Genomic DNA, 57211 nt, shown 5'->3' with positions numbered 1-57211 from the left:
GCGTACGCAGGCGCGCCATCTCGGTTTCCATCTCTTCTTTGGCGATACGGTAAGCTTCACCCATGCCAACGATCTGGTGAACAGGCAGCGTACCGGAACGCATGCCGCGCTCGTGACCGCCGCCGTGCATCTGGGATTCGATACGGATACGTGGCTTACGACGCACGTACAGTGCACCGATACCTTTCGGGCCATAGATTTTGTGGCCGGAGAAGGACATCAGATCCACTTTCAGCTGGCTCAGGTCGATAGGCAGTTTGCCCACGCTCTGGGTTGCATCAACGTGATAGATGATGCCGCGCGCACGGCACATTTCGCCGATAGTCGCGATATCCTGCACCACGCCGATTTCGTTGTTCACGTGCATGATGGAGACCAGAATGGTGTCGTCACGCATTGCCGCTTCGAGCTCTTTCAGGTCGATAATACCGTTGCGCTGCGGCGCGAGGTAGGTCACTTCAAACCCTTCACGCTCGAGCTGACGGCAGGTGTCCAGCACGGCTTTGTGTTCGGTTTTGCTGGTGATGATGTGCTTGCCTTTTTTCTGATAGAAATTAGCAGCACCTTTGATCGCCAGGTTATCGGATTCGGTTGCGCCTGAGGTGAAAACAATTTCACGCGGATCGGCACCAACCAGCTCAGCAATCTGATTACGGGCGATATCTACCGCCTCTTCAGCATGCCAGCCAAAACGGTGTGAACGGGAAGCCGGGTTACCAAAGTTTCCGTCCAGGGTGAGACACTGCATCATTTTCTCGGCAACACGCGGGTCCACCGGCGTGGTTGCGGAGTAATCGAGATAGATCGGTAATTTCATTGCTCTATAAACTCCGTACATCGCTTCAATGCAAGGAATCAGGCAACCGGCTGGATGTACGACCGAGTACACGGGGTGCTTCCACCCCGGCCTGATTCTAAAAATCTTTATAGTTTTACCCTAACTGTTTTGCGGTGCAGCAAGGCGACAAGCTTGTGAATCCCGGGAGCTTACATCAGTAAGTGACTGGGATGAACAAGCGCAGCCAACGCAGCAGCGCCCCGAAACAGGACGGGTAAATTAGGCGCGCAGTTTGACGTCGATAGCGTCTTGCGCGCGGGTGCTGCGTTGTGAATCATGGCTATGCTGACGACCAGATACGTCCAGCACTTCCTGGTTATTCACCAGCTCACCAAGGGTGATGTTGTTCAGGAAGCCGGTCAGACGGTCGCTCAGATCGCGCCACAGCGCGTGAGTCAGACACTTGTCGCCGCCCTGACAGCCGCCTTTACCCTGGCAACGGGTCGCGTCGACGGATTCGTCAACTGCGCTAATCACTTCGCCAACGGCAATACTGCCCGCGTCTTTACCTAACAGATAACCACCGCCAGGACCGCGAACGCTGGAAACCAGGCCATTCTTACGCAGTCGGGAAAAAAGCTGTTCCAGATAAGAGAGGGAGATTCCCTGACGTTCAGAAATATCAGCCAATGGAACCGGGCCCGCTTCGGAGTTGAGCGCAACGTCCAGCATCGCGGTCACGGCATAACGCCCTTTAGATGTCAGTCTCATGTCTTACTTAACCTCAAACTCGCCCCTGCCCGGGGTTTTTTATTGTAAAGTGGGGGTATTGCATAGCAGGGCCAAGTCTGACATTCCTGACTAAAATGGTCAACTATTTACTTGACTGTTTTAGTCAGGTATTTAACCTTCTGTGCGCTCATTGGTTTTTGCCCGGCGGCGCTTCGCTTGCGCGAGCCTACGGGTTTTGTAGGCCGGGTAAGCGCAGCGCCACCCGGCACCAGCACTACTCTTTATTCTTCTGCTCAATCGACGCCAGAATACCGCGCAGGATGTTCAGCTCCTGGCTTTCCGGGCGGGCGCGGGTAAAGAGGCGACGCAGGCGGTTCATCACCTGCCCCGGATGACCGGCGCGGATGAACCCGGTGGCGAGCAGGGTCTGCTCCAGATGACCGTAGAAACGCTCCAGATCGTCCACCAGCGGGTACGGCGTCTCTTCATGCTCGACCGCAACCTCTTTTTCCTGGGTTGCCAGCCAGGCCATGCGCACTTCATAAGCGATCACCTGTACGGCCATCGCCAGGTTCAGCGAGCTGTACTCCGGGTTGGCGGCAATGGCGACGTGATAGTGGCACTTCTGCAGCTCTTCGTTGGTCAGCCCCACACGCTCGCGGCCAAACACCAGCGCAACCGGCGCATGCTGGCCTTCGCTGATGCTTTTCAGCCCGCACTCGCGCGGATCGAGCATCGGCCATGGCAGCGTGCGCGAACGCGCGCTGGTGCCCACCACCAGGCTGCAACCCGCTAAGGCTTCATCCAGGGTGTCGACGATCTGGGCATTGCCGATCACGTCGCTGGCGCCTGCCGCAAGAGCGATGGCCTGAGAGTCGGGTTTGACCAGCGGGTTAACCAGCCAGAGGTTAGTTAAGCCCATGGTTTTCATAGCGCGGGCTACGGAGCCCATGTTGCCGGTATGCGATGTTTCGACCAGCACGATTCGGATATTTTGCAGCATAATTTTTCTGAGTCTGGAGAATATTCGGTGATGTTATCATAAACGGAAGACATATTCCGATCCCGCTGCTATACTCTGCGCCGTTTTCGTTTCCCCGTTCTTTAACATCCAGTGAGAGTAACCGATGCAACATCCAATGTTGACCATCGCCGTGCGCGCAGCGCGCAAGGCGGGTAATGTAATTGCCAAGCACTACGAAACACCAGATTCCGTAGAAACCAGCCAGAAAGGCAGCAATGACTTTGTGACCAACGTCGATAAAGCCGCAGAAGCGATGATTATCGAAACCATTCGCAAATCTTACCCGCAGCACACCATCATCACCGAAGAAAGCGGTGAGCACGCAGGCGAAGATCAGGATGTTCAATGGGTTATTGATCCACTGGATGGCACCACCAACTTCGTTAAACGTCTGCCCCACTTCTCTGTCTCTATCGCCGTACGCATCAAAGGCCGTACTGAAGTGGCGGTGGTTTACGATCCAATGCGTAACGAACTGTTCACCGCGACCCGCGGTCAGGGCGCACAGCTGAACGGCTACCGTCTGCGCGGCACCAACGCTCGCGATCTGGATGGCACCATCCTGGCGACCGGCTTCCCGTTCAAAGCCAAACAGCACGCCCCTGCCTACATGAAAATTCTGGGCAAACTGTTCACCGAGTGTGCTGACTTCCGCCGCACCGGCTCTGCCGCGCTGGATCTGGCCTACGTTGCCGCTGGCCGCGTGGATGGTTACTTTGAAATCGGCCTGAAGCCATGGGACTTCGCTGCTGGCGAACTGATCGCCCGTGAAGCTGGCGCGCTGGTTTGTGATTTCACCGGTGGCCACAACTACATGCTCTCCGGCAACATCGTTGCAGGTAACCCACGTGTGGTGAAAGCTATGCTGGCGAACATGCGTGACGAACTGAGTGAAGCGCTGAAGCGTTAATTGAGTTGGTTTTGCCCGGTGGCGCTAACGCTTACCGGGCCTGGAAAACCCCAGGCCGGGCAAACGCAGTGCCGCCCGGCATTGTTAAAACGGCCTCAGCCCCCTGCCCACCGGCACCGCACTGACCCACATCGTTACCGCTGCAACCAGCAGTACCACGCCTCCCGCTAATGCCAGCGTCGTCCATCCTACCTGTCGCCACAGTACCGGCGTTTTATTGCCGCTGAGCCTGACCGCCAGCTGACGAAAACCGTGCACCAGCAACGCCAGCGACGAGATAGTCAGGCCCGTTCCCGCCGCCATCGCCAGCGCAGAAGCCACGCCCCAGCTGAACACGCCGATCACCTTACTGAACAGCAGCACCATAATGGCCCCGGAACAGGGTCGCATGCCCATCGACAGAATAATCATCAACCGCGCCCGCCAGTCGTCAGCGCGCTGGATCTGCGTTGGCGTGGGCAGATGCTGATGCCCGCAGCCGCAGCTGGCGTCGTGAACGTGGTGCGGGGTAAAGGCTTTGAAGGTGGGTTTACGCAGCAGCGCGCGCAGTTTTTTCACCGCCCGCCAGCAGAGCATCAGCCCCAGGACGCCCACCAACGCGTAGCTGCCCTTCTCCAGCCAGAAGCTGCTCATATGCAGATCCCGGGCCGGAAGTTGCAGGAGCAGCAAGACCCCCACCACCAGGCCAATCGCCACGCCGCCCTGTAATAAAGAAGAGGCCAGGGTTAGGCCGATGCTCGATTTCAGTTTTGAGGGATGGGTCGCCAGCCAGGTGGTAATGACGATTTTGCCGTGCCCCGGCCCCAGCGCGTGCAGCACGCCATAAAGGAAGCTGAAGATCAGCAGCGAACCGCCCGCCGCCGTGGGATTTTCGGCCACCGCTTTCAGCAAACCGCTCATCTGCTGGTTAACATCCCGCTGCCAGAGAATGCTCTGGCGCATCACCTGCGGCCACGCCTGCCACAGCCACACGGCGCCCGCCACAGACAGAACGAGGAACAGCACCAGCGGCCAGAGATGCCATCCGCGACGCATACGCATTACTGACATTGCAGCGTCACCGTCTGGGCAAACTGTTTGCCGAGATCCATATCCTCCGGCGGGGCGTCGTCTTTATCCAGCGAACTGGCAAAGTTGAGTGTCTCATCGCTGGGCTCGGGGGTGTTAACGCTGAGCGCGCACTGGCTTTGCAGCCCGTCAGGCAGGGTCACGTCGCTATCCTCCGCGTAGCTCATGTCGACGTAGTAAGAGGGATCGAAGGTCGAGAAACTGTACTTTTGTCCGGCCAGCGGCTGAGGCTCCGCCAGGGGCAGAATAAAGGTCAGCACCGCCTGATGATCGACGCGGCTCATACCGTATTGGGTGGGTCGGTTAAGGAATTTCACCTTCTGCCCGTTATGCCAGAACTCGGTAAAGTAGTGCTGGCCGAGCACGTTGGCCATCACCTCCGCAGCCAGCTTTTTCCAGATCTCATCCCCCGGCTTGGCGTTTCCGGCGTCATACAGCAGGTCTGCTGATGTTAATTCGTCCATCACCCAGCGCATTTTCAGGCCGGTTATCTGCTCGTCTTTCACCATAATCTGCGTTTTCAGAGTGATAAAACTGTGAGGGTGCGCGGCGGCGGCAAAAGACAAAACCGCCAAAAATAGCGCAGTTGCGCTGCGTTTAACTATTTGCATCTCTTCCTCACGTCAAAAATTCTGTGATGTTCGCCTGCATTCCTGAAGGAAAGCCCCGCCAGGGCGCTCCCGGGCGACATCCTTTAGCTATTCTTATCGGACACTCTAACTGGAACCCGACAGATGATGACGACACTTGAAATGCCATCTGCACTTTCCAGTTCGCAGCGCCGCTGTCAGGTTCTGTTGATGCTCTATGTGCCAGGTTTCCGCGCCACCGTGCAACGCATCGGTGAAATCAATGGTGTGGATGATACCATTTCCCGGCAGGATATCGCCGAGATGCGTACAGAGATCCAACGCTACCACCAGCTCGACATTGCGACTCAGCATGATGGCTGCTACCAGCTAGAAGGTAGCCACCTGAACCAACGTTTATGCCTGTTACACTGGCTGCGCCGGGCGTTACGGCTCTGCCCCCACTTCATCGCGCAGCAGTTTACCCCATCTCTTAAAATCGCGCTAAAGCAGCTCGGCATTGCCCGCACGTTATATGACGACACCAACCTGCGGGCGCTGGTCAATTTCTGCTCCCGCCGTCTGCAACGGCAGTTCGAATGCCGTGACGCGCAGTTTTTACAGCTCTATCTGCAGTACTGTCTGCTCCAGCACCATCTGGGCCAGACGCCGCAGTTCACCGTGGTGCAGCGTAACTGGACCCAGTCGCGTAATGAGTATCTGATGGCGCAGGAAATTGTGCGCCACTGGCAGCGCCGCGTGGTGCAGGTACCCCACGCCGACGAACAGCTGTTTCTGGCCCTGCTGTTTATGATGCTGCGCACCCCCGATCCCCTGCGCGATGGCCATCAGGAAGATGAGCGTCTGCGCCGCACCATTACCCGGATGATCGAGCGCTTTCGTGGACAAACGGGGATGCATTTCAGCGACGAGCAGGGGCTGACCGATCAGCTCTATATTCATCTTGCCCAGGCGCTGGACCGATCCCTGTTTGGCATTGGTATCGACAACAGCCTGCCGGAGGAGATCCACCGTCTCTATCCCCGCCTGATGCGCACCACCCGGGACGTGCTGTTTGAGCTGGAAGCGGAGTTTGGCCTGCGTTTCTCTGAAGAGGAAGCGAGCCTGGTGGCGGTGATCTTTGGCGCCTGGCTGATGCAGGAGAGCGATCTGCATGAAAAGCAGGTGGTGTTACTGACCGGCGAGGATAAGGCGTGCGAGGAGCTGATCGAACAGCAGCTTCGGGAGCTGACCCTGCTGCCGCTCAACATTCGCTACGTGACGTTACAGTCTTTTCAGAAGGACGGTGCCCCGCGCGAAGCGGCCCTGGTGGTGACGCCGTACACCACCGCCCTGCCGCTGTTCTCGCCGCCGCTCATCCACGCCGTCGAGGCGTTGAATGCGCAGCAGCAGGAACATATTCGCGCCATGCTGGAATCTTAGCGCGCTGCAACCCGCGGACGGAGCAGTCCCGCGGGCAGCGCCACCAGCGCCATCACCCAGAAGACCCCGTGACCGAGATGCTGGTAAAGGAAACCGGCGAACACGGTCATGATCGCAATACTGCCCCCCATCGCCACCGCTGAGTAAACGGCCTGCAGGCGGATCACGTCGCTGCCTTCACGCGCCGCGATATAGCGCATCGCCGCCAGATGGCACACCGTAAAGGTGCCGCAGTGCAGGATCTGGGCGACAATCAGCCACGGCAGTTCGGTGGTCCAGCCCATGATCCCCCAGCGTACTACGCCGCAGACGGCAGACAGCAGGAGCAGATCCCGGGCGCCGAAGCGGCGGAACAGTCGGTTGCTGAGGGCAAAGATGATCACTTCGGCCACCACGCCCAGCGACCAGAGATAGCCCACCGCAGACGCCGAATACCCGGCCCCCTGCCAGTAGATAGCGCTGAAGCCATAGTAGGCGGCATGCGCCCCCTGCAGCAGACAGACGCAGGCCAGGAAACGCCAGCTCTGGGCGACAAGCGTCCGCCAGGCCGGCCAGCCCGCACTCTCCTGATGACGGCTCTCCCCCTGCGGCATCACCGACGGACGCAGCAGCATGCCGAGCAGCATCGACAGGATCCCCACGCTCAGCAGCGCCAGGATAGCGCGATAGTCGTACAGGCTGACCAGCTTGCCCACCAGCGCCGAGCCAATCACAAAGGCAATCGAGCCCCACAGCCGCACCCGCCCATAGTCCATGGTGATCTGTTTTTGCCAGGTGTTGGCCAGGGCATCGGTCAGCGGAACCAGCGGCGAGAAGAAGAGGTTAAAGCCCACCATCACCACCATCAGCCAGGCGAACTGCTGGCTGACCCAGAAGCCTGCCAAAAAGACGAGGGTGAGCAGCGCCAGCACGCGCACGGCTTTAATTAACAGAGAGGGATCGCTGACGCGCGGTGCGATAAGCAGGCTACCGAGAAAACGTGCCACCAGGCCCGAGCCCAGCAGAAGACCGATCATCTCCGGCGTGAGGCCGATGCCCTTGAGCCAGACGCTCCAGAAAGGCAGAAAAATACCGTAGCTAAAAAAGTAGGTGAAATAGCTGAGCGCCAGCCAGCGTGTGGAATGCAAAACCATGAATCCCTCCCGTTTTGGAGGCGATAGTCTGGCGGTAAAAACCGGCTGGCGCAAGCGGGTATTAACAGCTGATTAACAGTTGCGGCGGGCACTTTCGACGGCAATTTCCATCGCAAAATGGCTGCTCTCTCCCGGGCCTAATGCCACCAGCCCAGGCTGCCCGGCCATATTATGGGCATTGACCGGATGGCTCTGAGGCTCAAGGCATAAGAATGATTTACCCGACATTCTGAACAGCATCAGCCACGGAGTTTGCGCTCTGATTGTGATATTCATCACATCACGTTCAATCATCGCCACGCCGTGCCAGCCGGAATAGCCAACGTTCAGCCAGCGATCCCCGCCGTGCCGGGGCATGCTGAAATCATTTTCGGGTGGAATATCACCCTGCCAGGCCAGCGGTAAATGGTGCTCACCTTCCGGCCAGTAGCCGCTGGCTGAAAATTGCAGGCGACTGTGGGCATCAAAACAGAACCACGGATGAAAGCCCAGGCCGTACAGCATCGACTCCTGGCCAAGATGGGTGAGCGTCAGCTCCGCCCGCAGGAGGTTCTCACGCAGCTGATACCGCAGTTCCGCCCGATAATCAAAGCCGCACGCATGCTGGCGGCGCAAGGTCAGCAGACATTCCGTTCCGGTAAGTGAAGCCACCTCCCAGCGCGACTGCCAGCCGTCGCCGTGGAGGAAAAAGCGTTCATCGACCGGGCTTTGCGGCAACACTCTTTCCCGCCCCTTAAACCTGAAGCGATTACCCGCCACCCGGTTCGCCAGCGGCAACATCGGAAACAGCGCGCTGTCGCCTCCCTCCCATAACACCGGCTGTCCGCAGGCCAGGGAAAAGAGCGCCTGTAGCCCGCCGCCCTGCGGATTAACGCGCATCCGCAGATGCGCGTTTTCTATCAACAGTAAGTCCATCAGTGAGCGCGCCCGGCATGACCCGCGGAGGCCACTTTGCCGTGCTGTTTCTCCAGCTGTTCCTCCAGCGCCTCCAGCGTCACGCCTTTGGTCTCCGGCACTTTACGCAGAATGTAGAGATATCCCGCCGCGCAGATCGCCCCGTAGAGCAGGAAGCTACCCGCCGCACCCAGCCCGGCATTGAGCAGCGGGAAGGTGTAGGTCAGCAGGAAGCAGGCAATCCACAGCGCCAGGGTGCCCATCGACATCGCCAGGCCGCGCACGCGGTTAGGGAAGATCTCCGACAGCAGCACCCAGGTGACCGGGGCCAGCGTCAGGGCGTAGATAGCAATCGCCGCCAGCACCAGCAGCAGCACCGGCCAGCCCATGATGTTCATGGCGTAGGCGCTGGCAATCAGCACGTAGATAATGGTCAGGCCCGACGCGCCCAGCAGCATCAGCTTGCGGCGGCCGATCTTGTCCACCAGCGGCAGGGCCGCGAGAGTAAAGACGAGGTTTATGATGCCGGTTGCCACAATCGATTTCAGGGTGTCGTTGATATCAAACCCGGCGGAGGCGAAAATCTCCTGGGCATAGTTGAAGATCACGTTGATCCCGCACCACTGCTGGAACATCGCCAGCACCATGCCGATGATAACGATCGGCTTCACCGACGGCTGTAACAGCGTGGAGAAGGCCACTTTCTGGCTGTCTTTTGCCAGGGTGTGGGCGATCTCTTTTAAGGTCTGGCTGGCGTACTCAGCGGTGCCGATACGCTCCAGCATGGCGCGGGCACGCTCTGGCTTACCGGCCTTCATCAGCCAGCGCGGGGATTCCGGAACAAAGAACATCAGCACCAGAAACGCCAGGGCCGGCACCAGCTCCGCACCAAACATCCAGCGCCAGCCGGTTTGACCGTTCCAGGTCTGGACGATGGCCTCCTGAGTGGCGCCTGCCGCTACCGGCTCGGCAATCATCAGGTTAATCAGCTGGGCCGCCAGCACGCCCACCACGATGGTCAGCTGGTTGATGGCGACGAAGCGGCCACGCTTTTCCGCCGGGCTGACTTCGGCGATGTAGAGCGGGCTGAGGGCGGAAGCCAGGCCGATCCCCACCCCGCCGACAATGCGGTAGACCACGAACATATCAAAACTGCTCGCCACCGCCGTGCCCCACGCCGAGGCGCTGAACAGCACCGCCGAGAGGATAAGCGGACGCTTGCGGCCAAACTTATCGGCGCACCAGCCGGAGATCAGGGCCCCGAAGATACAGCCCACCAGCGCGGAACTCATCGCCCAGCCGGACTGCGCCGGGTCGGTAATGGAGAACCAGGCTTCATAGAAGGGTTTGGCCCCGCCAATCACCACCCAGTCGTAGCCAAACAGGAGTCCACCGCAGGCGGCGACCAGACAGATTGTCCAGACGTAGCCCATTTTCAGTTGTGTCTGCGCGCTATTATTCATGTTGATTCCTCTTTAAGGGAAACGCAGGGTACAGAGGGTAACAGGTGGGTTTCCCCACCTGCGAGGTCGGTTAATGGAAAATGCCCGTGGCCTGCGCATGCTGGATCAGATGCGCTTTGTCATGGGCCGGATGGAGCGCCAGTAAGGCCCCCAGTTGGCGTTTGCAGGCTGCGATATCGCCCAGCCCGGCATAGCCCAGCGCCTCGATGAACAGGCAGTGTTGCTGATGCTGATGACCGGTTGGGGTATCCAGCACCACCAGATCCGGCAGCGAGACCGCGAAGAAATCCGCTTCCGGGACATCATCGCGATGGGCTTCCACCCACGCCAGGAAGCCCTGGAAATGACGCTCCGCCGCCGCGCTGTCACCCAGCTGGCGCAGCGCCATCCCCTGCCAGAAGAGATAATCTGCGGGCTGATCGTTGTAGTAGCGTCCGGCATCAAGGGTTGAACCACCCTGAGCTGCCCGGGTAAAGCAGCGCTGCGCTTCATCCCCGGCATCAATTTGTGCATGGCAATACCCCAGCAGATACCAGATATCGTTGTCGGTCTGGCCCGGCAGACGCCCCTCCCCCAGGTTGTGCGGATAGCACAGCGCCGACTGCAAGAACGCTATCGCTTCGCGGTACTCGCCGCGCCCGATATGCTGCAGGGCCAGATGCTGCTGGTTAAGCAGATACTGCCCGGTCACTTTGCCTTCCCCGCCCTCCCACGGATGGAACTGACGCTCCCGCAGCACCTGCGCCGCGAGGCTATACCGTCCCGAACAGTTCCATAAGCTCAGCAGCTCAGCGGTGAGGTCATCACGCTTAAGGGCGACGCTTTCCCGTTCGGAGAGCATGGCGAGGCGCTTCGCCACCGGCTGGCCGGTGAGTTTATTGAGATAATCAAGCTCGAACAGGAAACGCGGATTCTCCGGCTCCAGCGCCACGGCGCGCTGCAGGTAGTCTTGTGCCAGCGTCAGGTCGTGCTGTTTATTCCAGGCGTAGATCCCGAGCAGGCGGTGCGCGGGTGCAAACTGCGGCTCCTGCTTCAGGGTGAATTCCCAGCAGCTCACCGCATCGTCATAGCGGCGTTTGCTGTACCAGAAGCAGCCCAGCAGATAGCGGGCAAACGGGTCGTCGTGCAGGGTTTGGAGCATCTGCACTTCATCGAGAGCGTTCGGGAAGCGTACCCGCTTGGCCTCGCACTGGCGCGCCGCCGCAATATAGCGGGCGCGGGTGGCTGGCTCGTCGCTTAGCGCGGCCCGCCACAGCTGAGGCAAGGTCTCCTGGCAGTCGAGCAGATCCAGCATTTCGCGGGCGGCGTCGGGCATACCCATGGAAGTTAACCAGCCCGCCAGCACGCAGGCATTGGTCCCGCGACGCCCGGTGACCTGCAGCAGTTTGTCTCGCGAAGCCGCGTCCCGGCTGATTGCCCAGCGCGCATAGTGCAGGGCGTAGCTCAATGGATGAGTGTCCAGACAGCTCTGGATGTACTCCAGCGCGGCGCCTTGACCCTTAACCTCCGCCAGGGCGAGCGCTTTGAGCCCCATCGCCAGATTATTACCGGCATTGATCCCGAGGCTGATATCGACTTTTTCCAGCGCGTCGGCAAAGTTCCCGCGCTTCATTGCCAGCCGCGCCAGCGACCAGAACGCCGCGTCACGGCAGTTGCCGCTCCACGAGGCTTTGTAGTAGTGATCCCATGCGGCATCGTCCTGCCCCTGCCGCTCCAGCGCCGTCGCCAGCAGCTGGCTGGCTTCGCCATCGCGAGGGTTTTTATTCAGACGGTGGGCGCGAACCAGCGCGGCTTCGGCGCAGCGTTGCGCCAGCGCCCAGTCGGCGCGATTGAGGGCTAAATTACCCAGCGCCACGTTGTTGCGGTAGTCGTTGGCATCCAGCGCCAGCGCCCGGCGGTAGTAATCCTCCGCATAGCGGCTGGCGTGGTTGTACTGCTCCAGATGCTGACCGATGAAATAGAGCTCATCGCTGTTGTTAATCTCCTCCGGCATCGCCGGCGCGGTAGCCGGGTCCGGCAGCGGCGTCTCCTGCGGGATGTGCTCCAGATAGTGCAGCAGCGTGCGGCCCGAGGCGTCTTTTACCCTCAGCGTTAAGCGTTGCGGCCACGCATCCGGCAGCGCCTGCTGCCAGCTTTCACCCGGCATCAGGGTCAGCTGCGTTTCCCATACCGGCTGGTCGTCGGCGGTCAGCTCGAGGCGCACGTCGTTCAGCGGCGCGATGGCGTAAAGACCAAGGTGAAGCTGCTGCTCGCGGCGTTCAAGCTGCAGCGCCAGCTCGGTACTGGCGTTCTGCACCTGCCCCAGCTCGCTGTAGGGCAGGAAATTCTGCACGAAGATTTTCTCTTCATAAGGCGCAAGCCAGGTGAAATCGGGCTGGTTATCGGTGAAGACCCCGGTCATCAGCTCGATATAGGGGCCGTTTTCATCGGTGAGATTGCGATCCCAGGCGCGGCCAAAATCGTCATGGCCCCAGCTCCACTGCTTTTTACCCGGCGAGACGTGGTGATCGGCGACGTGCAGCAGGCCGCCCCGCTCGCCGTGATGGTATGCCCCGACAAAGTCGTAGTCCGATTTTTCGGCCATGTACGACGTAGGCACCGGCACGTTTTTGTAGCGGGAGATATCCACCCCCGCCGAGTAGTCGACTTTATAGTAGGTGCCGGTGGCGATGGGGAAAGCAGAGACCGCGCGCTTGCCGTGGTCAAACACCGCCGTGACGTCCGGCGGGAAGACGCTCTGATGATCGTCCCCGCCCTTCACCGCCGGGTTTGCCCACCACAGGAAATGGCGCGGCGTGGCGTTGCCGTTGAAGACTTTGCCGGTGATCTCAATCAACGCCCGGTCAGGATACAGGGTGAATCCGGTCATCACCTGCAGGCCGCGCATCGGTTCGGCCTCGCCCATCCAGACGGTTTGCGCTCCGTTATCCTGCTGCTGGAAGGTGACGTCGACAGGCATAAAGGTGGTCGGGCGATGGTGCTGCGGCCAGTTAAACTCGATCCCACCGGAGATCCACGGCCCCAGCAGGCCCACCAGCGCCGGTTTCACCACTTCGTTGTAGTAAACAAAATCCCGTTGCTGCACTTTGTCATACGCACGATGAATACGTCCGCCCAACTCCGGCAGCAGCATGATGCGGATATAATCGTTTTCCATCCACACCGCCTGGTAGTCGCGGGTCTCGCGAACGCCGGTCAGGGTATCCGTCACGCCGTAGGGGTAGACCGCGCCAGAGGAGCCCTGGTAGACACGCTTTTCCAGGAACATCGGGTTGGTATCTTCTGCGCCGGTGGTCCACGTCGGTAATGCGACGGTCTCCCGCCAGACCTTCACTGCTCCAGACATATTCACTCTCCAGTAAACAAATAACAGTAAAAAGCGATAAGATGGCAGTGTAGAGAGGAATTCAGCGCGCTGATTGCGTAATGCTCACGCAATATAATTAACGGAGTTTAGTGAATGCAGGTATCCGGTCTGAACAACAACAGGGTGCGACAGCATAACCGCCGCACCATTATGTCGCTGGTCTGGCGCTACAAACGCCTGAGCAAATCGCAGCTGGCCCAGTACACCGGGCTCTCTATTCCGGCGGTGAGTAAGATCCTGGATGAGCTGGTGGCGGACAAAAAGCTGGGGCATTCCAGTGAAAATCTCAGCACCCGGGGAATGAACAGCGGCCATTATCAAATCCCGGATGATGGGCCATTGATACTTTGCATGAATGTCAGCCCCACCAGCATTGAGAGCCAGCTGATCGACGCCCGCATGTTGCCATTGGGCGAATTTCGCTGGACCGACGTTAACGCCCGGACGCCCGAGGCGCTGTTGCAGGCGATTGAAAACCTGTGGCAGCAGCAGCGCAAACGGTGGCCCGGGCAGCGCATCAATCTGGCATTAGGCATCCACGGCCAGGTTGATACCGCCACCGGTGTGTCGCAGATCATGCCCCAGGCACCCTGGAAAAAACCGGTCGAGATTAAGTATCTGCTGGAAGAAAAGCTGGGCATCACGGTGAGGGTGGATAACGACTGCGTAATGCTGGCCCTGGCGGAAAAATGGCAAAACCCGGACAACCGCGACGATTTTTGCGTCATCAACGTCGATTACGGTATCGGCTCCTCGTTTGTGATTAACGGCCAGGTCTATCGCGGGACGCTCAACGGCAGCGGGCAAATCGGCCACACCATTTTCGATCGCGACGGCGTGGCCTGCGCCTGCGGGCGTTACGGCTGCCTGGAGACGGTCGCCTCGTTATCCGCCCTGAAAAAGCAGGCGCGCCTGTGGCTGAAATCCCAGCCAGGCTCCCTCGGCCTTGACCCCGATACCCTCACCAGCCTGCAGCTGATTGAGGCCTGGCGGCAGGGAGACGTGAAAATCCAGCGCTGGGCAGACGAGGCCGCCAACGCCATCGGGCTGACGCTCTACAACCTGCTCAATATCCTCAACATCAATCAAATCTGGTTCTATGGCCGCAGCTGCGCCTTTGGCGAACGCTGGCTGGAAACCATCAACCGCCAGATTGGGTTTACCCCCTTCGATCACGGCGACGCGGTGCGTAACCGGCAAACGGAGATCGCCTTCGGAAGCTTAACCCGGCAGCAGCAGATCATCGGCATCGGGTATCTGTTCGTTGAAGATGCGCTGGCGGCAGGCTAATAGAGAACATGCTGAAATGTCGGGAATTTAAATCATCCTGATGGCTGATTTATGAACAAAACCTGAATGGCGGGCCGGCATTTTGTGTATTAGCTTTAAGATAAATCCCACCCACAGCGAGCCTGCCATGAACACATTACGGTATTTCGATTTCGGTCAGTCCCGGGCGCTGATCCTGTTGATTGCCCGCCTCGCCCTTATCGCGCTGTTTATTATTTTTGGCGTGCCCAAGATGTTCGGTTTTGACGGCACGGTGCAGTATATGGAGAAGCTGGGCGCGCCCATGCCGACGCTGGCCGCCATTGTGGCGGTGATCATGGAAGTGCCCGCCGCCATCTTGATCGTGCTCGGCTTCTTTACCCGTCCGCTGGCAGTGCTGTTTGTCTTTTATACCCTGGGGACAGCGGTGATTGGCCACCACTACTGGGATATGAGTGGCGATGCGGTGATGCCGAATATGATTAACTTCTTCAAGAACATCAGTATTGCCGGCGGGTTTCTGCTGCTGGCGGTCGCCGGGCCGGGGGCTATCTCCATCGACCGGCGCTAGCCATAAAAAAAGGCCGCGAAAGCGGCCTTTTTGTTCTGCACAACAGACTTATGCGTAAACCGGGAAGCGCGCGCAGATATCCAGCACTTTTGCCTTCACGCGTTCAATAACGGCTTCGTCGTTGATGTTGTCCAGCACGTCACACATCCAGCCAGCCAGCTCTTTGACTTCCGCTTCTTTAAAGCCGCGGCGAGTCACAGCCGGAGAACCGATACGGATACCGGAGGTCACAAACGGGCTCTTCGGATCGTTTGGTACGCTGTTTTTGTTAACGGTGATGTTCGCGCGGCCCAGGGCAGCGTCAGCTTCTTTACCGGTCAGGTTTTTATCCACCAGATCCAGCAGGAACAGGTGGTTTTCAGTGCCGCCGGAAACCACTTTGTAACCGCGGCTCAGGAACACTTCCACCATCGCTTTGGCGTTTTTAGCAACCTGCTGCTGGTAGACTTTGAACTCTGGCTCCATCGCTTCTTTCAGCGCCACGGCTTTGGCCGCGATAACGTGCATCAGCGGGCCGCCCTGCGCGCTTGGGAACACGGCAGAGTTCAGTTTCTTATACAGATCTTCGTCACCGCCTTTCGCCAGGATCAGGCCACCGCGTGGACCCGCCAGGGTTTTGTGGGTGGTGGTGGTCACAACGTGCGCGTGTGGAACCGGGTTCGGGTAAACGCCTGCGGCGATCAGACCGGCAACGTGCGCCATGTCCACGAACAGGTAAGCACCGATGCTGTCTGCGATTTCACGCATTTTAGCCCAGTCAACCACACCGGAGTAAGCCGAGAAGCCGCCGATGATCATCTTCGGCTTGTGCTCTTTGGCCTGTTTTTCCATGTCTGCGTAGTCAATTTTACCGGACTCATCGATGCCGTAAGGGATGATGTTGTACAGCTTGCCGGAGAAGTTAACCGGGGAGCCGTGAGTCAGGTGGCCGCCCTGCGCCAGGTTCATACCCAGAACGGTATCGCCCGGCTGCAGCAGTGCGGTGTAGACCGCGAAGTTAGCCTGGGAGCCAGAGTGTGGCTGCACGTTAGCGTAGTCAGCGCCAAACAGCTCTTTGGCACGATCAATCGCCAGCTGTTCAACGATATCAACATACTCGCAACCGCCGTAGTAGCGCTTGCCCGGGTAACCTTCAGCGTATTTGTTGGTCAGCTGAGAGCCCTGCGCCTGCATAACGCGCGGGCTGGTGTAGTTTTCGGAGGCGATCAGTTCGATGTGCTCTTCCTGACGTACTTTTTCCTGCTCCATAGCCTGCCACAGTTCGGCATCATAATCGGCAATGTTCATTTCACGCTTTAACATCCGCATCTCCTGACTCAGCTAACAAGTAAATTTTGGCCTGAAAAGGCAGTCCTGATGGACGACGGGCAACAGTATAACTGATTAGCAGAGTGATAACAGGTCTTGACAAACGATTTTACGCAAACGTTTACCTTCCCGCCACGCAAGGGTTTGAGGAATAACGCCCTCGCCGCGCAAAACGGATTTCTTTTCAGGTTTGTGATGCAGTTAATTCATGTTGCAAAGAACCATTTACAACGCAGGGTTATTTTTTATAAGATGCATATAAAATACATCATTAAAGTAACATTTAAGGAAGTTGCTATGTTAGACGCTCAAACCATCGCTACCGTGAAAGCCACTATCCCCCTGCTGGTTGAAACCGGTCCTAAGCTCACCGCCCATTTTTACGATCGCATGTTCGCGCACAACCCGGAGCTCAAAGAGGTTTTTAACATGAGCAACCAGCGTAACGGCGATCAGCGTGAAGCGTTGTTTAACGCCATTGCCGCGTATGCCAGCAACATTGAGAACCTGGCGGCGCTGCTGCCTGCGGTGGAAAAAATCGCCCAGAAACATACCAGCTTCCAGATCAAACCCGAGCAGTACAATATTGTTGGCGGCCACCTGCTGGCCACTCTGGACGAAATGTTCAGCCCGGGCCAGGAGGTGCTGGACGCCTGGGGCAAAGCCTACGGCGTGCTGGCAAACGTCTTTATCAATCGTGAAGCGCAGATCTACAGCGAAAACGCCAGCAAGCGTGGCGGCTGGGAAGGCACCCGCGCCTTCCGTATCGTGGAGAAAACCCCGCGCAGCGCGCTGATCACCAGCTTTGAATTTGAGCCCGTCGACGGCCAGCCGGTTGCCGATTACCAGCCAGGCCAGTATCTGGGCGTGTGGCTGAAGCCCGAAGGCTTCCCGCATCAGGAGATCCGCCAGTACTCCCTCACCCGCAAGCCGAACGGCAAAAGCTACCGCATTGCGGTGAAGCGCGAGGAAGGTGGCCAGGTTTCGACATGGCTGCACAACGACGCCAGCGTCGGAGATCTGGTACATCTGGCCGCGCCTGCGGGCGACTTCTTTATGGCCGTTGAGAGCACCACCCCGGTGACGCTGATCTCCGCCGGTGTGGGCCAGACGCCGATGCTGGCGATGCTGGATACTCTGGCGAAAGGGCAACACAGCGCGCAGGTTAACTGGTTCCACGCCGCAGAGAATGGCGAAGTGCATGCCTTTTCTGATGAAGTGAAAACCCTTGCGGCCACGCTGCCGCACTTCAGCGCGCATACCTGGTATCGCCTGCCGTCGGATGACGACCGTGCCGCAGCGCGTTTCGACAGTGAAGGCCTGATGGCGTTAAGCGAGCATGAAGGTCTGTTCAGCGCACCGGATATGCAGTTCTACGTGTGTGGTCCGGTGGCATTTATGCAGTATGCCGCGGCGCAGCTGATTGAGTTGGGCGCGAAGAAAGAGAACATTCACTACGAATGCTTCGGGCCGCATAAAGTGCTGTAATGCAAAAAGCCCCTCTCCGGAGGGGCTTTTTTTTGCCCGGCGGCGCTTCGCTTGCACGGGCCTACGGGTAATGAACGGTGCGGGGATTAAATCGCCGCGTCGTCTTCTTCGCCGGTGCGGATACGGATGACGCGCGATACGTCAAAGACGAAGATCTTGCCGTCACCGATTTTACCGGTCTGCGCGGTGCGGATAATGGTATCCACGCAGGTTTCCACGATGTCGTCCGACACCACGATTTCAATCTTCACCTTCGGCAGGAAATCGACCATGTATTCCGCGCCACGGTAGAGCTCAGTGTGGCCCTTCTGACGACCAAAGCCTTTCACCTCTGTCACCGTCATGCCGGTGATGCCGACTTCCGCCAGCGCTTCACGTACATCATCCAGTTTGAAAGGTTTAATAATCGCATCAATCTTTTTCATGGTGGTCCTTAAACTTATGCCTGTCAGCTGCCTCGTAATCGGTTGCTCACAGTATCATATTCAGGCGGAATTTAGGGTATCACTCTTTAAAATCGTTTGCTTCCAGCTCGTGGCGCGACAGCAGCTTATAAAACTCGGTGCGGTTACGTCCGGCCATCCGCGCAGCATGGGTGACGTTGCCTTTGGTGATCTGCAGTAACTTACGCAGATAGTTAAGCTCAAACTGGTTGCGGGCCTCGACGAAGGTCGGCAGGGCGGTGTTTTCCCCCTCCAGCGCCTGCTCTACCAGCGCATCGCTGATCACCGGCGAGGAGGTCAGGGCCACGCACTGCTCAATGACGTTCACCAGCTGACGCACGTTGCCGGGCCAGCTGGCGGTCATCAGCCGCTTCATGGCGTCGGTGGAGAACGCCCGGACAAACGGCTTGTGACGCTCGGCGGACTGGCGCAGCAGCTGGGTGGCCAGCAGGGGGATATCTTCTGCCCGCTCCGCCAGCGCCGGGATCTTCAGGTTAACCACGTTGAGACGATAGAAGAGGTCTTCGCGAAACTCGTTGCGCGCCATCGCCTTGGGCAGATCCCGGTGGGTGGCGGAGATAATACGCACGTCGATGTCGATATCGCGGTTACTGCCGAGCGGCCTGACTTTGCGCTCCTGTAACACGCGCAGCAGCTTGACCTGCAAGGGGGCGGGCATATCGCCAATCTCATCGAGGAACAGCGTGCCGCCTTCCGCCGCCTGGAACAGCCCTTCCCGGCTGCTGACCGCCCCGGTGAAGGCCCCACGGGCATGTCCAAACAGCTCTGACTCCAGCAGTTGTTCCGGCAGCGCCCCGCAGTTGATGGCGATAAAGGCTTTTTTGCCGCGCGGGCTGGCGTTGTGAATGGCCTGGGCGAGGATCTCTTTCCCGGTGCCGCTCTGGCCGTTAATCAGCACGCTGACGTCAGACTGCGCCACCATGCGGGCCTGCTCCAGCAGACGCAGCATGATCGGGCTGCGGGTGACTATCGTCTCCCGCCACGTCTCGTCCCCGGACGGCGCGGCGTGCTCCAGGGCATCATCAATGGCTTTATACAGCGCGTCTTTGTCCACCGGCTTGGTGAGGAAGCTGAACACCCCCTGCTGGGTGGCCGCCACCGCATCCGGAATGGAGCCGTGGGCGGTGAGAATAATGACCGGCATACCGGGCTGGAGCTTCTGGATCTCGGTGAACAGCTGCATGCCGTCCATCTCGTCCATCCGCAGATCGCTGATGACCAGATCGACCTTCTCGCGCCCCAGCACCTTCAGCCCTTCCTGACCGCTTTCGGCGGTCACGACGCTGTAGCCCTCGCTCACCAGACGCATGCCCAGCAGCTTCAGCAAACCAGGATCGTCATCCACCAGCAAAAGATGCGCAGGTTTTCGGCTTGTCATGGCTTTCCGTCCTCTTGTTTCGGGGCATCGCTATTCGGCTCTGTCGCATCACCCTCGGTGCCGGCGGGCGACGTGGCGCTCTTCGGTGCATCCGGCAGATAGTTACTGACCGGCTTACGAGTGGAGAGCTGGCGTTCAATATCGGTCAGGTTCTCCAGCTTGCGGGTGGTGGTATCCAGCTGCGCGCGCAGATATTGCTGCTGCTGGCGCAGAGTGTCCAGCTCACCGTCGGTGGTCTGTTGCAGCTTACCGTAGCGGGAACGCTCCTCCGCCAGCTGCAGCTGCAGCACCTGCCCGTGTCGCCACAGCTGATACAGCGGGCGCACCTGGGGCGGGATCTGCGGGCTCAGCGCATCCAGCCGGGTGGTCAACTGGCGACGCTCCACCGGGTTAATTTTGGCATTCGCCAGCAGGAGCCCGCGTTTAAAGCTCTCCTGCCAGGTATCATCGGTCCAGCCCCGGGCCTCTGCACGCGCCGCGGCGGGTGAGAGACGATCCGCGCAGTCCATGCCGCGCAGCCAGTAAAGCGGGTTGCTGTCGGTCTCCTGACCGTGCAGCTGCCAGATATTATTGCAGTCGGTAGACAAGAAGTCCGCCAGCTGATGCTCAGGCAATTTTTCATCCTGCTTGCCGCTAATAGCGCTGGTCGGCGCGTGGGTGACGCACCCGGCCAGCAGCAGGCAGGGAAGGCTCAGGCGGATAAAGTGACGGGAAAACACCGCGTTAATGGCGCGGGAAAAGACGTGTGACATACTCACCAGACTTAGATTCATTTTAGTGATTTATCCGACTCAAGCGGCAGTTCGATGCGAAAGCACACATCGGTATGGTCGTCATTGACAAGATTAAGCTCTCCCTGCATACGACGGATACAGTCGCGGGCGATACTCAGCCCCAGGCCGCTTCCCTTCACCGCCCCTTTTCGTTGATGACTACCCTGAAAAAAGGGTTCAAAGATCATCGTTTTTTCATCGTCAGGGATCGGGCTTCCGGTGTTGGCGACATCGATACAGACCCGCGAGCCGCGCGTAAAACTGCGAACATAAATGGTACCGGATTCAATACCATAGTGCACCGCATTGGAATAAAGATTATCCAGCACGCTCATCAGCAGCATCGGTTCGGCTAAACAGGCGGGCGTCGCCAGCGACAGTTCAGTATGCATCATTTTAGCCCGTGCAGGCAGGCTGTGGGCCGAGAGCACCATATCCACCAGCGGCGCGAGCTCCACGCGCTCAAGCTCCGGGATGCCGTCGGCCAGTTTACGGTTGTAATCCAGCAGCTGTTCAATCAGCTTTTGCAGGTTGCGGCTGCTGGCATCGAGGATCTCGACAATCTCTCGTTGCTCCGGCGTCAGCGGCCCGGCGACCTCATCGGCCAGCAGTTCGGTGCCCTCACGCATGCTGGCGAGAGGGGTTTTCAGCTCGTGGGAGATGTGGCGTAAAAACTGGTGGCGCTGGGATTCGAGCCACGACAGCCGCTCGGAAAGCCAGATGATGCGTTGCCCGACCGAACGTAACTCGCGCGGGCCGGTAAAGACCACGGTATTGCCCAGCGAGCGCCCCTCCCCCAGCCGGTTAATCATGCGCTCAATGCCCTTAACCGGGCCGATGATCATGCGGGTGAAGAGCAGGACTAGCCCCAGGCTGACCAGAAACAGCACCAGCGCCTGCCAGCCAAAGAACTGGCCGCGCTCGGCGATCTCCTGCTGGAGCTGCTGACCGCGGGAGAAAATCACCGAGCGGGTCGTCTGTACCATCTCGGTATTGGCGGTGGCAAAAGCCTCCAGCCGTAAGGCGGACTGGGCATCAGGGCCGCTGTTGATGCACTGCAGCTGGGACAGCGCGTTGATATCCTGGCGCAGCGTCTGGTAGAGCTTGTCGTCGGGCAGAACACCGGCGTGGGCGTCGAGCATTTCGCTGTAGCGCTTACGCTGGTTCTGATACACCCGCGCAAGGGTTCTGTCGTCGAGGACGCAGTATTGTCGGTAGCTGCGCTCCATCTCCAGCGCGGCATTGGTCATCGCTTCGCTGCGCCGGGCATCAATGAGGGTGGTTCGGTTGGTGAGCGCCGCCTGCGCGCTGAGCGCGTTCAGGCTCTGCCATGCCTGCCATGCCAGCACCAGCAAAGGCAGCAGGATCAGCAGGAAGGCCATCATGACTAACTGTCGTAAGGAGCGAGGGAAAACAGGCCAGCGTTTCAACGCATTACTCTCTGTCGCGAGGGAATAAGGGGATGCTAGCCGGACAAGAGTTCAGATACAACAAAGCCGGGTTAAAAACCCGGCTTTGTTATGGAATGAGGCGGTGCCTAACTCGACGTTTCGCCCTGGGTCTGATAAAGCAAAGCTATGATCAGTAGTTGGACGGCAGGCACCTTTTTGTGCGTCATTCGAAGTTTATGTAGCGCGTCCCGAAGGGGCTGACATAAGAGGGTGAATGAGCCACTGGTTATTATTATGCAACAGATGTGCCATAATGCAAATAAAAATATTAATCACCTGAAAAATAAGAATTTTTATGACGTGATGTAGTAATTTCGCAGGGTATGGTTTTCAGGCTATCTGTCGCTTATTAGCAACACCCTGAACAGGTTATTGCGGGGTTTATATAAATCAACGAGTTAAATGTCGCTTTTTAGCGACACCGCATAATGTGAGTTGTCGCACATTTGCGACACTTAAAAATATGCCGGGCGGCACTGCGTTTGCCCGGCCTACAAACTCTACTCCGGCCTTTGTAGGCCCGGTAAGCAAAGCGCCACCGGGCACAACAGTGAGAGCTTAACCCAACTGCTTACGCGCGTTGCGGAAGATACGCATCCACGGGCTGTCCTCGCCCCAGTTCTCCGGGTGCCAGGAGTTGCTCACGGTGCGGAACACGCGCTCAGGGTGCGGCATCATCACGGTTACGCGACCGCTTTCGCTGGTCACCGCGGTGATCCCGTTGGCGGAGCCGTTCGGGTTTGCCGGGTAGTTTTGCGTGACCTTGCCGAAGTTATCGACAAAGCGCAGCGCCACCAGACCTTTGCTCTCCAGCTCGGCCAGATGCGCGGCGTTACGCAGCTCAACCTGCCCTTCACCGTGGGATACGGCGATTGGCATCTGCGATCCCACCATACCCTGCAGCAGCAGAGACGGGCTCTGGGTCACTTCAACCAGGCTGAAACGCGCTTCGAAGCGATCGGACTGGTTACGCACAAAGCGCGGCCAGGCTTCGCTGCCCGGGATCAGTTCGCGCAGGTTAGACATCATCTGGCAGCCGTTACACACGCCCAGCGCCAGGGTCTGCGGACGGTGGAAGAAGGTTTCGAACTCATCGCGAACGCGTTCGTTGAAGAGGATGGATTTCGCCCAGCCTTCGCCCGCGCCCAGCACGTCACCGTAAGAGAAGCCGCCGCACGCCACCAGCGCCTGGAAATCGGCCAGACCGGTGCGGCCTGCCAGCAGGTCGCTCATGTGCACGTCGATAGCATCGAAGCCTGCACGGTGGAAGGCTGCCGCCATCTCGACGTGGGAGTTGACGCCCTGCTCACGCAGCACGGCCACTTTCGGACGGGCGCCACGGGCAATATACGGTGCGGCAATGTCTTCGTTGAGGTCGAAGGACAGCTTCACGTTCAGGCCCGGATCGTTGTCGTTGGCTTTCGCCTCGTGCTCCTGATCGGCGCACGCCGGGTTGTCGCGCAGACGTTGCATCTGCCAGGTGGTTTCTGCCCACCACATACGCAGCGTGGAGCGGCTTTCGGCAAAGACCGTCTGGCCGTTGGCGTCGATAACAAAACGATCCCCGCTCACCGCTTTACCCAGATAGTGCACGCAGTCGCCCAGACCATGCTGCGCCAGCAACGCTTCCACCGCGTCGCGATCCGCTGCACGCACCTGAATCACCGCGCCCAGCTCTTCGTTGAACAGTGCAGCCAGACGATCGTCGCCCAGAGAGGCGATGTTTGCCTCAACGCCGCAGTGACCGGTGAAGGCCATTTCTGCCAGGGTAACCAGCAGGCCGCCGTCGGAGCGGTCGTGGTAGGCCAGCAGTTTACGTTCTGCAACCAGCGCCTGAATGGCGTCGTAGAAGCCTTTCAGCTGTGCTACGTCGCGCACGTCAGCCGCGTTGTCGCCCAGCTGGCGATAGACCTGCGCCAGCGCGGTCGCGCCCAGCGCATTGTGGCCTTTACCCAGGTCGATCAGCAGCAGGGCGTTGTCTTCGGTGGCGAGCTGCGGCGTGATGGTGTGGCGCACGTCTTCCACGCGGGCGAAAGCGGTGATCACCAGCGACAGCGGAGAGGTCATCTCGCGCTGCTCGCTGCCTTCCTGCCAGCGGGTTTTCATCGACATGGAGTCTTTGCCCACCGGAATGGTCAGGCCGAGAGCAGGACAGAGCTCTTCACCCACCGCTTTCACCGCTTCGTACAGCCCGGCGTCTTCGCCCGGGTGACCGGCTGCGGCCATCCAGTTGGCGGAGAGCTTGATACGTTTGATGTCGCCAATCCGGGTGGCGGCAATGTTAGTCAGCGCTTCGCCTACTGCCAGACGGGCAGAAGCCGCGAAGTCCAGCAGGGCAACCGGGGAGCGCTCGCCCAGCGCCATCGCTTCACCGTAGTAGCTGTCGAGGCTGGCGGTGGTCACCGCGCAGTTCGCCACCGGTACCTGCCACGGGCCTACCATCTGATCCCGGGCAACCATGCCGGTCACGGTGCGGTCACCGATGGTGACGAGGAAGGTTTTCTCCGCGACGGACGGCAGATGCAGAACGCGGTTGACCGCGTCGGCCACGGTGACGCCCTGCAGGTCGAGCGCTTTACCGCTGGCTTTGCGGGACTCAACGTCGCGGGTCATCTTCGGCGTTTTGCCCAGCAGTACGTCCAGCGGCAGATCAATCGGCTGGTTGTCGAAGTGGGTATCGCTTAAGGAGAGGTGCATCTCTTCGGTGGCTTCGCCGATCACCGCGTACGGCGCGCGCTCGCGGCGGCACAGCTCGTCAAACAGCGGCAGCTGCTCTGGCGCCACGGCCAGCACATAGCGTTCCTGGGATTCGTTACACCAGATCTCCAGCGGGCTCATGCCTGGCTCATCGCTCAGGATGTCGCGCAGGTTGAAGCGTCCGCCGCGGTTGCCGTCGCTGACCAGCTCCGGCATGGCGTTGGACAGACCGCCCGCGCCCACGTCGTGGATAAAGAGGATTGGGTTGGCATCGCCCAGCTGCCAGCAGCGGTCGATCACCTCCTGGCAACGACGCTCCATCTCCGGGTTGTCACGCTGGACGGAGGCAAAGTCGAGATCCGCGTCAGACTGGCCGGATGCCATAGAAGAGGCTGCCCCGCCGCCCAGACCGATGTTCATCGCCGGGCCACCGAGCACGATCAGCTTCGCGCCAACAACGATCTCGCCTTTCTGCACGTGATCGGCGCGAATGTTGCCGATCCCGCCTGCCAGCATGATCGGCTTATGGTAGCCGCGCAGCTCTTCGCCGTTGTGGCTGTCCACTTTCTCTTCATAGGTACGGAAGTAGCCGTTCAGGGCCGGGCGACCAAATTCGTTGTTGAACGCCGCGCCGCCCAGCGGGCCGTCGGTCATGATGTCCAGCGCGGTAACAATACGCTCTGGCTTGCCGAAATCTTCTTCCCACGGCTGCTCAAAGCCCGGGATACGCAGGTTGGAAACGGAGAAACCGACCAGACCCGCCTTTGGTTTTGCCCCACGACCGGTTGCACCTTCGTCACGGATTTCACCGCCGGAACCGGTCGCAGCCCCCGGCCACGGCGAGATCGCCGTCGGGTGGTTGTGGGTTTCAACCTTCATCAGGATATGCGCAGGCTCCTGATGGAAGTCATAGCGCCCTGCTTCGCGATCGGCGAAGAAGCGGCCCACCTCGGAACCTTCCATCACCGCGGCGTTGTCTTTATAGGCCGACAGCACGTGGTCAGGGGTTTTCTCCATGGTGTTCTTGATCATTTTAAACAGCGACTTCGGCTGCTGCTCGCCGTCAATAATCCAGTCGGCGTTGAAGATCTTGTGACGGCAGTGCTCAGAGTTAGCCTGCGCGAACATATAGAGTTCGATGTCGTTCGGGTTGCGGTTCAGCTTAACGAATGCATCCTGCAGGTAGTCAATTTCATCTTCCGCCAGCGCCAGGCCTAAACGCAGGTTGGCGTCAATCAGCGCCTGACGGCCCTGGCCCAGCAGATCCACGCTCTGGACCGGTGCAGGCTGGTGGTGAGAGAAGAGCTGCTCTGCGTCGTCGAGAGAAGCAAACACGCTCTCCATCATGCGGTCGTGCAGCTCGGTTGCCACAACGGCCCACTGGGCGTCGGTGAGGCTGGAGGCTTCAACGTAATACGCCACGCCCCGCTCCAGACGGTTAATCTGGCTCAGACCACAGTTATGGGCGATGTCGGTTGCTTTAGAAGACCAGGGGGAGATGGTGCCAGGGCGAGGCGTGACCAGCAGAAGTTTACCGTTCGGGGTATGGCTGCTCAGGCTTGGGCCATACTTCAGCAGGCGTTCCAGTCGGACCATCTCGTCTGCCGACAGAGGCGCGGTCAGGTCAGCAAAATGGACATACTCAGCGTAAATATTGCTTACCGGAAGGTCGGCCGCCTGAAAACGTGCCAGCAGTTTGTTGATACGGAAGGCAGACAGTGCAGGCGAACCACGCAGAATTTCCATCATAAGTCTCTCGTCTTCGAAGCGCCGGAGGCGCTTACAGTGTGCGCAAGGGGGGAAAACGGGCGCCATTATAGTGGATCCTGCGCGCCGACGAAACCGTTTGCGTCGTAATAAAATCGTTGCTGGCATTTAGCAACAAATGTTGCCGCGCCTGCTAATAAGTTGCCAAGTGGCGTAACTTTGCGCAAAATGCCGCGAAATCTTTGGTAATACTTGTTTTAACTGTGGCCAATACTAACCAGAATAATACACAGCATATAGAATCAACTTATTGAAAAAATTAAAGATTAATTACCTGTTCATCGGCATCGTCACCCTGCTGCTGGCAGCGGCCCTCTGGCCATCAATCCCCTGGTTCGGTAAAGCCGAAAATCGCATCGCCGCCATCCAGGCGCGGGGGGAGCTGCGCGTCAGTACCATCGTCTCTCCCCTCACCTACAGTTCGGTAAACGATAAGGTCATTGGGCTGGATTACGAACTGGCGCAGCATTTTGCCGACTACCTGGGCGTGAAGCTGAAAGTTACGGTGCGCCAGAACATCAGCCAGCTGTTTGACGACCTTGATAATGGCGATGCCGATCTGCTGGCCGCAGGCCTGGTCTATAACAGCGAGCGCAGCAAAAACTATCAGCCAGGCCCGACCTACTACTCTGTCTCGCAGCAGCTGGTCTATCGCGTGGGCAGCCTGCGTCCGCGCACCCTTGCCGGCCTTACCGCCGATCGGCTTACCGTCGCCCCCGGCCATGTGGTGATTGACGACCTGCGGGCGCTGAAAGAGAAAAAGTACCCCGACCTCAGCTGGAAGGTTGATGAGAAGCTCGGCACCACGGCGCTGCTGGAGCAGGTGACGGACGGGAAACTGCCCTACACCATTGCCGACTCGGTTGCCATCAGCCTGTTCCAGCGCGTTCACCCGGAGCTGGCCGTGGCGCTGGACGTCACCGACGAGCAGCCTGTCACCTGGTTCAGCCCCCTTGACGCCGACCAGACGCTCTCCGCCGCCATGCTCGATTTCTATAACGGGATGAATGAAGACGGCACCCTGGCGCGTCTGGAAGAGAAGTACCTCGGCCACGGCGACGATTTCGACTATGTCGATACCCGCAGCTTCCTGCGGGCGGTGGATAACGTCCTGCCGGAGCTGAAACCGCTGTTTGAGAAGTACGCCCAGGAGATTGACTGGCGTCTGCTGGCCGCGATTTCGTATCAGGAGTCTCACTGGGATGCGCAGGCCACCTCGCCAACCGGCGTGCGCGGCCTGATGATGCTGACCAAAAACACCGCCCAGAGCCTGGGCCTCACCGACCGTACCGATGCCGAGCAGAGCATCAGCGGCGGCGCGCGTTACCTGCAGGATATGATGGCGAAAGTGCCGGAGACGGTGCCGGAGGAGGAGCGGATCTGGTTTGCGCTGGCGGCCTATAACATGGGCTATGCCCATATGATCGACGCCCGCGCCCTGACCGCGAAAACCAAAGGTAATCCGGACAGCTGGTCAGACGTAAAGCAGCGCCTGCCGCTGCTGAGCCAGAAGCCGTATTACAACAAGTTAACCTATGGCTATGCGCGCGGCCACGAGGCGTACGCCTACGTGGAGAATATCCGCAAATACCAGATAAGCCTGGTAGGGTATCTGATGGAGAAAGAGAAAGAGGCGCTGGCGGAGCAGCAGCTGGCGCAGGCCTATCCGGTGGTGTCACCGGATGAGCTTACTCACCCCATAACTTCGATTCTGCCTTTTGCTGCTTTTTCTGCTGACGCCGCATTCGAAAGAAGTCACTTAGCAACGCCGAACACGCTGGTGCCAGTACCCCTCCAATAATGTTGACCTGATGATTCATGCCGGGGTGGCTGAGCACGTCCAGCAGCGAACCTGCCGCGCCGGTTTTTTCATCCCGCGCGCCATACACCACCGTGCCAATCCGGCTGTGGATCATCGCCCCGGAGCACATAACGCAGGGTTCAAGGGTGACATACAGGGTGGTATCCAGCAGGCGGTAGTTTTGCAGCACCAGCCCGCCCTGGCGTAAGGCCATAATTTCGGCATGCGCGGTAGGGTCATGGCGACCAATCGGACGATTCCAGCCCTCGCCAATCACCTGATTGTTGTGGACCAGCACGGCACCAACCGGGACTTCGCCTTCATCCCAGGCACGTTGGGCAAGCTGGAGCGCGTGGCGCATCCAGTATTCATGATTAAGTTCGGGGTCGGACAACGCAGCATACTCCAGTCTGAAAAGCGGGCGCATTATACACACCCGCTATGCATAATCACACAATCATTCCAGTTGCTGCAGTTCGCCCAGCGGCGTGACGCGCCAGCGGTGCTGGCAGAAGTAGAGAAGCGGGTTATCCTGTTTGCTGTCGCTGTAGCCGCTGTAGAGCCGGAGCGGGGTGCCGATTTTTTTCTCCAGCTGCACCACCTTCTCGTGGCCGAGGCAGCGCATGGTCAACACCCAACCGCCGTAAGCGCGGCCAATCTGGGTGGCGATCAGATTGACGCGCGGCAGCCAGGGGGTATCAAAATAGACCTGTTCCACCAGCGACTGCGGCGAGCCGGTGATCAGCCAGATATCGGCGTCGTTGGCGTCCAGGTAATTTGTCAGCCGATCCTGCACCACCGGAAAGGCGGTGACGTGCTCGCGAAACCAGCTGACAAACTCTTTCTCCAGCTGTTTGAGCCGGGCTTCGCTGTGGCCGAAGGTGCAGCCCCACAGCAGCAGGCTCATCGGCCAGCGGGCGGCGCGCCCTTTCACCAGCAGCACGCAGCCCACAATGGGTAGCAAGGGCAATACGAGCAGGGCATTCAGGGGCTGTCGGCGCAGTAAATAGCGCATAAAGGTACCGAACATATCCTGCTGATGCAGCGTTCCGTCCAGATCAAAAAAGACAACGCGACGCTCGTTATTTGCCAAACCTTACTCCTCTGGATCGTTAAACCCTAACAGCCAGGTAAACAGGAACCCGGCGATCACCGCTACCAGATAGCCTAACAGATAGAGCATGACTTTTCCGGTCACGATGGTTAATGCCAGCGGTAAACCGGAAATACCAAAGGTAATCACGGTGGCGACTTTCCAGTAACCGATCAGCGCCCCGCCAACCGCGCCGCCCAGACAGGCACCGATAAACGGCTTGCCCAGCGGCAGGGTGACGCCGAAAATCAGCGGCTCGCCAATGCCCAGCAGACCAACCGGCAGCGCCCCTTTGATCACCTTTTTCAGGCGTTCATTGCGGGTTTTCATCAGCACCGCAATCGCCGCGCCGATCTGCCCGACCCCGGCCATCGCCAGAATAGGCAGCAGGGCGTTGTAGCCGTGGGCCTGCACCAGCTCAACGTGGATCGGCACCAGCCCCTGATGTAAACCGGTCAGCACCAGCGGCAGGAAGGTACCGGACAGCACCGCGCCCACCAGGAAACCACCGCGATCGATAGCCCAGGAGGCACCGTGAGCGATGGATTCTGAAATCCAGCCACCCAGCGGCTGCAGGACAATAATTGCAATGCCCCCGGTGATAAGGGTGGTCAGCAGCGGGTTGAGGATCAGCTCCAGCGAGCCCGGCAGGGCGTTGCGCAGCTTTTTCTCGATCCAGCACATCAGCACCACCACCAGCAGCACGGCGATCACCCCGCCCCGCCCCGGCTGCAGCGCTTCACCAAACAGGGTGATCTGCGCCAGCTGCGGGCTGGAGAGAATGCCGGCCATCACCCCGCCTAACGCCTGCGAGCCGCCAAACACTTTGGCGGTATTAACCCCGACCAGAATGTTCATGATGGCGAAGACCGCGCTGCCGAAAATGCCGAGGATCCCGAGCAGGTTTGGATAGTGCGTCGCAAAATCCCCGACAATGTCCGGGCGCTTGAGGATATTGATAATCCCGGTAATCAGCCCCGAGGCAATAAACGCCGGAATTAGCGGAATAAAGACGTTAGCCAGCATGCGCAGCGCATCGCTCATCGGGGCTTTGTATTTGGCCTTGGCCTGGGCTTTGGTGCGCTCGGCATCATCGATGACCGCCCCGCCCATCAGCGAACGCATGGCGTCCACAACCTGCGCCGCCTTGCCGGGACCGACAATCAGCTGATGCTGCTCCCCTTGTTTTACATAACCGCTGACGCCGGGCAGTTTTTTCAGGGTAATTAGATCGAGCTTGTCGTCATCCTGAACCTCCACCCTCACCCGCGTCATACAGTTTTCCAGACGCAGTATATTTTTCTCTCCGCCGATCCCCGCAAGAATACCGCTGGCGAGCGCTGCTGTTTTTTCCATGTACGCCTCTTTAGTTTTCTAATGCCGCACGTAAGAATCCCTGATGCGCGTCAAGCCTGGCGCGCGCCGCAGCGGCATCCAGCCCGCTTAAGATCATCAGAATGGCCGGTTTAACGTCATAACCGGTCTGTTGCAGAACCTGTTCCGCCTCTTCGCGGGAGGTTCCCGTGGCTTCGACCACCATGCGGCACGCCCGGTCGATGAGCTTCACGTTAGTGGCTTTCATGTCGACCATCAGGTTCTGGTAGACCTTGCCGAACTTCACCATCGCCCCGGTGGAGATCATGTTGAGCACCAGCTTTTGCGCCGTGCCGGATTTCAGGCGGGTGGAGCCGGTTAACGCCTCCGGGCCCACCACCGGCGAGATGGCGATTGCGGCCACCTGGGCAATGGGTGAACCAGGATTGCAGGAGATGGCCACCGTGGTGCAGCCGGTCTGGTTGGCATACTCCAGCCCGCCAATCACGTACGGCGTGCGTCCGGAGGCGGCTAGCCCGACCACCAGATCCTTCGCAGTCAGGCTGAGGGCTTTGAGATCGTCCTCACCGAGCTGTTTGCTGTCCTCTGCCCCTTCCACCGCTTTCAGCAGCGCGCCCGGGCCACCGGCAATGAGGCCGATCACCAGGCCATGCGGCACGCCAAAGGTCGGCGGGCACTCGGAGGCATCCAGTACCCCCAGGCGTCCGCTGGTGCCTGCGCCCATGTAGATGATGCGCCCGCCCGCTTTCAGCGCCTCTGCGGCGGCATCCACAGCTTTCGCCACCTCGGGCAATGTCTCTTTCACTGCCTGCGCGACCAGCGTATCCTGTTGGTTAAAGCGATGAACAAGGTCAAGCGTGGAGAGTGCGTCCAGGTCCAGGGTTTGTGGGTTGCGGGATTCTGATACCAGTGAGCCGAGATTCATTTTTTGTACCTCAAGAATTTTTAATTCATAATAGTCGCATTATAATGGAATATAAAATTCATTCAGGCGAGCAGAATTCGCATTTGCTGCAGTCATCACATTTCGCCAGGAGTCCTTATGAACTGTTTAATTCGTATCCGCCAGCGATACGCGGGTTTTGCCCAGAGCGATAAAAAACTGGCGGATTTTTTACTCTCTCAGCCCGATCGCGCCCGCCACTTAAGCTCTCAGCAGCTGGCAAGCGAGGCGGGCGTGAGCCAGTCCAGCGTGGTGAAATTCGCCCAGAAGATTGGTTTTAAAGGCTTTCCCGCATTAAAACTGGCGCTCAGCGAGGCGCTGGCCAGTAATCCGAATCCGCAATCCATGCCGGTCCATAACCAGATCCGCGGCGACGATCCGATGCGTCTGGTAGGGGAAAAGCTGATCAAGGAGAACGTGGCGGCAATGCACGCCACCCTCGACGTTAACAGCGAAGAGAAACTGCTGGAGAGCGTGGCCATGCTGCGCGCGGCAAGACGGGTTATCCTTACCGGCATTGGCGCCTCCGGGCTGGTGGCGCGAAACTTTGGCTGGAAGCTGAATAAAATCGGCGTGATTGCGATAGTCGAACAGGATATGCACGCCCTGCTGGCCACCGTGCAGGCGATGGAGCCTGACGATCTTCTGCTGGCCCTCTCCTACTCCGGCGAACGCCGGGAAATCAATCTGGCCGCCGACGAAGCGCTGCGCGTGGGCGGTAAAATTCTGGCGATCACCGGCTTTACCCCCAATGCACTGCAGCAGCGGGCCACGCGTTGTCTGTATACCATTGCCGAAGAGCAGGCCACCCGCAGTGCGGCGATCTCCTCCACCAGCGCGCAGATGATGCTCACCGATCTACTGTTTATGGCGCTGGTTCAGCAGGATCTGGAGCATGCCCCGGAACGTATTCGACACAGTGAGGCGTTGGTAAAAAAACTGGTTTGAGCAGACAATGAGCGTATAATGCCCGCCCTGTTTGTGTTGTTTCTGAGAATTTCCTGATGGCGCTGTTAATCACCAAAAAATGCATCAATTGCGATATGTGCGAACCCGAATGCCCTAACCAGGCAATCTCTATGGGGGAGAGCATTTATGAGATTAACAGCGACCGCTGCACCGAGTGCATTGGCCATTATGAGACGCCAACCTGCCAGAAGGTGTGCCCGATCCCCAATACTATCCTGAAAGATCCGGCACATCCTGAATCGGAAGAGCAGCTGTGGGACAAGTTCGTGCTGATGCACCACGCCGATAAGATTTAACTTTCGATGAGCACCGTGGCGCAGGCGTAATGGCGCTCATCCGCCAGCGTCACGTGCATATACGCCACGCCCAGTTTTTCTGCCAGCTTTAACGCCTCGCCCCACAGCCGGAGGCGCGGTTTGCCCAGCTCATCGTTAAACACTTCGAACTGATTGAACGCCAGACCGTTGCGGATCCCGGTGCCGAAGGCTTTTGCCGCCGCCTCCTTCACCGCAAATCGTTTGGCAAGAAAACGCACAGGCTGCTGGTGCGTTTCCCAGATGGCCCACTCGTTATCGCTGAGCACCCGACGGGCAAGGCGATCGCCGCTGCGGGCAATCACCGCTTCAATGCGGGCGATCTCAACGATATCCGTGCCTAAGCCAAGGATAGCCATTACTTGCGGGCTTCCTGCATCAGGCGTTTCATCTCAGATACCGCCTCTTTCAGGCCGCTCATCACCGCGCGTCCGATAATCGCATGGCCGATGTTCAGCTCGTACATCTCCGGGATCGCCGCGATGGCTTTGACGTTGTGATAGGTCAGACCGTGGCCGGCATTCACCTTCAGGCCCAGACCGGCGGCATAGGTTGCCGCTTTGGCGATGCGATCGAGCTCTTTGGCCTGAGTGGTTTCATCTTCGGCATCGGCGTAGCAGCCGGTGTGGATCTCAATGTACGGCGCGCCAACGTCGGCTGCGGCTTTGATCTGCGCTTCATCGGCATCGATAAACAGCGACACGAGGATCCCGGCATCGGCCAGGCGTTTGCAGGCGTCACGCATCTTGTCCAGCTGGCCGGCCACATCCAGCCCACCTTCGGTGGTCACTTCCTGGCGCTTTTCCGGTACCAGGCAGCAGAAATGGGGTTTAGTCTCAACGGCAATCGCCAGCATCTCTTCGGTGACGGCCATCTCCAGATTCATGCGGGTGTCCAGGGTCTGACGCAGGATACGCACGTCGCGATCGGTAATATGACGACGGTCTTCGCGCAGGTGCACGGTAATACCGTCAGCCCCCGCCTGCTCGGCGATAAAGGCCGCCTGGACCGGATCGGGATACGCAGTACCGCGTGCATTGCGCAGCGTGGCAATGTGGTCAATGTTGACGCCTAACAGTAATTCAGCCATGACAATCCTCGGTTTTATTTGCTTCGTTTCCCCTCTCCCTCAGGAAGGAGGACTCAATACGTTAACGCTTCGGCATAAACTGCCGGAATAATTCGCGGCTCTTTAACGGCTTGCCACCAAGATACGGCTTGAGCGCAATTCGGGTAAAGCGTTTTGCCGCCCGCAGGGTGCTGACATCCGGAAATTCGCGTTCAGCCAGCGCCCGAAGGTCCCGCCCGGTGAAGGTATTGTTGTCGATGACCACGCTGGCGATAAAGCCCTTCTCTTCACGATAGCGGTAGGTCATGGTGTCCTCTACCGGGTCACCGCTGCCCGCACAGTGCAGAAAATCGACGCCGTATCCCAGATGCCCGAGCAACGCCAGCTCAAAGCGGCGCAGCGTCGGTTCCGGCGAGCCAGTGGTGCCCGCCAGCGCCTGAAGACAGTGCAGATAGTCGAAAAAGAGTTCAGAGAAGCGAGTCTCATGTTCAAGCACGCGCGTGATGAGCTCGTTAACATAGAGACCGCTGTACAGCGTAATACCAGAGAGGGGGAGCGCCAGAGAGACGGCTTCAGCACTGCGCAGGGTTTTGACTTCCCCACGCCCGCCAAAGCGGACCAGCAGCGGGGTGAAAGGCTGCAGAGCACCCTTCAGATTAGAACGTTTGGAACGTGCGCCTTTGGCAACAAGGCGCACGCGGCCTGACTCTTCCGTGAAGACGTCCAGCATCAGGCTGGTTTCGCTCCAGGGACGACTATGAAGGACAAAGGCACGCTGCCATCCATCCATCATACTCGTCGTCTTTCAAGTTGCAGGCGCGTTGGCTGCGCCCGCTCACCCCAGTCACTTACTGGAGTAAGCTCCCGGGGACTCGCGGCCTTGCCGCCTTCCTGCACCTCGAAAGCCATAGAGTATGAAAACTACTGGTCGTCGCCGTAACCAAGACTGCGCAGCGCGCGCTCGTCATCGGCCCAGCCAGATTTCACTTTCACCCACAGTTCCAGGTGAACCGGCGCTTCAAACATCTCCTGCATGTCCTTGCGGGCTTCAATACCGATGGTTTTGATTTTGGCGCCTTTATTGCCAATCACCATCTTCTTCTGACCTTCGCGCTCAACGAGGATCAGCCCGTTGATGTCGTATCCGCCGCGCTCGTTAGACTGGAAACGCTCGATTTCCACGGTAACGGAGTACGGCAGTTCAGCGCCGAGGAAACGCATCAGCTTTTCACGGATAATTTCAGACGCCATAAAGCGCTGAGAACGGTCGGTGACGTACTCTTCCGGGAAGTGATGGATCGCTTCCGGCAGATGCTTACGCACGATGCCCGCGATAGTGTCGACGTTCAGACCGGTCTCGGCAGACAGCGGTACGATATCGAGGAAATTCATCTGGCTGCCCAGCCACTGCAGATGCGGCAGCAGGTCGGCTTTTTCCTGCACGTTGTCAACTTTGTTGACCGCGAGGATCACCGGCGTCTTACCGTCGCGCAGCTTGTTCAGCACCATCTCGTCGTCCGCCGTCCAGCGGGTGCCTTCGACAACGAAAATCACCAGCTCAACGTCGCCGATAGAGCTGCTCGCCGCCTTGTTCATCAGGCGGTTAATGGCGCGTTTCTCTTCCATATGCAGACCCGGGGTATCGACATAAATTGCCTGATATGCCCCTTCGGTATGGATACCGACAATACGGTGACGGGTGGTCTGCGCCTTACGGGAGGTGATGGAAATCTTCTGTCCCAGCAGATTATTCAGCAGGGTTGATTTGCCGACGTTCGGACGTCCGACGATGGCAATAAACCCACAGTAACTTTTTTCTTCGCTCATTCCAGCTCCAGCATTTTTAACGCCTGTTCGGCGGCAGCCTGTTCCGCCTTACGACGGCTTGAACCTGTGCCAACCACCGGTTCACTCAGGCCACTGACCTGGCAATGGATGGTAAATTCCTGATCGTGTGCTTCGCCACGAACCTGCACCACCAGATAAGATGGCAGCGGCAGATGGCGACCCTGCAGGTACTCCTGCAAACGGGTTTTTGGATCTTTCTGTTTATCACCCGGGCTGATTTCATCCAGACGCGTCTGATACCAGTTGAGGATCAGCTGCTCGACCGTCTGGATATCGCTGTCGAGGAAAACGCCACCGATTAACGCTTCGACCGTATCCGCGAGAATAGATTCACGACGGAAGCCGCCGCTTTTCAGTTCGCCAGGCCCGAGTCGCAGGCATTCACCCAGTTCAAATTCACGGGCAATTTCGGCAAGCGTATTACCACGTACCAGCGTTGCGCGCATGCGGCTCATATCACCTTCATCCACACGCGGGAAACGATGATAAAGCGCATTGGCAATAACAAAACTTAAAATGGAGTCGCCCAGGAATTCGAGTCGCTCATTGTGTTTGCTGCTGGCACTGCGATGGGTTAATGCCTGTTGCAACAACTCCTGATGATGAAAAGTGTAGCCCAGCTTCCGTTGAAGCCGATTAATTACGATGGGGTTCATGCGATACCAATAGAATAAATGCGTCAAAAATGCAGCACACGAAACCGTCCTGAAAAAGCCAACGCGGTTTCGTGTGCCGTGGCACTGAATCAGCGCCAACCTTAAACTTCGGGGGAATATTCTATACGCAACGACAGGGGTTGTCGTTAGTCTGAAGAGATTTATCAGTTAAATAATTCACGTAGCCTCTAATTAAAGAGGCTACGTATTCATTTATCAGGTATTAATGGATACCGCCGATACGATTTAACCGTACGCCGGTTGGCCATTCGCCTTCCTGCTTCTCAAAGCTCATCCAGATTGTGGTCGCTTTACCCACCAGGTTCGCTTCCGGCACAAAGCCCCAGTAACGGCTGTCCGCGCTGTTATCGCGGTTATCACCCATCATGAAGTAATGTCCCGGCGGTACGATCCAGGTCGCCAGCTGCTGCCCCTGCTGCTGATAGTACATACCCAGCTGATCCTGAGCGATGGAGACGGTCAGGATACGGTGCGTGACATCGCCCAGGGTCTCTTTACGCTCGTTCAGACGAATACCGTTCTCTTTGGTTTCGCCTTTCGGCAGCTGGAAGAAGCCGCTGGTTGCTTCGCCGCCGTTACGACGGGCAAACGTCTGTACGAAGTCGCTTGGCTCAACGCCGGAATAGGTCACCGGTAATGCGCTGCCGCACGCGGTACCGGAACTGCAGCCAGGCTGAACCGTCACCTCTTTGGAAACCGGATTATAGGTCACCTTGTCACCCGGTACGCCAACGGTACGTTTGATGTAATCCAGACGCGGATCGTCCGGATATTTAAACACCACGATATCGCCGCGTTTCGGATGACCGGTTTCGATCAGCGTTTTCTGGTAGATCGGATCTTTGATGCCGTAAGCAAACTTCTCTACCAGAATAAAATCCCCGATCAGCAGCGTTGGCATCATCGAACCGGATGGGATCTGGAAAGGTTCATAGATAAACGAACGCACCACCAGCACAATGGCCAGCACCGGAAAGACCGAAGCGCCCGTTTCCAGCCAGCCCGGCTTAGGGCTGACTTTCTTCAGGGTTTTCGCATCCAATTGATCGCCCGTGGCCGCCTGTGCAACGGCCTGACGTTCGCGACGTTTCGGCGCAAAAATAAACTTATCCAGACACCACAACAGCCCCGTCACCAGGGTGGCAATCACCAGGATCAGGGCAAACATGTTCGCCATGCCAACTCCTTAAGGATTATTTTCCGTCTTTACCCACGTGCAGAATGGCGAGGAACGCTTCCTGCGGCAGCTCAACGTTACCGACCTGCTTCATGCGTTTCTTACCTTCTTTCTGCTTCTGGAGCAGCTTTTTCTTACGGCTCACGTCACCGCCATAGCATTTTGCCAGAACGTTTTTACGCAACTGTTTCACCGTAGAACGGGCAATGATGTGGTTACCAATGGCCGCCTGAATCGCGATGTCGAACTGCTGGCGAGGGATGAGCTCTTTCATCTTCTCGACCAGTTCACGACCGCGATACGGGGCATTGTCGTTGTGGGTGATCAGCGCCAGCGCATCAACACGCTCGCTGTTAATCAGCACGTCCACACGCACCATGTTAGAGGCCTGGAAGCGCTTGAAGTTGTAATCCAGCGACGCATAACCGCGGGAGGTAGACTTCAGACGATCGAAGAAGTCGAGCACCACTTCCGCCATCGGGATTTCATAGGTCAGAGCCACCTGGTTACCGTGGTAGACCATGTTGGTCTGCACGCCACGTTTTTCGATACACAGCGTGATGACGTTACCGAGGAACTCCTGCGGCAGCAGCATATGACACTCCGCGATTGGCTCGCGCAGCTCATGAATGTTGTTCAGCGGCGGCAGCTTGGACGGGCTGTCGACGTAGATAACCTCTTTGGAGGTGGTCTCTACTTCGTAGACTACCGTTGGGGCCGTGGTGATCAGATCCAGATCGTATTCACGCTCCAGACGCTCCTGGATGATCTCCATGTGCAGCAGGCCGAGGAAGCCGCAGCGGAAGCCGAAGCCCAGCGCCGTCGAGCTTTCTGGCTCGTAGAACAGAGATGCATCGTTCAGGCTCAGTTTGCCGAGCGCGTCACGGAAGTTCTCGTAATCATCAGAGCTTACCGGGAACAGGCCCGCATAAACCTGCGGTTTCACCTTTTTGAAGCCTGGCAGCGCTTTATCTGCCGGGTTACGGGCACCGGTCAGGGTATCGCCCACTGGCGCACCGAGGATGTCTTTGATCGCACAAACCAGCCAGCCTACCTCGCCGCATTTCAGCTCGGTACGGTCAACCTGTTTTGGCGTGAAGATACCCAGACGGTCAGCGTTATAGACCTGTCCGGTGCTCATCACTTTGATCTTGTCGCCTTTACGCATGGTGCCGTTTTTAATACGCACCAGCGAGACAACGCCGAGATAGTTATCGAACCAGGAGTCGATAATCAGCGCCTGCAGCGGAGCATCAGCGTCGCCTTCCGGTGCCGGGATGTCACGTACCAGACGTTCCAGCACATCGGTTACGCCCACGCCGGTTTTAGCCGAGCAGCGCACGGCATCGGTCGCGTCGATGCCGACGATATCTTCAATCTCTTCCGCTACGCGCTCAGGATCGGCAGCTGGCAGGTCGATTTTGTTCAGAACCGGCACCACTTCGAGATCCATTTCCATCGCGGTATAGCAGTTCGCCAGGGTCTGGGCTTCTACGCCCTGACCGGCATCAACTACCAGCAGCGCGCCTTCACAGGCCGCCAGCGAACGGGAAACTTCATAAGAGAAGTCAACGTGGCCTGGGGTATCGATAAAGTTGAGTTGGTAGGTTTCACCGTCAGACGCTTTATAGTCGAGCGTAACGCTCTGCGCTTTAATGGTAATACCGCGTTCGCGTTCCAGGTCCATGGAGTCCAGAACCTGGGCTGCCATTTCACGATCAGACAGGCCACCGCAAATCTGGATAATACGGTCAGACAGCGTCGACTTACCGTGGTCAATGTGAGCAATGATCGAAAAGTTACGTATGTTCTTCATATAGTTAAATAATTATGCCTTACGAATTCCTGGAGGCCGCTGTTCTTAGCCTGACGTTTTTCAGTGCGAAAACGCAGCATTCTACACTACATCTCCTTCACCAGGAAATGCTCTTCCAGCAAGCTTAGCGCGAAGATCCGGCGTTTTCTTTTATGAGATGTAAATAAAACAAAGCCCGGTACATCACCGGGCTTCTGAAGAGAGCGTTTCGACGCGAAGTTCATCGGGTGGCAATCCGACGCTGAGAATAACGGGCTGCCACTCTTCACGCACCGCGAGCCTTGAAGAGAAGCCGCGGGCCAGTAAGAAGCCACCTACCCCGCCCAGCGCTGCGCCACACATGGCGGCCAGATCGGTCGCAAACAGCACCTGGAACAGACCGCCCAGGGCAAACAGTCCCACCAGCGGCGAGAGATACACCAGCATGGCCGAGCCAAGCAGGCTGCCTTCGGCGATCCCTAATTCGACTTTCTGGCCTTCGACCAGCGGTTCTGCGCTGGGGACGCTGATGGTGTGTGAGGTCTGCGGCCCGAGTTTGTTCAGCACCCGACTGCCGCAACCGACGCGAGAAGCGCAGCTGTTACAGGATGCTTTAACATCACAGCTGACCAGCGCGACGCCCTTCTGCCATGAAACGACAGTTGCCCACTCTTTGATCATTGTGCAGCCCTGAATTTAATACTGTCGGCGATACGCTTAGCCGTTTGCGGCGGTAGCTCACCTACAACGGTGATCTCTGCGTTATCGCGTACCGTGGTACTGACGGTGCGACGCCCGGTGCGCAGCATCTGATCGGCGCTGACCGGGGTTGCCCGGTTGATGTTCACCGAGAAGCTGAACAATCCGTCGGAGTAAAGACGGGATTCAACGGGGGTATCAATGGTCGGCAGCTGGCGTCGGCTACTGGAAACTTCGCTGAAGCCCTGAGGGATCCAGTTTGGTGCCCAGTTAAAGTTGATGGTATCCCCCACCGGCACGGAGAGCAGCGGCGGCAGATTGGCTTTTGCCAGATTCTGCATGCTGTTCCCGACCTGATCATCAATGGTGAAGGAGATCACCCGGAACTGCTCCAAGGTCTCGCCATCGCGATCCAGCAGATCGACCCGCATTGGCAATTTGGTCTCTGCATCCATCCAGACGATATAGCTGTAACGCGTTCCGTCTCTTGCGACCACACGCAGAACCTCGCAGAGCCGGTCGGCGATACGGGTACGTCCTACGGAAATAAAGTCGTAGTAAGGAGACAGACGCTTGAAGTCGGTATAGATAAGCGAAGGCAGCGAATCAACGATGTAATCGCCGTTCAGCGTAAAGGGCTCAAGACCCGGCTCAAAATAGCTGATTTCATTGCCTCGCTGCACGACTTCGCGGCGCGGACCATCCATCTGCAAAAGCTGGGCAAGCGGCTGTTTATCAAGACGGGCATGGCGATAGCGTAACGACTCTACACCTTGCTTATTGATACTGATAAAAGACAGCTCGTAGTTGAGTGACTGGCTGGCCTGGTTCATTTGCTGCAACAACGCCCCGGACGATACATCAGCCGAGGCGTTGACAGTGAACAACAGGCTACCCGCCATCAGAGACATGGCGCACCAAAGTTGCTTCATTACTGCGATTGCGTTCCTAAAGTTTGGTTTCCTGGCACTTGCACAGCAGCCTGCTGCGTTTGCGCCTGTTCAAACTGAAGCTGCTCGGAATGCAGGCGACGCTGCAATTCATAGTCCTGCAACATCGCATTAATGCGACGGCGCTGCTCCTGTACCTGCTGCTGCTGACCGGCACCTGCCGATGCATCAGAAGGAATGCCCAGGCTTACCGGGCTGGCTTTGCCCATCATCGGCAGTGTGTTGAACACTGGCGCTTCTGGTTGCTGGCTCACTTCAGATTGAGTGTTATAGTGCTGGACACCAACAATAACTGCAAGCGATACGCAAGCAGCCACTCCCATTTGAGTCAGTTGACTCGCCCAGGGACGCACTTTGTTCCAGAACGGCATCTTCTGCCACAGGTGCGGTGCAGGTTGGGCTTCAGGGATCAGCGGAGTGGCCTGAGAAACAGGTTCGTTCTCAATGGCAGCCATTACGCGAGCTGAGATATCAAAATGGAGGACATCGCTGGTATCGCCGCGCAGGGTATCGCGAATGAGATGATAACTCTCCCAGGTTTTTTGCATCTCAGGAGAGCGAGAGAGCTCATTGAGCATCTCACTGTCCAGCGTTTCACCATCCATCAAAGCGGAAAGTTGTTCTTTCTGCATGCCTAATACCTTTTCCAGTATCCCGCTATCGTCAACGCCTGATAAGCGGTTGAACTTTATTATCAATAGCTTCACGCGCACGAAATATCCGTGAGCGAACCGTACCGACCGGGCAATCCATGATAGCGGCTATCTCTTCATAGCTCAGGCCATCTAACTCCCGCAACGTAATTGCCATGCGTAAATCTTCCGGGAGCGACTCGATGGTGCGAAAAACTATTTGTCTCAGTTCTTCTGACAACATTAAGTTCTCAGGGTTCGAAATTTCTTTCAACGCACCGCCGCTTTCAAAATTCTCTGCGTCGATGGCGTCTACATCGCTTGAAGGCGGACGGCGGCCCTGAGCGACGAGGTAGTTCTTCGCCGTATTGACGGCAATACGGTACAGCCAGGTATAAAAAGCACTATCTCCCCGGAAAGATTCCAGCGCGCGATAGGCCTTAATGAAAGACTCTTGCACCACATCAGGAACATCTCCTGACGGTACATAGCGGGACACCAGACTCGCCACCTTATGCTGGTAGCGCACCACCAGTAGGTTAAAGGCTTTCTGATCTCCCTTCTGGACCCGTTCAACCAGAATCTGGTCCGTTAACTGCTCGCTCATCCGAGGTAATGTCTCCCCAAACCTAAAATCCACGCGTTATCGAAACGCCACTCCAAACACTGCACTGTGAGCAAGCAGTTGCTTTGAGGGTCTTTTTTTCAAATAGTTCCGTCACGCCTTTGTTTTTGTTAATCACGTCGCAGACCGTTCATTTTCTATCATTATAAGTCTGATAACGATACGCACCCAGTTTCTGATAAGAAATGGTATTTTCCCGCTTGCAGGGTAACGCAAGACGGGCTTTATTTCACCACAAAATCTGAAGCTAACGATCTGCTTCGCAAAATATTTTCGCACTTTTTATCGCGCATCTCTTCCCGACCGCTGTTTAGCCATTGCAACCAACCTTAAAAAAATACGTGCGATTCATCGCATTCAGGTGCTATGCTGACCAAACACTGTTTAGTAAATTAAACAAACATCATGAACGCAATTTCCGAACTCTCCTGTGACGTACTGATTATCGGCAGCGGCGCCGCCGGCCTTTCACTGGCGCTGCGACTCGCCCCACACCAGAAAGTGATTGTCCTCAGCAAAGGGCCTGTCAGCGAAGGCTCTACCTTCTATGCCCAGGGCGGAATTGCCGCGGTGTTTGATGAAACTGACAGCATTGACTCCCATGTGGAAGATACCCTGATTGCTGGCGGCGGTATTGTGGACAGACACGCGGCAGAGTTTGTCGCCAGCAATGCCCGACACTGCGTGCAGTGGCTCATCGATCAGGGCGTGCTGTTTGATACCCACGTGCAGCCGAACGGGGAAGAGAGTTATCACCTGACGCGTGAGGGCGGGCACAGCCACCGCCGGATCCTGCATGCTGCCGATGCCACCGGTAAGGAAGTCGAAACAACGCTCGTCAGCCAGGCGTTAAACCATCCAAACATCCAGGTACTGGAACGCAGCAATGCGGTGGATTTAATCATCTCCGATAAGATCGGCCTGCCGGGCACACGGCGTGTCGTGGGTGCCTGGGTCTGGAACCGTAATAAAGAGAAGGTAGAAACCTGCCGGGCAAAATCGGTCGTACTGGCGACCGGCGGTGCCTCTAAGGTGTATCAGTACACCACGAACCCGGATATTTCGTCAGGCGACGGCATTGCCATGGCCTGGCGCGCGGGCTGTCGGGTTGCCAATCTGGAATTCAACCAGTTCCATCCCACTGCTCTCTTCCATCCGCAGGCACGCAACTTTTTACTGACCGAAGCGTTACGCGGTGAAGGCGCACACTTAAAACGCCCGGACGGCACGCGCTTTATGCTGGACTTCGACGAGCGCGGCGAGCTGGCTCCGCGCGATGTCGTGGCCCGCGCCATCGACCATGAGATGAAGCGCCTCGGCGTGGACTGCATGTATCTGGATATCAGCCACAAGCCCGCAGATTTTGTGCGTCAGCACTTCCCGACCATCTATGAAAAACTGCTGGGACTCGGCATCGACATTACCAAAGAGCCAATGCCTGTGGTGCCTGCGGCGCACTATACCTGCGGCGGCGTGATGGTTGACGATCATGGCCGGACCGATGTCGACGGGCTATATGCTATCGGCGAAGTCAGTTACACCGGCCTGCATGGCGCAAACCGTATGGCCTCAAACTCCCTTCTGGAGTGCCTTGTGTACGGCTGGTCGGCGGCGGAAGATATCGCAAAACGTATGCCTTACGCCCGCCAGGCGGAAAACCTGCCTGACTGGGATGAAAGCCGCGTGGAAAATCCGGATGAACTGGTGGTGATCCAGCACAACTGGCACGAGCTGCGACTCTTTATGTGGGATTACGTCGGGATTGTGCGCACGACTAAACGTCTGGAACGCGCCCTGCGCCGCATTACCATGCTCCAGCAGGAAATTGACGAGTATTACGCGCACTTCCGCGTATCCAATAATTTGCTGGAATTACGTAACCTGGTGCAGGTGGCGGAGCTGATTGTGCGCTGCGCAATGATGCGTAAAGAGAGCCGCGGGTTGCATTATACGCTCGATTACCCGGAGCAACTTGAACACTCCGGGCCGTCCGTGCTCTCACCGCTGGCTCACATAAATAAATAGAAGGGGTGGGTCAGCGCCGTGTAGTCATCGGAATAACGCTGATCCGGCCCGCGGATCACCAGCCTGTCGCTGAAGCACTCCCCCTCTTTCGGCGACAGCGCCAGCAGTACCCGGTGCGGCAGCCTGCCGTCGGTCTCCGCGATATCGGTGCGCAGGCGTAAAAACCAGCCCATCTCCAGCGCACTGGCAATAAATGCGCTGCCCGCACTCTCCGGTAACACCACGCAGAAAAATCCCTCTTCGGAGATCAACCCGGCGGCACAGGCTAACAGCGCGCTATGATCGAGCGAACCGGTATACCGCGCCTGCTCTCGCTCGGGAGTGGCGCACCCGACGCCAGGTTCATAATAAGGAGGATTGCTGACAATTAAGTCATAGCGGGCCGTTTGCTCTGGCGCCCAGGTTAGAACATCCGCACAATGAAGTGATACGCGCGAAGCCCAGGGGGATTCCGCCACGTTTTCGGCTGCCTGCTCAGCGGCCTGCGGATCCAGCTCCACCGCATCAAGGGTGACCGCCTGCTCGGTGCGCTGCGCCAGCATCAGGGCCAGCAGTCCGCTGCCGCTGCCAATATCAAGGATACGTTTAACGCCTGCTACCGGTGCCCATGCCCCCAGTAAGATGCCATCAGTGCCGACTTTCATTGCACAACGATCGTGGGCGACAAAAAACTGCTTAAAAGTAAAACCATCGCGGCGCAGCTGCGCTTTGAGTTGAGACATGTCAGAGCAACCTTCAAAATGAAACGGGTGTAGCATAGGTGAAAGCGCAACGACGGAAAAGGGATATCCACACAAACAGATGAAGATTGCAGCCGTAACGTCTATAATCAGCGCCCCACACAGAGGTAGAACATGACTGTAACGACATTTTCCGAACTTGAACTCGACGAAAGCCTTCTGGACGCGCTCCAGGAAAAAGGCTTTACACGCCCGACCGCTATTCAGGAAGCGGCTATTCCGCCTGCACTGGAGGGCCGTGACGTGCTCGGTTCAGCGCCAACCGGCACGGGTAAAACGGCAGCCTATTTGCTGCCTGCGTTGCAGCATCTGCTGGATTTTCCGCGTAAGAAATCAGGTCCGCCGCGTATTCTGATCCTCACCCCGACCCGTGAACTGGCGATGCAGGTTGCCGATCACGCGCGTGAGCTGGCGAAGAACACCCACCTGGATATCGCAACCATTACCGGCGGCGTGGCCTATATGAACCACGCCGAAGTGTTCAGTGAGAACCAGGATATCGTCGTCGCGACGACCGGGCGTCTGCTGCAATACATTAAAGAAGAGAACTTCGACTGCCGTGCGGTCGAAACGCTGATCCTTGACGAAGCCGATCGTATGCTGGATATGGGCTTTGCGCAGGATATTGAGCACATCGCCGGTGAAACCCGCTGGCGCAAGCAGACCATGCTCTTCTCCGCGACGCTGGAAGGCGATGCGATTAAAGATTTTGCCGAGCGTCTGCTGGAAGATCCGGTTGAGGTGTCTGCTACTCCGTCCACGCGCGAACGCAAAAAGATCCATCAGTGGTACTACCGTGCCGATGACATTGAGCATAAAACAGCGCTGCTGATCCACCTGCTGAAACAGCCGGAAGCCACGCGTTCTATCGTCTTTGTACGCAAGCGTGAGCGTGTGCACGAGCTGGCGACCTGGCTGCGTGAAGCGGGTATCAATAACTGCTATCTCGAAGGTGAGATGGTGCAGATTAAGCGTAACGAAGCCATCAAACGTCTGACCGATGGCCGCGTGAACGTGCTGGTGGCGACCGACGTCGCGGCGCGCGGTATCGATATCCCCGATGTCAGCCACGTCTTCAACTTCGATCTGCCGCGCACTGCGGACACCTATCTGCACCGTATCGGCCGTACAGGTCGTGCCGGTCGTAAAGGTACCGCCATTTCGCTGGTCGAGGCGCATGACCACCTGCTGCTGCAGAAAATTGGTCGCTACGTTGACGAGCCGCTGAAAGCCCGCGTGATCGACGAACTGCGTCCGAGCACCCGTGCGCCAAGCGAAAAAATGACGGGTAAACCGTCCAAGAAAGTGCTCGCGAAACGCGCCGAGAAAAAGGCGAAAGAAAAAGAGAAACCGCGCGTGAAGCAGCGCCACCGTGATACCAAAAACGTGGGCAAGCGTCGTAAGCCTGCTGGCAGCGCGCCAGCCACACAGAAAGAAGAGTAAAGAAAAGCCGGGTTAAAACCCGGCTTTTTTATTTTTACGCTGGCAAGGATTACAGGCTGGCGGTAAAGGTACGGGCAATAACGTCACGCTGCTGTTCGGCAGTCAGTGAGTTGAAACGTACTGCATAGCCTGAAACACGGATGGTCAGCTGCGGATATTTTTCCGGATGCTTAACGGCATCTTCCAGCGTTTCACGACGCAGCACGTTAACGTTCAGATGCTGACCGCCTTCAACGCGGACTTCCGGTTTGATTTCCATCGGGATTTCGCGATATTCGATTTCGCCCAGGGCGTTAACCTGAACCACTTCGTCTTCAGCAAAGCCTGCTTTTGCGCATACGCAGCGCGCTTCGCCTTTTTCGCTGTCCAGCAGCCAGAAAGAGTTCAGCAGGTCGTCGTTTGCAGCTTTAGTAATCTGGATACCAGTAATCATGTGATGCCTCCCTTAGACTACAATATTGGGTGTGCCCTGTTCGTCAGGGCAATTGGTAAAACCATTGTTGCTTGAGTGTATATATATCAGCCAAGCCCCCGCCATTCCTTGATATAAATCAACAAAAACCACACCAGCATAAGGGTGATAGATGGAGATTATTGTTTTATATCAATTTTCACCCAAGCCTGATTTAAAATAATTTTGTAAATTTTAAATATTTTTCAGCATGATAGCGTTTTCTCCGCCGTCAATTTTGCGCCCCCGGCATAAGCAGTTAAGCTAGGGGGAGAGAAAATTCGCAGGAGAGCGAGATGACAACATCTTTAACCTGGCACGATGTGCTGGCCGATGAAAAAAAACAGCCTTACTTCGTTAATACCCTGAACACGGTTGCCGCCGAACGTCAGGACGGCATCACCATCTATCCGCCTCAGAAAGATGTGTTTAACGCCTTTCGTTTTACCGAGCTCGCCGATGTCAAAGTGGTGATCCTGGGGCAGGACCCCTATCACGGGCCGGGTCAGGCACACGGTCTGGCGTTTTCTGTGCGACCGGGCGTTGGCATTCCCCCTTCCCTGCTGAACATGTATAAAGAACTCGAAGCCTCCATCCCCGGCTTTACCCGACCAGCTCACGGTTATCTGGAAAGCTGGGCGCGTCAGGGTGTGCTGCTGCTTAACACCGTATTGACGGTTCGCGCCGGGCAGGCCCATTCCCATGCCAGCCTCGGTTGGGAGACGTTTACCGATAAAGTCATTAGCCTGATTAACCAGCATTGTGAAGGCGTGGTGTTTTTACTCTGGGGATCGCACGCACAGAAGAAGGGGGCGATTATTGATACTCAGCGCCACCACGTGCTGAAAGCGCCGCACCCGTCACCGCTGTCAGCGCATCGCGGCTTTTTTGGCTGCAATCATTTTGTGCTGGCGAATGAGTGGCTGGAAAAACAGGGCGAAAAGCCGATTGACTGGATGCCGGAATTACCGGCTGAAAGCGAATAATAAGTTGTTGTAGGCCGGGAAGGCGAAGCCGCCACCCGGCGCATTGCCCGGCGGCGCTACGCTTGCCGGGCCTACGAATAAAGCGAAATTACGCTTTGTTCTGACGCCACCACTCCGCCAGCAGAACGCCGGTCGCAACGGATACGTTGAGGCTCTCAACATTGCCGGTGCCATCGATAGAAACGCTCAGATCGGCGCTGGAGAGTGCCGCGTCAGTCAGACCATCACGCTCCTGACCCAGTACCAGCACCATCTTACGCGGCAGCGTCGCTTTAAACAGCGGCGTAGTGCCTTTGTGGCTGGAGGTGGTCACAATGGCGTAACCCGCTTTACGGAACTGCTCAATCGCTTCCAGAACGCTGTCGCCGGTAATCGGTTGAACGTGCTCCGCGCCACCCTCCGCAGTACGAATTGCCGCGCCGGATTCCAGCAGAGCAGCATCCTGCAACAGAACGCCTTTGACGCCGAAATGGGCGCAGCTGCGCATCATGGCACCGAGGTTATGCGGGTTGCCTACGTCTTCCAGGGCCAGCACGCAGTCATCTTCGCCCGCCTGGCTGACCCACTGCTTAACGGTGGTGCCGTTACGTTTCTTGATCAGGAAGCAGACACCGCCGTGGTGCTCGGTACCGGACGCTTTGGTGATCTCTGCGTCATCTACCACGTGGTAGGCTTTGCGGTTGGCCGCCATCCAGCGCAGCGCTTCCTTGAAACGCGGCGTCACGCTCTGGATAAACCAGGCGCGCACGATGCAATCAGGACGGCTCTGGAACAGGGCCTGACAGGCGTTTTCGCCATAGACGCGAGTCTCTTCCGCACGCTGACGGCGGATCACTTCCGGATCGATAACCGGTTTATCGGCCATGCTGCCGTAATCGACAGGCGCCTTAGACTCATCGCCCGGCGCGCGGGAAACGGTGCGCCACGGTGAGGCGTCACGGTTAAAGTCGTCGCGTTTGAAATCATCACGCTTGCGGTCGTCACGTTTACGATCGTCGCGTTTGCGGTCATCACCGCGGCTGTTTCTCTCATCGCGGGCGGGGCGACGGCCACCGTCTGCACGAGATGGCCCTGGACGCCCGCCACCCTTTCCGGTACGCGGATTTTCGGTGCGTTTATCAGAGTCATCATCACTGCGGACATACATCACTTTGACCTTGCCGCTTTTGTTTTTCAGTTCGTCGTTCATGCTTTTCTCCACCAGCGCTGCGCGAAGCGCGCAGATTACCCGATGTCCCCGCGCATAGCCATTACTTCGTATAAAAGCCTGTGACTATTGTTCTCATTGAATAAAACGCATTGTCGTTTCAAACAGGGTCGTTGATAATATGTAACATCTTAGAAACATAACCGGCATCCTGCCGCTTTGTCCCCCTGCTCTACCTGAGGTTAGTTATGAATACCGTATGTGCCAACTGCCAGGCTCTTAACCGCATTCCGGATGATCGAATTGATGATGGAGCAAAATGCGGACGCTGCGGTCATGAATTGTTCGATGGTGACGTGATTAATGCTACCGGCGAAACTATGGATAAACTGCTGAAGGATGATCTGCCGGTTGTTGTCGACTTCTGGGCACCCTGGTGCGGCCCGTGCCGTAACTTTGCGCCCATTTTTGAAGATGTTGCTGAAGAGCGTAGCGGTAAAATGCGTTTCGTGAAAGTGAACACCGAAGCCGAACGCGAGCTAAGCGCCCGCTTCCGCATTCGCAGTATTCCGACCATCATGATTTTCAAAAATGGTGAAGTCGTCGATATGTTGAATGGCGCCGTTCCAAAAGCCCCGTTTGACAGCTGGCTGAACGAATCCCTCTGATATTCCGGGGCACGTAACTTGTGCCCCGCTCTCGCCTCTGCGAGAATGGCGTTTTTTCTGCGCTCTCTCCCATGACTGATAACGCCGTACTGCAATTGCGCGCCGAACGCCTGGCGCGTGCGACCCGCCCTTTTCTTGCCCGTGGTAACCGCATTCGTCGCTGTCAGCGCTGCCTGTTGCCGCTTAAGCAGTGCCTGTGCGCGACCCTGACTCCCAGCCATGCCGATAGCCGTTTCTGCCTGGTGATGTTCGATACCGAGCCGATGAAACCCAGCAATACCGGACGTCTCATCGCCGATATCTTACCCAATACCGCCGCCTTCCAGTGGTCACGCACCGAGCCGCCTCAGGCGTTGCTCGATCTGGTTGCCAGCCCCGATTACCAACCGATGGTGGTGTTCCCGGCCTCTTACGCCGGAGAGACGCGCCAGGTGATTACTAAGCCCTCCTCCGGCAAACCGCCGCTGTTCATCATGCTGGACGGCACCTGGACCGAGGCGCGCAAAATGTTTCGCAAGAGCCCATATCTCGACGCCCTGCCGGTGATCTCCGTCGATTTGTCACGCGTCTCGGCTTATCGACTGCGTGAAGCCCATGCCGAAGGCCAGTACTGCACTGCCGAAGTGGCTATTGCCCTGCTGGATCTGGCGGGAGATGTTCAGGCGGCGAGCGCGCTGGGCGATCACTTCTCGCGTTTTCGCGAACGCTATCTGGCGGGAAAAACCATTCATAAGGGAAGCATCACAGCGGCCGAGCCGGAAAGCGTTTAAAATCATCAGGTCACTCGCCCTTTCAGGAGATCTGTATGAGCCAGCGCGGGCTAGAAGCCTTACTCCGCCCTAAATCCATCGCCGTAATTGGCGCGTCGATGAAACCCGAGCGCGCCGGTTATCTGATGATGCGTAACCTGCTCGCTGGCGGCTTTAATGGCCCGATACTGCCGGTAACTCCCGCGTATAAAGCGGTACTGGGGGTGCTTGCCTGGCCGGACGTGGACAGCCTGCCCTTCATCCCCGATCTTGCGGTGCTCTGTACCCATGCCAGACGCAATATTGCGATGCTCGAAGCGCTGGGGAAAAAGGGCTGTAAAACCTGCATTATTCTCTCTTCGCCCCCAGAGCAGCAGGCGGAGCTGTTGGCCTGCGCTACGCGATATCAGATGCGGCTTCTGGGGCCAAACAGTCTGGGCCTGCTGGCACCGTGGCAGGGGCTGAATGCCAGCTTCTCTCCCGTTCCAATACGTAAAGGCAAACTGGCCTTCATTTCCCAGTCGGCTGCGGTCTCTAATACCATCCTCGACTGGGCGCAGCAGCGCGAGATGGGCTTTTCTTACTTCATCGCGCTGGGCGATGGCCTGGATATTGACGTGGATGAGCTGCTGGATTTCCTGGCGCGGGACACCAAAACCAGCGCTATCCTGCTCTATCTTGAACATCTCAGCGACGCGCGGCGCTTTGTCTCCGCGGCCCGCAGCGCATCACGCAACAAACCGATTCTGGTGATCAAAAGCGGACGCAGCCCTGCCGCCCAGCGTCTGTTGCACTCCCACTCCGGGATGGATCCGGCATGGGATGCCGCTATCCAGCGCGCCGGCCTGCTTCGCGTTCAGGATACCCACGAACTCTTTTCTGCGGTCGAAACGCTCAGCCATATGCGTCCGCTTCGGGGTGAACGGCTGATGATCATCAGCAACGGTGCCGCACCGGCAGCGCTGGCGCTGGACGAACTCTGGCTGCGTAACGGAAAGCTGGCCACGCTCAGCGAAGAGACCCTGCAGCGCCTGCGTGAGGCGTTGCCGCCCGGCGTGGAACCCGGTAATCCGCTCGACTTACGCGACGATGCCAGCAGCGAGCGCTATCTCAGCGCCCTGAATATTCTGCTGGATAGCCAGGATTTTGATGCCCTGATGGTCATTCACTCTCCTAGCGCCGTGGCACCGGGTAGCGAAAGCGCCCGTGCGCTGATTGATATCGTGAAAAAGAATCCGCGTGGAAAATACGTTTCGCTTCTGACCAACTGGTGCGGCGAATTCTCGTCCCAGGAGGCGCGACGTCTTTTCAGCGAGGCGGGACTGCCCACCTACCGTACCCCGGAAGGCACCATCACCGCGTTTATGCATATGGTGGAATACCGGCGTAATCAGAAACAGCTCCGGGAGACGCCAGCCCTGCCGGGGAATCTGACGGCCGACACGGGTCATGCCCATGACCTGTTACAACGTGCCATTGATGATGGCGCGCGTTCGCTGGATACCCATGAAGTACAGCCGATCCTCACCGCCTATGGCCTGCATACCCTGCCTACCTGGATTGCCAGCGACAGTGCGGAAGCGGTGCATATTGCCGAGCAAATCGGTTATCCGGTTGCCCTGAAACTGCGTTCACCTGATATCCCGCACAAGTCCGAAGTCCAGGGGGTGATGTTGTATCTGCGTACCGCGGCGGAAGTTCAGCAGGCGGCGGACGCCATCATCGATCGCGTCAAAATGACCTGGCCTCAGGCGCGGATCCACGGCCTGCTGGTGCAAAGCATGGCCAACCGTGCGGGCGCGCAGGAGTTGCGGGTAGTCGTGGAGCACGATCCGGTTTTCGGGCCGCTGATCATGCTGGGCGAAGGGGGCGTGGAGTGGCGTCCTGAAGAGCAGGCGGTTGTTGCCCTGCCGCCGCTGAACATGAACCTGGCGCGCTATCTGGTGATCCAGGCCATCAAGAGTAAAAAGATCCGCGGGCGCAGCGCCTTACGACCACTGGATATCGCCGCCCTGAGCCAGTTTCTGGTGCAGGTATCGAACCTGATTGTCGATAGCCCGGAGATCCAGCGTCTGGACATTCACCCTTTACTGGTATCAGGCAGCGAACTGACGGCGCTGGATGTCACAATGGATGTAGCGGCCTATACCGGCGATCGCGAAAGCCGGCTTGCTATCCGACCTTATCCGCATCAGCTGGAAGAGTGGGTAGAGATGAAAAATGGCGAGCTGTCGCTGTTCCGCCCTATTCTCCCGGAAGATGAACCGCAGCTTCAGCGCTTTATCGCTCAGGTCACCAAAGAAGATTTGTACTACCGCTACTTTAGCGAAATCAATGAATTTACCCATGAAGATTTAGCCAATATGACGCAGATCGACTACGATCGGGAAATGGCTTTTGTTGCCGTCCGGCGCACTGATGAGGGCGATGAGATCCTCGGCGTTACACGTGCCATCTCCGATCCGGATAACGTTGATGCGGAATTTGCGGTGCTTGTCCGCTCCGATCTGAAAGGTCTCGGGCTGGGAAGACGGTTACTCGAAAAGCTGATTGGCTATACGCGCGATCACGGACTCATCCGCCTCAACGGCATTACTATGCCTAACAACCGCGGCATGATCGCCCTGGCGCGAAAACTGGGCTTTGCGGTTGATATTCAGCTTGAAGATGGGATCGTCGGGTTGACCCTGCAGCTGATGCCAGCAGGTAAACAAGAGTAAGGTACTGGAAATGTTGACCACTTTAAACGGCACTGGTGGTATGATTGCCCGCTTCTGTTGTCTGCATAGTACATATAATCCTTCAATGAACAGAGAAGAAACGCACTGTGATGTTGTCAAAATTTAAGCGTAATAAACATCAACAACACCTTGCTCAACTACCGAAGATTTCTCAGTCAGTTGATGATGTAGAGTTCTTTTATGCTCCCGCCGATTTTCGGGAGACGCTACTGGAAAAAATTGCCAGCGCAACGCATCGTATTTGCATTATTGCTCTATACCTTGAACAGGATGAGGGCGGCAGCGCGATTTTACGCGCCGTTTACGAGGCCAAACGTCAGCGTCCTGAACTGGATGTCCGCATTCTTGTCGACTGGCATCGCGCCCAGCGCGGTCGTATTGGCGCGGCTGCGTCCAACACCAATGCCGACTGGTACTGTCGCATGGCGCAGGAAAACCCGGGCGTAGACGTGCCGGTGTATGGCGTACCGGTTAACACCCGCGAAGCCCTTGGCGTCCTCCACTTCAAAGGCTTTATCATCGATGACAGCGTGCTGTATAGCGGCGCGAGCCTGAACGATGTCTACCTGCATCAGCTGGATAAATACCGCTACGATCGTTATCACCTGGTGCGCAATGCCCGCATGGCTGACGTCATGTTTGAGTGGGTGGATCAGAATCTGGTACACGGCCGCGGCGTAAATCGTCTTGACGATCCGAACCGACCAAAAAGCCCGGAGATCAAAAACGACATCCGTCTTTTCCGTCAGGAACTGCGCGATGCCATGTTCCATTTCCAGGGTGATGCGGATAATGAACAGCTTGCGGTGACCCCGCTGGTGGGCCTGGGCAAATCCAGCCTGCTGAATAAAACCATCTTCCATCTTATGCCATGCACCGAGCATAAGCTGACCATCTGCACACCTTACTTCAACCTGCCAGCCGTGCTGGTGAGAAATATCATTCAGCTGTTACGCGACGGTAAGAAAGTGGAAATTATTGTTGGCGACAAAACCGCGAACGATTTCTTCATCCCGGAAGATCAGCCGTTTAAGATCATCGGCGCCCTGCCTTATCTGTATGAGATCAACCTCCGCCGCTTCCTGAGCCGCCTGCAGTATTATGTGAATACCGATCAGCTGGTTGTGCGTCTGTGGAAAGATGAAGACAACAGCTATCACCTGAAAGGGATGTGGGTTGACGATGAGTGGATGCTGCTGACCGGTAACAACCTCAATCCACGTGCCTGGCGCCTGGATCTCGAAAATGCCATTTTGATCCACGATCCACGCCAGGAGCTGGCCGCTTCGCGCGAGCGTGAGCTGGAACTGATCCGGACCCACACTACGGTGGTTAACCATTATCGCGATCTGCAAAGTATCGCTGACTATCCGGTGAAAGTACGTAAGCTTATTCGCCGTTTACGTCGTATTCGAATCGACCGGTTGATTAGCCGCATCCTGTAATTTTCAGCCCTGTCATTGACGGGGCTTTTTTATGGAGGTCGTTGTGCGTTATTTCCTGTTAACAGGCTGTCTGGTTCTGTGCGGATGCAGCCATATGGCTCAGGATAGCTGGTCTGGTCAGGACAAGGCGCAACACTTTTTAGCCTCGGCGATGCTATCGGCTGCGGGAAATGAATATGCCCAACGTCAGGGGTATAGCCGCGACCGGAGCGCTGTCTACGGCCTGATGTTTTCGGTTAGTCTGGGAGCATCAAAAGAGCTCTGGGACAGCCGCCCGGAGGGAAGCGGCTGGAGCTGGAAAGATTTTGCGTGGGACATAGCCGGTGCGTCGACCGGCTATGCCGTCTGGCAACTGGCCGAGCACTAAAGACGAACACCTTTGCCTTTTCGGTGCAGCATCAAAGAGACAATAAAGGCCAGCGCTCCCATTAGCGTGACGTACCAGAAAAAGATCGTCTCACTCCCCATCGATTTTAATGACAGGGCGACATATTCCGCCGAGCCGCCAAAGAGCGCGTTAGCCACCGCATACGACAACCCAACCCCCAGGGCACGCACCTGAGCCGGGAACATCTCAGCCTTAAGAATACCGCTGATAGAGGTGTAAAAACTGGCAATAATCAACGCGCCCATAACCAGTGCAAAAGCGGCATAAGGAGATGAAACATGCTGGAGAGCGGTCAGAATGGGCACGGTGCATAACGCCGACAAGCCGCCGAAAATCAGCATTGAGCTACGACGGCCAATCTTATCCGACAGCGCGCCGATAATGGGCTGAATGAGCATAAAGACAAAAAGCGCTACCGTCATAACCATACTCGCCACGTTCGCATGCATACCTGTGGTGTTGACCAGATACTTCTGCATATAGGTGGTGAAGGTATAGAAGGTGAGCGAGCCGCCAGCCGTAAAGCCGAGCACCATCAAAAAGGCCTTTCGGTTACGCCATAGGCCTTTAAATGAGCCCGCCTCTTTTAACGTCCTCACCTCTTTTCGCGACGTTTCTTCCAGCTGACGGCGTAACCACAGTGCCACAACAGCAAGCACGGCGCCGAGCGCGAAGGGAATACGCCATCCCCAGGCACGGAGATCTTCATCACTCAATACCTGTTGCAGGATCACCACGGCAAGGATAGCCAACAACTGGCCACCTATCAGCGTCACGTACTGGAAGGAGGCATAAAAACCTTTACGCCCTTCCACTGCGACTTCACTCATATATGTCGCGCTTGTACCATATTCTCCCCCGACGGAGAGCCCCTGGAACAAACGCGCCAACAGCAGTAATGCGGGTGCCCATGTGCCGATAGTTTCATAGCCGGGCAGACAGGCGATCACCAGTGAGCCAAAACACATCATGCAGACGGAGATCAGCATGGAGGTTTTTCGCCCTTTTCGATCGGCAATTCGGCCAAACAGCCAGCCGCCAATCGGACGCATCAGAAAGCCTGCCGCGAAAACCCCTGCGGTTTGCAGCAATTGGGTAGTGGTGTTGCCTGATGGGAAGAAGATATGGGCAAAATAGAGCGAGCAAAACGAGTAAACGTAAAAATCGAACCACTCAACCAGATTGCCTGAAGAGGCGCCGACGATTGCCCAAATCCTGCGGCGAGTATCGCCGTCTGCACTTTTATTACTATCCGTATCTGTACTTGCTACGGTTTCTGTCATTTTAAATCCCCTGTCTTACATTGCGGGCCATTGCACCCATTCCAGTAAAACCAGATTTAAAATTTAACGTTAGGTAAAAAAAATGTTTCTATTATGTTTCATTTGATTTTGTGAGACGCATCATAAAACGGGCAATACCGGAGGCCATAACATCATCCCCACTTTTTTTGATGCGCTTGTTTTCTCTGTAAATAATCTTCATCAGCACGAATTTTATCCCACCATCCTTTGAACACTTTTGCCGCTTCGGCTTTAACAGGATCGTGATCTAAGGGACGAACATTGCGTTCATCATCGTACTTTTTTCCGCCTTTATGGTTGGCGTAGCGTCTGGCGCGGGTATACCCCATCTGGATAAATTTTCTGGCCATATCCATACCAACGAAATCGTCTTGCTGGCGGTACTGCTCAAAAAGCGCGTAAATTTCCTGCGCAGATTTTGTCGCAACCTCAGCATTTTTGTATCGCCAGTGGGGCAGGATTTCACTTTTGTAAGGTTCAACCAGCAGAACGCCCTGCTCTCCCCGCCCTACCTGGTAGAGCTCAGGGTGGTCACGAAAGTTTGTACTGGCGAAATCTTGTTGGTAGTTAAATGGTGGGTTCGGCAAAATAACCTCGCTGACGGTGCGTATCTTATTATTTTAGCCAGAGATTGTTGAGTTTGCCTGCGC

At 57.3% G+C, this 57211-nt stretch carries 52 protein-coding genes (1 of these 52 cut by a window edge); 16 read left to right on the top strand and 36 right to left on the bottom strand.

All coding sequences use genetic code 11. From position 1 onward, the window contains the following. From iscS to trmJ, 3 genes are all read right to left on the bottom strand, one after another. Positions 1-817: the 5' portion of a cysteine desulfurase gene (gene iscS, locus FFB58_RS09730; protein ID WP_039029732.1), read on the bottom strand. The gene continues 398 nt to the left of window position 1, outside the view; the window shows 817 of its 1215 coding nt (coding positions 1-817); the start codon lies at positions 815-817; its stop codon lies beyond the left edge, outside the window. Between the two features lie 240 nt (positions 818-1057). Continuing rightward, positions 1058-1549, bottom strand: a complete 492-nt coding sequence (gene iscR, locus FFB58_RS09725) for a Fe-S cluster assembly transcriptional regulator IscR (RefSeq protein WP_008502158.1) — start codon at positions 1547-1549, stop codon at positions 1058-1060. A 235-nt stretch (positions 1550-1784) separates the two neighbouring features. Next, positions 1785-2513 (bottom strand): tRNA (cytosine(32)/uridine(32)-2'-O)-methyltransferase TrmJ, encoded by a 729-nt coding sequence (gene trmJ, locus FFB58_RS09720; protein ID WP_039029733.1) that lies wholly within the window; start codon positions 2511-2513, stop codon positions 1785-1787. Between the two features lie 124 nt (positions 2514-2637). Here trmJ and suhB point away from each other — a divergent pair, with 124 nt between their 5' ends. Continuing rightward, positions 2638-3444: an inositol-1-monophosphatase gene (gene suhB / locus FFB58_RS09715; protein WP_138369752.1), complete on the top strand. Its 807-nt coding sequence runs from the start codon at positions 2638-2640 to the stop codon at positions 3442-3444. A gap of 84 nt (positions 3445-3528) precedes the next feature. Here the strand turns inward: suhB and FFB58_RS09710 are convergent, their stop codons facing one another. Both FFB58_RS09710 and FFB58_RS09705 read right to left on the bottom strand, forming a co-directional pair. Continuing rightward, entirely contained in the window at positions 3529-4494 is a 966-nt protein-coding gene (locus FFB58_RS09710) for a nickel/cobalt transporter (RefSeq protein WP_138369751.1), read from the bottom strand. Beyond that, complete coding sequence (locus FFB58_RS09705; RefSeq protein ID WP_138369750.1) at positions 4485-5123, bottom strand: DUF1007 family protein; 639 nt, start codon at positions 5121-5123, stop codon at positions 4485-4487. The genes FFB58_RS09710 and FFB58_RS09705 overlap by 10 nt, the downstream gene beginning before the upstream one ends. 123 nt (positions 5124-5246) lie before the next feature. Between FFB58_RS09705 and csiE the strand changes: the two genes are divergently transcribed. After that, positions 5247-6524 carry a stationary phase inducible protein CsiE gene (csiE, locus tag FFB58_RS09700; protein ID WP_039029737.1) on the top strand — a complete coding sequence of 426 codons (1278 nt, stop codon included), beginning with the start codon at positions 5247-5249 and terminating at the stop codon, positions 6522-6524. Here the strand turns inward: csiE and FFB58_RS09695 are convergent. The 4 genes from FFB58_RS09695 to FFB58_RS09680 all read right to left on the bottom strand — a co-directional run bounded on the left by FFB58_RS09695 (position 6521) and on the right by FFB58_RS09680 (position 13360). Continuing rightward, positions 6521-7657, bottom strand: a complete 1137-nt coding sequence (locus FFB58_RS09695; RefSeq protein ID WP_138369749.1) for a 3-phenylpropionate MFS transporter — start codon at positions 7655-7657, stop codon at positions 6521-6523. The genes csiE and FFB58_RS09695 overlap by 4 nt on opposite strands. Positions 7658-7729: 72 nt before the next feature. Beyond that, positions 7730-8575 carry an aldose 1-epimerase gene (locus FFB58_RS09690; RefSeq protein WP_171029958.1) on the bottom strand — a complete coding sequence of 282 codons (846 nt, stop codon included), beginning with the start codon at positions 8573-8575 and terminating at the stop codon, positions 7730-7732. Continuing rightward, positions 8572-10014 (bottom strand): sugar porter family MFS transporter, encoded by a 1443-nt coding sequence (locus FFB58_RS09685; protein WP_039029740.1) that lies wholly within the window; start codon positions 10012-10014, stop codon positions 8572-8574. Before FFB58_RS09685 ends, FFB58_RS09690 begins: the two co-directional genes overlap by 4 nt. Positions 10015-10084: 70 nt before the next feature. Continuing rightward, positions 10085-13360: a DUF5107 domain-containing protein gene (locus FFB58_RS09680; RefSeq protein WP_138369747.1), complete on the bottom strand. Its 3276-nt coding sequence runs from the start codon at positions 13358-13360 to the stop codon at positions 10085-10087. A gap of 114 nt (positions 13361-13474) precedes the next feature. Here FFB58_RS09680 and FFB58_RS09675 point away from each other — a divergent pair, with 114 nt between their 5' ends. Together FFB58_RS09675 and FFB58_RS09670 are read left to right on the top strand one after the other, a co-directional pair. Continuing rightward, positions 13475-14671: an ROK family protein gene (locus FFB58_RS09675; RefSeq protein ID WP_138369746.1), complete on the top strand. Its 1197-nt coding sequence runs from the start codon at positions 13475-13477 to the stop codon at positions 14669-14671. 127 nt (positions 14672-14798) lie between these two features. Further along, entirely contained in the window at positions 14799-15221 is a 423-nt protein-coding gene (locus FFB58_RS09670; RefSeq protein WP_039029743.1) for a DoxX family protein, read from the top strand. Positions 15222-15269: 48 nt separating this feature from the next. Here the strand turns inward: FFB58_RS09670 and glyA are convergent, their stop codons facing one another. Next, positions 15270-16523 (bottom strand): serine hydroxymethyltransferase, encoded by a 1254-nt coding sequence (gene glyA, locus FFB58_RS09665; RefSeq protein WP_138369745.1) that lies wholly within the window; start codon positions 16521-16523, stop codon positions 15270-15272. Between the two features lie 303 nt (positions 16524-16826). Between glyA and hmpA the strand changes: the two genes are divergently transcribed. Beyond that, positions 16827-18017, top strand: coding sequence for an NO-inducible flavohemoprotein (hmpA, locus tag FFB58_RS09660; protein WP_138369744.1), 1191 nt, complete (start codon positions 16827-16829; stop codon positions 18015-18017). A gap of 86 nt (positions 18018-18103) precedes the next feature. Here hmpA and glnB read toward each other — a convergent pair whose 3' ends face one another. The 5 genes from glnB to purL all read right to left on the bottom strand — a co-directional run bounded on the left by glnB (position 18104) and on the right by purL (position 26529). Next, on the bottom strand, positions 18104-18442 hold the full coding sequence (gene glnB, locus FFB58_RS09655) for a nitrogen regulatory protein P-II (protein WP_039029746.1): 339 nt from the start codon (positions 18440-18442) through the stop codon (positions 18104-18106). Between the two features lie 79 nt (positions 18443-18521). Continuing rightward, entirely contained in the window at positions 18522-19859 is a 1338-nt protein-coding gene (gene glrR, locus FFB58_RS09650) for a two-component system response regulator GlrR (RefSeq protein ID WP_039029747.1), read from the bottom strand. After that, entirely contained in the window at positions 19856-20632 is a 777-nt protein-coding gene (qseG, locus tag FFB58_RS09645; RefSeq protein WP_039029748.1) for a two-component system QseEF-associated lipoprotein QseG, read from the bottom strand. The genes glrR and qseG overlap by 4 nt, the downstream gene beginning before the upstream one ends. After that, positions 20629-22062 carry a two component system sensor histidine kinase QseE/GlrK gene (gene qseE, locus FFB58_RS09640; RefSeq protein ID WP_039029749.1) on the bottom strand — a complete coding sequence of 478 codons (1434 nt, stop codon included), beginning with the start codon at positions 22060-22062 and terminating at the stop codon, positions 20629-20631. The genes qseG and qseE overlap by 4 nt, the downstream gene beginning before the upstream one ends. A 579-nt stretch (positions 22063-22641) precedes the next feature. Then, positions 22642-26529 carry a phosphoribosylformylglycinamidine synthase gene (gene purL / locus FFB58_RS09635; protein WP_138369743.1) on the bottom strand — a complete coding sequence of 1296 codons (3888 nt, stop codon included), beginning with the start codon at positions 26527-26529 and terminating at the stop codon, positions 22642-22644. A gap of 268 nt (positions 26530-26797) precedes the next feature. Between purL and mltF the strand changes: the two genes are divergently transcribed. Then, on the top strand, positions 26798-28348 hold the full coding sequence (gene mltF, locus FFB58_RS09625) for a membrane-bound lytic murein transglycosylase MltF (RefSeq protein ID WP_138369742.1): 1551 nt from the start codon (positions 26798-26800) through the stop codon (positions 28346-28348). Here the strand turns inward: mltF and tadA are convergent. From tadA to murQ, 4 genes are read right to left on the bottom strand one after another with little or no spacing between them, the layout of a single operon-like run. Next, positions 28236-28775 carry a tRNA adenosine(34) deaminase TadA gene (tadA, locus tag FFB58_RS09620; protein WP_138369741.1) on the bottom strand — a complete coding sequence of 180 codons (540 nt, stop codon included), beginning with the start codon at positions 28773-28775 and terminating at the stop codon, positions 28236-28238. The genes mltF and tadA overlap by 113 nt on opposite strands. A 30-nt stretch (positions 28776-28805) precedes the next feature. Continuing rightward, on the bottom strand, positions 28806-29441 hold the full coding sequence (gene yfhb / locus FFB58_RS09615; RefSeq protein WP_039029753.1) for a phosphatidylglycerophosphatase C: 636 nt from the start codon (positions 29439-29441) through the stop codon (positions 28806-28808). Positions 29442-29444: 3 nt separating this feature from the next. Next, complete coding sequence (locus FFB58_RS09610; protein ID WP_138369740.1) at positions 29445-30797, bottom strand: PTS transporter subunit EIIC; 1353 nt, start codon at positions 30795-30797, stop codon at positions 29445-29447. Between the two features lie 10 nt (positions 30798-30807). After that, positions 30808-31701, bottom strand: a complete 894-nt coding sequence (gene murQ, locus FFB58_RS09605) for an N-acetylmuramic acid 6-phosphate etherase (RefSeq protein ID WP_138369739.1) — start codon at positions 31699-31701, stop codon at positions 30808-30810. 117 nt (positions 31702-31818) lie between these two features. On the opposite strand from murQ, the gene FFB58_RS09600 reads away from it, so the two are divergent. Together FFB58_RS09600 and FFB58_RS09595 are read left to right on the top strand one after the other, a co-directional pair. After that, a complete protein-coding gene (locus tag FFB58_RS09600; protein ID WP_039029756.1) occupies positions 31819-32667 on the top strand; it encodes a MurR/RpiR family transcriptional regulator in 849 nt (282 codons plus the stop codon). 56 nt (positions 32668-32723) lie between these two features. Further along, the gene (locus tag FFB58_RS09595) at positions 32724-32984 is read left to right on the top strand and encodes a YfhL family 4Fe-4S dicluster ferredoxin (protein ID WP_039029757.1); all 261 of its coding nucleotides are present in this window, start codon (positions 32724-32726) and stop codon (positions 32982-32984) included. On the opposite strand, the gene acpS is transcribed toward FFB58_RS09595, so the two are convergent. The 12 genes from acpS to rseD form a co-directional block, all read right to left on the bottom strand. Continuing rightward, positions 32981-33361 carry a holo-ACP synthase gene (gene acpS / locus FFB58_RS09590; RefSeq protein ID WP_138369738.1) on the bottom strand — a complete coding sequence of 127 codons (381 nt, stop codon included), beginning with the start codon at positions 33359-33361 and terminating at the stop codon, positions 32981-32983. The two genes, FFB58_RS09595 and acpS, sit on opposite strands and share 4 nt — an antisense overlap. After that, positions 33361-34092, bottom strand: a complete 732-nt coding sequence (pdxJ, locus tag FFB58_RS09585) for a pyridoxine 5'-phosphate synthase (RefSeq protein WP_039029759.1) — start codon at positions 34090-34092, stop codon at positions 33361-33363. Before pdxJ ends, acpS begins: the two co-directional genes overlap by 1 nt. 61 nt (positions 34093-34153) lie before the next feature. Then, the gene (gene recO / locus FFB58_RS09580) at positions 34154-34861 is read right to left on the bottom strand and encodes a DNA repair protein RecO (RefSeq protein WP_138369998.1); all 708 of its coding nucleotides are present in this window, start codon (positions 34859-34861) and stop codon (positions 34154-34156) included. A 131-nt stretch (positions 34862-34992) separates the two neighbouring features. Then, the gene (gene era, locus FFB58_RS09575) at positions 34993-35898 is read right to left on the bottom strand and encodes a GTPase Era (RefSeq protein ID WP_138369737.1); all 906 of its coding nucleotides are present in this window, start codon (positions 35896-35898) and stop codon (positions 34993-34995) included. Further along, a complete protein-coding gene (rnc, locus tag FFB58_RS09570; protein ID WP_039029762.1) occupies positions 35895-36575 on the bottom strand; it encodes a ribonuclease III in 681 nt (226 codons plus the stop codon). The genes era and rnc overlap by 4 nt, the downstream gene beginning before the upstream one ends. A 223-nt stretch (positions 36576-36798) precedes the next feature. Beyond that, positions 36799-37773, bottom strand: a complete 975-nt coding sequence (gene lepB, locus FFB58_RS09565; protein ID WP_138369736.1) for a signal peptidase I — start codon at positions 37771-37773, stop codon at positions 36799-36801. Positions 37774-37789: 16 nt separating this feature from the next. Then, the gene (gene lepA / locus FFB58_RS09560) at positions 37790-39589 is read right to left on the bottom strand and encodes a translation elongation factor 4 (RefSeq protein ID WP_039029764.1); all 1800 of its coding nucleotides are present in this window, start codon (positions 39587-39589) and stop codon (positions 37790-37792) included. Between the two features lie 183 nt (positions 39590-39772). After that, positions 39773-40249 carry a SoxR-reducing system protein RseC gene (rseC, locus tag FFB58_RS09555; protein ID WP_138369735.1) on the bottom strand — a complete coding sequence of 159 codons (477 nt, stop codon included), beginning with the start codon at positions 40247-40249 and terminating at the stop codon, positions 39773-39775. Further along, positions 40246-41199 (bottom strand): sigma-E factor regulatory protein RseB, encoded by a 954-nt coding sequence (gene rseB, locus FFB58_RS09550; protein WP_138369734.1) that lies wholly within the window; start codon positions 41197-41199, stop codon positions 40246-40248. The genes rseC and rseB overlap by 4 nt, the downstream gene beginning before the upstream one ends. Then, positions 41199-41849, bottom strand: coding sequence for an anti-sigma-E factor RseA (gene rseA, locus FFB58_RS09545; protein WP_039029767.1), 651 nt, complete (start codon positions 41847-41849; stop codon positions 41199-41201). Before rseA ends, rseB begins: the two co-directional genes overlap by 1 nt. Before the next feature lie 31 nt (positions 41850-41880). Next, entirely contained in the window at positions 41881-42456 is a 576-nt protein-coding gene (gene rpoE / locus FFB58_RS09540) for an RNA polymerase sigma factor RpoE (protein ID WP_032613187.1), read from the bottom strand. Further along, positions 42453-42521 (bottom strand): rpoE leader peptide RseD, encoded by a 69-nt coding sequence (gene rseD, locus FFB58_RS23065; RefSeq protein ID WP_231313890.1) that lies wholly within the window; start codon positions 42519-42521, stop codon positions 42453-42455. The genes rpoE and rseD overlap by 4 nt, the downstream gene beginning before the upstream one ends. Positions 42522-42879: 358 nt before the next feature. Between rseD and nadB the strand changes: the two genes are divergently transcribed. Beyond that, positions 42880-44499, top strand: a complete 1620-nt coding sequence (nadB, locus tag FFB58_RS09525) for an L-aspartate oxidase (RefSeq protein ID WP_039029768.1) — start codon at positions 42880-42882, stop codon at positions 44497-44499. Here the strand turns inward: nadB and FFB58_RS09520 are convergent. After that, a complete protein-coding gene (locus FFB58_RS09520) occupies positions 44484-45221 on the bottom strand; it encodes a tRNA1(Val) (adenine(37)-N6)-methyltransferase (protein ID WP_039029769.1) in 738 nt (245 codons plus the stop codon). The genes nadB and FFB58_RS09520 overlap by 16 nt on opposite strands. A 132-nt stretch (positions 45222-45353) precedes the next feature. On the opposite strand from FFB58_RS09520, the gene srmB reads away from it, so the two are divergent. Next, on the top strand, positions 45354-46682 hold the full coding sequence (srmB, locus tag FFB58_RS09515) for an ATP-dependent RNA helicase SrmB (protein ID WP_039029770.1): 1329 nt from the start codon (positions 45354-45356) through the stop codon (positions 46680-46682). Between the two features lie 49 nt (positions 46683-46731). On the opposite strand, the gene grcA is transcribed toward srmB, so the two are convergent. Then, on the bottom strand, positions 46732-47115 hold the full coding sequence (grcA, locus tag FFB58_RS09510; RefSeq protein ID WP_039029771.1) for an autonomous glycyl radical cofactor GrcA: 384 nt from the start codon (positions 47113-47115) through the stop codon (positions 46732-46734). 314 nt (positions 47116-47429) lie between these two features. Here grcA and ung point away from each other — a divergent pair, with 314 nt between their 5' ends. Beyond that, the gene (gene ung / locus FFB58_RS09505; protein ID WP_138369732.1) at positions 47430-48119 is read left to right on the top strand and encodes a uracil-DNA glycosylase; all 690 of its coding nucleotides are present in this window, start codon (positions 47430-47432) and stop codon (positions 48117-48119) included. An 88-nt stretch (positions 48120-48207) separates the two neighbouring features. Here the strand turns inward: ung and FFB58_RS09500 are convergent, their stop codons facing one another. Further along, positions 48208-49308, bottom strand: a complete 1101-nt coding sequence (locus FFB58_RS09500) for a tRNA/rRNA methyltransferase (protein WP_138369731.1) — start codon at positions 49306-49308, stop codon at positions 48208-48210. A gap of 206 nt (positions 49309-49514) precedes the next feature. Here FFB58_RS09500 and trxC point away from each other — a divergent pair, with 206 nt between their 5' ends. From trxC to FFB58_RS09475, 5 genes are all read left to right on the top strand, one after another. Then, a complete protein-coding gene (gene trxC / locus FFB58_RS09495) occupies positions 49515-49934 on the top strand; it encodes a thioredoxin TrxC (protein ID WP_039029774.1) in 420 nt (139 codons plus the stop codon). Positions 49935-50005: 71 nt separating this feature from the next. Continuing rightward, the gene (gene tapT, locus FFB58_RS09490; protein ID WP_138369730.1) at positions 50006-50704 is read left to right on the top strand and encodes a tRNA-uridine aminocarboxypropyltransferase; all 699 of its coding nucleotides are present in this window, start codon (positions 50006-50008) and stop codon (positions 50702-50704) included. A 35-nt stretch (positions 50705-50739) separates the two neighbouring features. Then, positions 50740-53403, top strand: coding sequence for a protein lysine acetyltransferase (gene pat, locus FFB58_RS09485; RefSeq protein ID WP_138369729.1), 2664 nt, complete (start codon positions 50740-50742; stop codon positions 53401-53403). A 110-nt stretch (positions 53404-53513) separates the two neighbouring features. Then, complete coding sequence (gene pssA, locus FFB58_RS09480; RefSeq protein WP_138369728.1) at positions 53514-54869, top strand: CDP-diacylglycerol--serine O-phosphatidyltransferase; 1356 nt, start codon at positions 53514-53516, stop codon at positions 54867-54869. Between the two features lie 31 nt (positions 54870-54900). After that, positions 54901-55236: a YfiM family lipoprotein gene (locus FFB58_RS09475; protein ID WP_171029952.1), complete on the top strand. Its 336-nt coding sequence runs from the start codon at positions 54901-54903 to the stop codon at positions 55234-55236. On the opposite strand, the gene FFB58_RS09470 is transcribed toward FFB58_RS09475, so the two are convergent. Then, a complete protein-coding gene (locus FFB58_RS09470; RefSeq protein WP_039029778.1) occupies positions 55233-56540 on the bottom strand; it encodes an MFS transporter in 1308 nt (435 codons plus the stop codon). The genes FFB58_RS09475 and FFB58_RS09470 overlap by 4 nt on opposite strands. Positions 56541-56692: 152 nt before the next feature. Then, positions 56693-57148 carry a DUF4385 domain-containing protein gene (locus tag FFB58_RS09465; protein ID WP_039029779.1) on the bottom strand — a complete coding sequence of 152 codons (456 nt, stop codon included), beginning with the start codon at positions 57146-57148 and terminating at the stop codon, positions 56693-56695. Positions 57149-57211: the final 63 nt, after the last annotated feature.

The organism is Enterobacter sp. MF024, from assembly GCF_005843915.1.
Taxonomy (GTDB): Bacteria; Pseudomonadota; Gammaproteobacteria; order Enterobacterales; family Enterobacteriaceae; genus Enterobacter; species Enterobacter barmai.
Note: the sequence above shows the minus strand (reverse complement) of the source record. Positions and strands in the feature narration are given on the sequence as shown.

What these genes read in the sequence shown, in the direction of transcription:
- FFB58_RS09470 (WP_039029778.1), bottom strand. Translation starts at nt 56,540, where the DNA reads ATGACAGAAACCGTAGCAAGTACAGATACGGATAGTAATAAAAGTGCA.
- qseG (WP_039029748.1), bottom strand. Translation starts at nt 20,632, where the DNA reads ATGAATCTAAGTCTGGTGAGTATGTCACACGTCTTTTCCCGCGCCATT.
- era (WP_138369737.1), bottom strand. Translation starts at nt 35,898, where the DNA reads ATGAGCGAAGAAAAAAGTTACTGTGGGTTTATTGCCATCGTCGGACGT.
- iscR (WP_008502158.1), bottom strand. Translation starts at nt 1,549, where the DNA reads ATGAGACTGACATCTAAAGGGCGTTATGCCGTGACCGCGATGCTGGAC.
- rpoE (WP_032613187.1), bottom strand. Translation starts at nt 42,456, where the DNA reads ATGAGCGAGCAGTTAACGGACCAGATTCTGGTTGAACGGGTCCAGAAG.
- suhB (WP_138369752.1), top strand. Translation starts at nt 2,638, where the DNA reads ATGCAACATCCAATGTTGACCATCGCCGTGCGCGCAGCGCGCAAGGCG.
- ung (WP_138369732.1), top strand. Translation starts at nt 47,430, where the DNA reads ATGACAACATCTTTAACCTGGCACGATGTGCTGGCCGATGAAAAAAAA.
- rseB (WP_138369734.1), bottom strand. Translation starts at nt 41,199, where the DNA reads ATGAAGCAACTTTGGTGCGCCATGTCTCTGATGGCGGGTAGCCTGTTG.
- lepB (WP_138369736.1), bottom strand. Translation starts at nt 37,773, where the DNA reads ATGGCGAACATGTTTGCCCTGATCCTGGTGATTGCCACCCTGGTGACG.
- FFB58_RS09595 (WP_039029757.1), top strand. Translation starts at nt 32,724, where the DNA reads ATGGCGCTGTTAATCACCAAAAAATGCATCAATTGCGATATGTGCGAA.
- rseC (WP_138369735.1), bottom strand. Translation starts at nt 40,249, where the DNA reads ATGATCAAAGAGTGGGCAACTGTCGTTTCATGGCAGAAGGGCGTCGCG.
- trxC (WP_039029774.1), top strand. Translation starts at nt 49,515, where the DNA reads ATGAATACCGTATGTGCCAACTGCCAGGCTCTTAACCGCATTCCGGAT.
- FFB58_RS09600 (WP_039029756.1), top strand. Translation starts at nt 31,819, where the DNA reads ATGAACTGTTTAATTCGTATCCGCCAGCGATACGCGGGTTTTGCCCAG.
- FFB58_RS09520 (WP_039029769.1), bottom strand. Translation starts at nt 45,221, where the DNA reads ATGTCTCAACTCAAAGCGCAGCTGCGCCGCGATGGTTTTACTTTTAAG.
- FFB58_RS09670 (WP_039029743.1), top strand. Translation starts at nt 14,799, where the DNA reads ATGAACACATTACGGTATTTCGATTTCGGTCAGTCCCGGGCGCTGATC.
- hmpA (WP_138369744.1), top strand. Translation starts at nt 16,827, where the DNA reads ATGTTAGACGCTCAAACCATCGCTACCGTGAAAGCCACTATCCCCCTG.
- FFB58_RS09500 (WP_138369731.1), bottom strand. Translation starts at nt 49,308, where the DNA reads ATGAACGACGAACTGAAAAACAAAAGCGGCAAGGTCAAAGTGATGTAT.
- acpS (WP_138369738.1), bottom strand. Translation starts at nt 33,361, where the DNA reads ATGGCTATCCTTGGCTTAGGCACGGATATCGTTGAGATCGCCCGCATT.
- rnc (WP_039029762.1), bottom strand. Translation starts at nt 36,575, where the DNA reads ATGAACCCCATCGTAATTAATCGGCTTCAACGGAAGCTGGGCTACACT.
- glyA (WP_138369745.1), bottom strand. Translation starts at nt 16,523, where the DNA reads ATGTTAAAGCGTGAAATGAACATTGCCGATTATGATGCCGAACTGTGG.
- rseA (WP_039029767.1), bottom strand. Translation starts at nt 41,849, where the DNA reads ATGCAGAAAGAACAACTTTCCGCTTTGATGGATGGTGAAACGCTGGAC.
- pdxJ (WP_039029759.1), bottom strand. Translation starts at nt 34,092, where the DNA reads ATGGCTGAATTACTGTTAGGCGTCAACATTGACCACATTGCCACGCTG.
- nadB (WP_039029768.1), top strand. Translation starts at nt 42,880, where the DNA reads ATGAACGCAATTTCCGAACTCTCCTGTGACGTACTGATTATCGGCAGC.
- srmB (WP_039029770.1), top strand. Translation starts at nt 45,354, where the DNA reads ATGACTGTAACGACATTTTCCGAACTTGAACTCGACGAAAGCCTTCTG.
- glnB (WP_039029746.1), bottom strand. Translation starts at nt 18,442, where the DNA reads ATGAAAAAGATTGATGCGATTATTAAACCTTTCAAACTGGATGATGTA.
- pat (WP_138369729.1), top strand. Translation starts at nt 50,740, where the DNA reads ATGAGCCAGCGCGGGCTAGAAGCCTTACTCCGCCCTAAATCCATCGCC.
- purL (WP_138369743.1), bottom strand. Translation starts at nt 26,529, where the DNA reads ATGATGGAAATTCTGCGTGGTTCGCCTGCACTGTCTGCCTTCCGTATC.
- FFB58_RS09610 (WP_138369740.1), bottom strand. Translation starts at nt 30,797, where the DNA reads ATGGAAAAAACAGCAGCGCTCGCCAGCGGTATTCTTGCGGGGATCGGC.
- FFB58_RS09685 (WP_039029740.1), bottom strand. Translation starts at nt 10,014, where the DNA reads ATGAATAATAGCGCGCAGACACAACTGAAAATGGGCTACGTCTGGACA.
- csiE (WP_039029737.1), top strand. Translation starts at nt 5,247, where the DNA reads ATGATGACGACACTTGAAATGCCATCTGCACTTTCCAGTTCGCAGCGC.
- trmJ (WP_039029733.1), bottom strand. Translation starts at nt 2,513, where the DNA reads ATGCTGCAAAATATCCGAATCGTGCTGGTCGAAACATCGCATACCGGC.
- murQ (WP_138369739.1), bottom strand. Translation starts at nt 31,701, where the DNA reads ATGAATCTCGGCTCACTGGTATCAGAATCCCGCAACCCACAAACCCTG.
- grcA (WP_039029771.1), bottom strand. Translation starts at nt 47,115, where the DNA reads ATGATTACTGGTATCCAGATTACTAAAGCTGCAAACGACGACCTGCTG.
- lepA (WP_039029764.1), bottom strand. Translation starts at nt 39,589, where the DNA reads ATGAAGAACATACGTAACTTTTCGATCATTGCTCACATTGACCACGGT.
- pssA (WP_138369728.1), top strand. Translation starts at nt 53,514, where the DNA reads ATGTTGTCAAAATTTAAGCGTAATAAACATCAACAACACCTTGCTCAA.
- glrR (WP_039029747.1), bottom strand. Translation starts at nt 19,859, where the DNA reads ATGACAAGCCGAAAACCTGCGCATCTTTTGCTGGTGGATGACGATCCT.
- FFB58_RS09680 (WP_138369747.1), bottom strand. Translation starts at nt 13,360, where the DNA reads ATGTCTGGAGCAGTGAAGGTCTGGCGGGAGACCGTCGCATTACCGACG.
- tadA (WP_138369741.1), bottom strand. Translation starts at nt 28,775, where the DNA reads ATGCGCCCGCTTTTCAGACTGGAGTATGCTGCGTTGTCCGACCCCGAA.
- FFB58_RS09710 (WP_138369751.1), bottom strand. Translation starts at nt 4,494, where the DNA reads ATGTCAGTAATGCGTATGCGTCGCGGATGGCATCTCTGGCCGCTGGTG.
- FFB58_RS09705 (WP_138369750.1), bottom strand. Translation starts at nt 5,123, where the DNA reads ATGCAAATAGTTAAACGCAGCGCAACTGCGCTATTTTTGGCGGTTTTG.
- FFB58_RS09475 (WP_171029952.1), top strand. Translation starts at nt 54,901, where the DNA reads ATGGAGGTCGTTGTGCGTTATTTCCTGTTAACAGGCTGTCTGGTTCTG.
- FFB58_RS09675 (WP_138369746.1), top strand. Translation starts at nt 13,475, where the DNA reads ATGCAGGTATCCGGTCTGAACAACAACAGGGTGCGACAGCATAACCGC.
- tapT (WP_138369730.1), top strand. Translation starts at nt 50,006, where the DNA reads ATGACTGATAACGCCGTACTGCAATTGCGCGCCGAACGCCTGGCGCGT.
- FFB58_RS09695 (WP_138369749.1), bottom strand. Translation starts at nt 7,657, where the DNA reads ATGGTTTTGCATTCCACACGCTGGCTGGCGCTCAGCTATTTCACCTAC.
- recO (WP_138369998.1), bottom strand. Translation starts at nt 34,861, where the DNA reads ATGGATGGATGGCAGCGTGCCTTTGTCCTTCATAGTCGTCCCTGGAGC.